Genomic DNA, 57,671 nt, shown 5'->3' on the forward strand with positions numbered 1-57,671 from the left:
TAAATACAACTGCAAAAACTTATTCTTCCAACTTTAACCTAACATACTTATCTGTCTAGTTTCATTCTAGCGGGTTTATTTAATATTATCTAATAATTGCTGTAACTCTTCTTCAGAAAATTGATATTTATTTCTGCAGAAATGACATTCCGCCTCAGCACCATGATCCTCATTTATCATATTTTGAATTTCAGCTTCTCCCAAACCTTTAATCGCATTTAAAAATTTGTCATGTCCACAATTACATTCAAAGTGTGCTGGAACATTTTCTAATATTTGTACATTTTCTTCACCTAATATTTCAAAAAGTAATTCTTCAGGTGTTAAACCCTGATCAATGAGTTTAGAAACAGGTGTCATATGATTAATCGCATCTTCTAGTTTATTAATCGTTTCGTCTTCTGCGCCTGGCATAACTTGTATTAAAAATCCTCCAGAAGCTTTAATTGAATTATCTGGATTAACCAATACACCCAATCCTACTGATGAAGGAACTTGTTCACTTTTTGCAAAATAGTATGTGAAATCATCGCCGAGTTCACCTGAAACAAGTGGACTAGAACCAGAAAAATAATCTTTCAATCCTACATCTTTAACAACTGTTAATGAACCATTCGTTCCTACTGCACGGCTAACATCTAACTTGCCATGATCATTTAAAGGAAAATGGGTTTGTGGGTTTGTGACATAACCTCGTACATTTCCTTTAGCGTCTGCATCAGCAATAACTTTGCCAATTGGTCCTTGGCCATCTACTGTAACTGTTAACTTCTGATTTCCTTTTAGCATTGCGCCCATCATTAATGTCGCAGTCATTGTGCGCCCAAGTGCTGCAGAAGCAGTCGGCCAAGTATAATGTCTTGTTTGTGCTTCTTGCACACTCTCAGTTGTCAAGGCACTGTAAGCACGAATCTGTCCTCCAAAAGCTAAAGCTTTAACTATATAATCATTTGTCATTTTTAAAATTTCTCCTTTAATATTAACTGTGTTTATTATAAAACATTTCATTTTCATGTCTATTTTGGGTTACTTTTTAATAACGCAATTTATTTTATACTTTCGCACCAAAAATTGCGAAACATCTGTTTGCAATTATATGAACCATAAAAAAACTTCTTTCTACTATTCGTATCATAGCAGAAAGAAGTTTAAAATTCAGTCTTTAGTTTCGACGATCAGGGTCGTTTGAATTACCTGGTCTGTCAATGTCAGGTGCTTGTTCATGGCCAGTTGGCTCTGAATTTTCACCGTCTTTTTCATTGTCACCAGATTCTTCATCTTCATGATCGTCTTTTTGATCATCGTCACCACGATTTAATTGTTCTTTACGCACATCTTCATATGATTTACCGTATTTACCATCTTCGAAGTCATTTTTGTCTTCTTCTACGACTTTAGCTCCGTCATAGTCAACTTCTGGCAACACACCATCATGGAATAATGATTGTATTTGTTCAGCAACTAATGTTTCTTCTGTTAGTAATGATTCAGCAATTAAGATTAATTGTGATTTATGTTCTAACAGAATGTCTTTACAACGCTCATATTGTTCTTTAATAATGCGTTGTACTTCTTTATCAATTTCATAAGCAATTTGTCCAGAGTATTCAGGATCACCTTGCATATCTTTACCTAAGAACACTTGGCCATTGCTACTGCTTGAGAATTGAATAGGTCCAAGTTTCTTACTCATACCGTATTCTGTAACCATTTGACGCGCAATTTGCGTTGCACGTTCAAAGTCATTAGAAGCACCCGTAGAAACTTCATTAAAGTTGATATCTTCTGAAACACGTCCACCAAGTAAGCCACAAATTTTATCTAGCAACTCTGGCTCGGTCATTAAGAAGCGATCTTGTTTAGGTAACATCATTGCATAACCGCCCGCTTGTCCACGTGGAACAATCGTTACTTTATGAACAACTTCGGCTTCATCAAGCACCATACCAATAATTGTATGACCAGCTTCATGGTGGGCAACAATATTACGTTCTTTTTCTGAAATAACACGAGATTTTTTAGCTGGACCTGCAATAACACGGTCAGTAGCTTCTTCTATATCACGCATATCGATTTTTTTCTTACCTTCACGAACAGCAACTAAAGATGCTTCGTTAAGTAAGTTTTCTAAATCTGCACCAGAGAAGCCTGGTGTTCTTTGAGAAACTGCTTTTAAGTCTACTGTTTCATCAAGTGGCTTGTTCTTAGCGTGAACATGTAAAATCGCTTCACGTCCTTTAACATCTGGACGACCAACTTGAATTTGTCTATCAAAACGACCCGGACGTAATAATGCTGGGTCTAAAATATCAGGGCGGTTCGTAGCGGCAATCATAATGATACCTTCATTTTCGCCAAATCCGTCCATTTCAACTAGTAATTGGTTAAGCGTTTGTTCACGTTCATCGTGTCCGCCACCAACACCAGCGCCACGCTGACGACCCACTGCATCAATTTCATCGATGAAAATAATACATGGTGCATTTTTCTTAGCATTTTCAAATAAATCACGCACACGACTTGCACCGACACCAACAAACATCTCAACGAAGTCAGAACCACTAATTGAGAAGAATGGTGTGCCTGCTTCACCAGCAACCGCACGTGCAAGTAAAGTCTTACCTGTACCTGGAGGTCCTACTAATAAAACACCTTTTGGAATTCTTGATCCCATTTGTTTAAATTGTTTATTGTCTTTTAAGAAATCGACAATTTCAATCAATTCTTGTTTCTCTTCATCCGCGCCTGCTACATCAGAGAAGCGAACACGTTTCTTCTGGCTATCGTACATTTTAGCTTTGGACTTACCAAAGTTCATCATACGACCGCCACCGCCGCCGCCACCTTGAGCTTGGCTTAGGAAGAAAATAAATAATAATGCAATAATTAATACAGGAATTAGTGTAGTTAGAATACTTACAAATACACTTTGTTTTTCTTCTTCTTTAACTGTAAATTTCAATCCGTCTTGGTTTTGTGCTTTATCAGTTATTTTTTCTAATTCTTTATCGTTGTTATATAAAATAGTTGAAGAATATTCTTTATCATCTTTGGTTTTACCGCTTACCATATATACATTTTGTTCAGGCTGTATCTCAAGTGATTTTAAATCACCTTTATCTAGCTGTTTCACAAATTGGTTATATGTAAGTTGTTTTGGCATATTACCATTTCCATTTAAAAATGAAAATAAACCAAATATTATAACGCCAATAATTGCGATAACAAGCACATTACGAAAGGCTTTCTGCATGCGTCGTTTCCTCCTACTTCAATAATAAAACTAACAAAAATTGTAACACAATACATGAGTTTACGGCTAGTATTTCAACTTTTGTACTATGTTTACAATTTTCAATGCTCTATTTTAAATTTAAATTGTCCCTAGTGCACATAAGTTACAAAATTCAATATTTTACAATTTAAGTCACGTTCGTTTTATGTATGAAAAATACTTTTTAAAGCGAACACATAGACATACTGATTAATATATTTACGCTTAGACTTACATTATATAATAATTTTCAGTTTCATAAAATTGTATTGCTTACTTTGAATAAATTTCTGATTTAAGTGTCCCTATATACGGTAAGTTACGATAGTGTTCAGCATAATCTAAACCGTATCCAACCACAAATTCATCCGGAATCTTTTTACCAACGTACTTAGCTTCAATATCAGCTTTACGACGATTTGGTTTATCAAGTAATGTTACAATTTCAAGTGAATTAACACGACGTGACTCCAATAACTCAGTGATTGATTTTAATGTTGTTCCAGTTTCTAAAATATCTTCAATAATTAACACATCTTTATTTTCAATTGATGAACTCAAATCTTTTAAAATTTGAACTTCTCCAGTAGATTCTGTGCCACCGTGATAACTTGAAACATCCATAAAATCAATAGCTAAATGCGTATCAATATATTTTATTAAGTCTGCCATAAACATGACCGAACCTTTTAATATGCCGATACATACAAGCGGTTTCCCATTATAAGCTCGTGTAATCTCTTCACCTAAATCTTTACAAATCTGATGAATATCTTCCTCTGATAATAATATTTCTTTTAAATCATCTCGCATGTTTTTATTCCTCTCCCATATCTCGTATAAAAATTGATTGTTCGTATTTATTTTTTAAATATAATGTGCCAACAGCAATAATCTCATTTTGGGCATTAACCATGACTGGTAATTGATTGCGTTCGGATTGAACGATTTTATGATCAATAAGCAACCTACTTATTTTTTTATGTCCTTCCATACCATTCAACTCGAATTTATCTCCATCTCTTCGTGTACGAATAACTAACGGAAAGTCCCCAACAGGAAAGTCATGTTTAACGTCAATTTGATAATGACTATAGTTGTATATACCAGGGTGAGTAATCTGAATCGGAAAATGTTTCACATCATAATTTGCCATTATTATAAATTTATCATAAGCGATATGAATTATCCATTTATCTGTCGTGTATAATGTGCATTGCGTCAAATTTCCTTCTAATTTTTGAAACCACTCATTATAAGTTTTTTCAGTTATTGAGCGAGTGATTTGAAGTTGTTCAAACAGGTTATCTAACACTGCCATCTTAACACTATGCCTTAAATTTAAAAATTGTGATCTTGCTATCGTATACTTCTGTGTTTTAACACTTTTACGTATATCCTGTTTTATAAATGCGACGGCTTCTTTATTTATCACTTCAAGTTGTTCATCATGCCACTCTTTTAGTTTGATTAATTGATCTGTAGCAAGTTGTGCATTTTCATTTATTTCAGGCAAAATACGATTACGAATGTCATTTCTCACATAATGATTTTGTGTATTTGTTTCATCTTCATAATAAGGTACACGATGCATAACCTGATAATCACGAATTTCATTTTTTGTTGTCGATAATAATGGTTTACATATTTGATAAGATGCGCGTGCAGTTTGATAAGCCATACCTAAACTACTTCTTGTGGAACGTCCAGTCATTACTCGATAAAAAATAGTTTCTATCTGATCATCTTGATGATGGGCGGTCAGTAAGATATCTGCCTTTAATTCATACATCATCTCATCAAACCATTGGTAACGTGCTACTCTTGCGTCATTTTCAATACTATTCCCTTTTTCAATAACATCTGATAAATCTAAGTGCTTAACGTAAAGCTCAACATGATGCGCTTTACAAAATTGTTTGAGAAAATATTCTTCTTCCTTCGCTATCGGGCGGATGTTGTGATTTACATGTAAGCAGGTTAATTTTGTGTATGAATCTTTCAATCTTGTGATTAACTCATGTAATAACACCATGCTATCAACACCTGTAGAAACCGCCAATACAATGTGCTTATCTTTCGTCCAACCCTCAGTATTAACGTTCAGCTTCATCTACCTCCACTCACTCTAAATCTTCCAACAATTAGCCTAATCACTTTGGAATCATCCCATATTACAATAAAAAGAGACTGTTTCCTCAATTAAGAAAACAGTCTTAGATTGTTACGCTCAAACTTAATATTGGAATCATTGATTGTACGTTGTTCTCAATAAATCAGTTAGTTATATATAAAACAGTTGTATTATCTATTATTAGCGTCTAGCGCCTTTGCCACCGCGTCTTGATTCAGTTTGACGTTTGATGGAAGTTAATTTATCTTCGCTATCTTTTAAGAAGTTTGTTAATTTCTTTTCAAAGTCTTCACCTTTAGGTTGTGGTTGTTTATGACTAGGTTTACTTTGAGGTCTACGCGGACGATCTTTTGCTTTTTTAATAGATAGACTAATTTTACCGTCATCAGCAATAGATAGCACTTTAACTTCAACTTCATCTCCAACAGATAAATGATCTTCTACGTTTTCAACGTAATTATCTGCAACTTCACTTATGTGAACTAAGCCACTTTTTCCTTCTGGAAGTTCGACGAAAGCGCCAAACTTTTTAATACCAGTGACTTTACCTTTAAGCTTGTTTCCTACTTCGATTGACATATTGTAAATAAATCCTCCCGATTTGTTTCGATTTTAACCTTATTATATGCCTGTTTGCATAAATTAACAATGGTATTATGATGCAAAAAAATAATTTTCGCTATTTATCTTCTTTAGAAGATTTTGAACCTGCATCCGATTTATCACTCGGTAACTTAAATATAACTTCTCCATCATTACTTAAATAGTAATCATCTCTTGCTACTTTTTCTATATAGCTCTTATCATTTAAGTTGTTAAGTTGTTCTTTTAATGCTAATTCCTCATCTTGTTGCTTTTGATATTTTTCTTCTTTTTGTTGTCGTTCTACAGCATCGTCATTATTACTTTGCTTTTGAGTGACAAGCATGATACACAAAATAATAATAATCGCGAGCAGTATCCCACCAAACAAAGTGATACGTCTGCGTATCACACGTCTTCTCATTTTTTGCTTTTGTTTCTTTTTATTTTCAGAAGAGGTGAACGTATTTCCGATATTTTCAACTTTTTTACTCAATGCTTGCCACCTCCTCTATTATTCTCCGCCAACTTTTTCTTCTTTAACAATCTCATACATGCCTTTTGCGTTTTCTTTAGTTGCATGTTCACTTAACCCTGTTACATTTATTGTTACAATTTTTTGTCCAAAACGAATGACAAGTTCGTCCGTTACTTTAACATCTGTTCCAGCTTTAGCAACTGAACCATTTACAGTGATACGACCTTGGTCACTAATTTCTTTCGCTAATGTACGACGTTTTACCAGTCTTGATACTTTTAAATATTTATCCAGTCTCATGATTTATCTCCTCCTTGCTCTAAATAATCTTTTAAAGCAGCTTCATCTAGCGACATATTTTTTGTTTTATCATACAACTTCATGAAATGCTCTGCAAACACTTTTTCGAATTTCACGCGTTGGACTTTTCCTTCTTTTGCTTTGGCGTCTGCCCAAATGTGTTTTAAATCTTCTTCAGTTTCTGCATGCGCCTCTCCAAAAATGTGTGGATGTCTGCGTATCATTTTTTCGGATAAACTTTGTACTACTTCATTTATATCAAAATAGCCTTCTTTTTTACCAATACTTGCATGTAATAACACTTGTAATAATATGTCACCAAGTTCTTCAATCATATGCCAATCATCTTCATTATCTATCGCTTCAAACAATTCAAACGTTTCTTCCAGTAAATAACGTTTTAACGTTTGGTGTGTTTGAATTTTATCCCAAGGACATCCAATTTCATCATCTACAAGTCTGTCGATAATTCCTGTCGCATAGTCAAAATCACTCATATATGTGGCATCATTTTCAACGCGCTTAATAAATACACTGGTTAAGTTGCTGAAAATGTCTGGATGGTGATCTAATTCGTATAAGGGTGTTTCAATGACATTGGCACCGTTAGCATGCGCACCATCAATAATGAATACAATTTGTTCATCATCGTAACGCGACATCAATGTGACTTTTAAATCTCCAGCAGTCATGGAACTAAACACTTGAGTAATCAGTGTGTGCGTTCGAATATTCAACTGTTCGCTGCTTAAAGAAGTAGCATCAAGTAATGTAAAGCCATCATTAGGGTCAACTTTAACCGCTTCAAAGATATCATCAATGAAACTTTTGCCCCCTAAGACTTTAATTTCAATATCATCATCTTGTTGCGCATAGGCCTCTAACTTAACAGTGGTTGTCTCAGCAACGCGAGGGTGCCCCGGAACTGTATAGACGATATCTGTGTCTGAATTTCGTGCTTTAGTCATAAGTTGAGATACAATGTCTTCATAAACCTCATTAAACCCACTATTTGATTCATAAACTTCATCAAAACTTTGAAATACGACACCCTCAGAAGTCAATATTTCTATAACTGGATGATCTAACGTACGCGTATAAACGAAGGGGTGATGCTTCAAAAATTTATATACTCCAAAGGGTAATTCATCAATGCCATAATTACCCAATCCAACAATTATAATTTTTCCAGTCATTATCGTTTCCCTCTTTTCATATGGATGAGTTTATCACCCAATGGTAAATGCTTTAACTCTTTAAAACTTAATAGCTCAGTACGAACAATTGCAATGATGATGACGAGAACGCCTACACCTGCAGCAACGACCAATTCAACAATACCTGCGACGCGTCCCTGTGTAGGAAGTAACCACATTGTTAGTTGAACGGCAACGGATAATATCAGCATTGTAAAAATTAATTTTGCGACATATTTTTTCATATTACGGAATTGATAATGTTTCAATACGTGATAATGCAAAATGGCAGCAAATAAGATTAATGATAACACTGTGCTTAAACTACCACCTAACATGAAAAATGGCGGTATCAATACTACATTTAAAATCGCTTTACTCACTACACCAGTAATAAACGCTTGAAATATAGGTCGCACTTGATTCTTCACTTGTAACAATGCAATATCCATCATAATTAAAGACACAAATATAACAGTTAGCATATACACTGCTAAAGTTCCGGTTTGGCTATCATTTTTAAAAAATACATGGTTCATGATAGGTAGTAAATTAATCAAACCGATAGCCGCAGCAATGCTAAATAGCATAGTAATTTTAATAGAAGCATTCGCATATCTATTGATAAGTACATGATTCTTAACTTTAATCGCATCTGTCAGCAATGGAATAAGGACAAAACAAAATGTGGTAGTGACGATTAACCCCATTTGAATAAAAGATGCACCACGATCATAAATGCCTTTTTGCGTTGTAGATTCTTGAAAACTCAATCCTGTATTCCGCAAAGCATGGATAACGGTAAAGCTATCCACAACTTGCCATACAATCACAATAAGTTGACTTACAGCAAAAATCACAATGGCTAATGCCAATTGTCGCCATGCAACAATCTTATTATGTTCAATATTTTGCGCTTTAAATGCGGTTAATTTGAAAGGTCGTTTCAACACAAGATATATACTAGATGCTAAAAATCCAAAAGCTGAACCAATAATTGCCAATGTCCCAGCCGCATACAGTGACCATTGTTGTGTCATAAATAGAACAATGGCGATAATGATAATGCCAACACGAACAAACTGTTCTATAACCTGGGAAATTGCAGGTATATTCATATTTTGATGCGCTTGATAGTAGCCTCTATAAATACCCAATATACTAACAAATAAGAAACTAAAACTCGATGCGCTTAACATTGGTGCGAGGTTAACATCACCCATTAAGGCAGCAATCCATTTTGCACAGATTAACAAAACTAAGAAAAAACCAGTACTGACAATCTGCAATCCGACTAAAACCTTCATATATTGGCGAGGATGACCGTCTGCTCCAAACATTTGAGTAACAGCACTCGGTATGGCATTCATTGTCAAAATAACACCTAAAGCAACAATTGGATAAACTTGTTGATACGCATACAGTCCTTCGTCACCTAAGATATTTTGATAAGGTACTCGATAGATTGCACTTAATATTTTAACTATGATGAGTGCTAATGTAAGCACAACTACTCCGTTAAAAGCAGATGACTTATCCGTTTTAGATTTCATCAGTTATAACCATACTTTCTTCTAAACTTTTCGTTAGGAATTTTAGACTGTCTAACCAGTTACCTGTTTTATTTAACGTTACTTTCATTTTGCCTTCTTGAACTCCGACTTTCATCGTACGACCAAGTGGCTGTGTCTGTTTAAATAATGTTTCACCATTGATATCTGTTGTACCTTTTTCTGACAGGTAGACTTCTACTTGCTTACCAACATCTTTGATTAACGTCACACCTGCGTGTAACGCATGAACTTTAATTTCCATCATTTCTAATAATCTTTCTACTTCTATTGGATAGTCATTGAAGCGATCGATCAATTCATCTTTAACATCCATTAATTGTGTTTCACTTTCAATTTTACGCAATTTTTTATAGATTTCAATTTTAGATTGTTCATTTGGTATATATTCAGCTGGTAAATAAGCATCGATATTAAGTTCTATTTCAATCTCAGGTGCATCTTGTTTTTCTGCTTTTACGCCACGTTTTTCATTAACTGCTTCTTCCAACATTTGAGAATATAAATCGAAACCAACAGAGTCAATGAAACCGTGTTGTTGTTTACCTAATAAATTACCTGCACCACGAATATTTAAATCTCGCATGGCAATTTTAAAACCTGAACCTAGTTCAGTGAATTCTTTTATCGCTTGTAAGCGGTCCTCAGCAGTTTCAGACAACACTTTATTGGTAGGATGTAAGAAATAAGCATAACCTATACGACTTGAACGTCCTACACGTCCTCTTAATTGATACAATTGGCTGAGTCCGAAACGATCAGCGTCTTCAATAATCAGCGTGTTAGCATTTGGTACATCGACGCCTGTTTCTATAATTGTTGTAGTAACAATGATGTCATATTCATGGTTAATAAAGCTGAGCATCGTTTCCTCTAAATCACGTTCATTCATTTGACCATGTGCTACACCGATATTCGCGTCAGGCATAAGCATTTGCAGCTGTTCTCTTTTCTCGTAAATAGATTGCACTTTATTGTATAGGTAAAATACTTGGCCATCTCTTGATAGTTCCCGTTCCAATGCCTCTTTTATAAAATTCGTATTTTGCTCTAAAACATAAGTTTGTACTGGGAAGCGGTTCTCTGGTGGTGTTTCTATAACGGATAAATCTCTCACACCTAGCATACTCATATGCAATGTACGTGGAATAGGTGTCGCTGTTAATGTGAGTACATCTACATTGTTCTTCAGTGATTTAATACGCTCTTTGTGACGTACACCAAAACGTTGTTCCTCATCTACTATAAGCAAGCCTAAATCTTTATACTGAATATCTTTACCTAACAATTTATGTGTTCCTACAACGATATCAACGAATCCTGACTTTAGTCCTTCTTTCGTTTCTTTAACTTCTTTTGTAGTTCTAAATCTACTTATGAGTTGTACTTCTATCGGAAAGTCTTGCATACGCTCTATCAACGTTTCATAGTGTTGTTGTGCAAGTATCGTCGTCGGCACAAGAAATGCTACTTGTTTACCTTCCATAACTGCTTTAAATGCTGCACGTACAGCAACCTCTGTCTTACCGTAACCTACATCACCACATAGTAATCTATCCATAGGACGCTCAATTTCCATATCCTGTTTGATTTCTTCTATCGATTTACTTTGGTCGGGTGTAAGTTCGTATGGAAAATCAATTTCAAAATCATTTTGTTCTGCTGTATCAGGTCCAAATTTATATCCCACAGACATTTCACGTGCTTTATATAGCTCTATCAATTCATCAGCCATATCTTCAACACTTTGTTGTACTTTGGCTTTTGTTTTTTTCCATTCTGTTCCGCCAAGCTTATTCAACTTAGGAGATTTGTCTTCTGACGCAACATATTTTTGCACTTGATCCATCTGATCAACGGGAACAAATAACTGGTCGGTGCCTTTATATTGTAATTTAATATAATCTTTATGCACGCCACCTACTTCAAGTGTTTCAACACCTAAATATCTACCAACACCATGATGGACATGAACGACATAATCGCCAACTTTCAAGTCTTGGTAAGATTTGATTTTTTCAGCGTTCGTTAACGTTTTATGCTGTTTTGGTTTTTTCTTTTGTTTTGATTTAAATAATTCTCTCTCTGTGACAACAACTAATTGCATGTAAGGTAGCTCAAAACCTTCTGACAAACTACCTTCTGTAATAATGGCACTGCCACCTTCATTTCGACGACTTGGTGTATCAATAAAGGTAGGTATATGCATTTCATTTAGCATAGATTGAATGCGTTCTTTTTTCGTTTCCGTTTCTGCAAGTACAACAATCGTGTAATCATTTTGAATAAATCTTTGGAATTCAGAACGCATAATATCATACTGTCCATAAAACTGTTGTACTGGTTTACATGAAAATTTAATGATTTCATTTAATTGAACAGGCATCGTTGCTGTAAACAATGTAAAGTAGGTAACCGCAAACGGTTTTAATAAATTTTCAAAACCTTCATATTGTAGAAAACTTTGATCAATAAAACCTTTTCCACTTTCAATTAAATTTTGCATAAATTCATCTATTTCAGTTACAAGAGTTGTTTCAGTTTCTTTAATTCTATTATATTCATCTACAGCAATAATGGCATCCTCTTTAAAGTAATCCATAATCGTTGCTGGCTGTTCATACATAAATGCTACTAGTCTACGAAGCACTTGATGATCAAACATTTCTGCTTCGAATAATTGAAAACTTTCATAAGTTTCTTTTAATTCATTTCGCACAGACTTTTCAATTTTTGGACGTGTGTCTTCATATGCTTGCTTTAGTTTATGCTTTGTATGTTTAAGCACATCTTCGGTAATGATATAGTCACTAGCAGTTGTGATATCAACATGTTCGATATTGCCTTCAGAACGTTGAGATTCTACATCAAAATCACGTATAGAGTCTACTTCAGTATCGAAAAATTCAATACGTACTGGCTTACCAATTAATGGGTAGATATCTACAATCCCACCACGTAATGAAAATTCTCCTATATGTGAAATGACACTTTCTCTACGATATCCCATATTTACAAGCTTATTTAAAAATTCGTCAATGTCGATATCGTCGCCTACATTTAGCGTTAATTGATGCGATTTCCACATATCTACCGGCGTGAGCCATTTTTTCAATCCGTTTAAAGGTACGATAAATAACCCTCTCTCTTCTTGAGCAAGTGCCGTTAATGTTCGCACGCGTTCACTCATAAATTGAGGGCTTTGTGTTGAAAATTCTTCTGTCATAATATCCTGCATCGGATATTTATATATTTCACTATCTTCTACAAATTGCAGTAAGTCACTTTCTAACTTATCTGCTTGATAAAGATTGTTTGTAACAACAAGTAGTTGCTGCTCACTATTCAAATATTTTTCAGCTATAATCGTTGCTTTTGCGGCACCAGATAGTCCGGTTACTAAAACATTTTCTTTACCAAATACTTCGTTTAACTCTTGGTATCGTTTGTCTTCATTTATATATTCTGTAATTATTGATTTCACTTAATCTCACCATTATATTCATTCATTACACGGTCAAATCGATTACTTTCTATATAAGCTTCGATCGCTCGTGCAGAATGTTCTATTACTTTATTCATCGTTTCCATTTCTTGATTTGAAAATTTTTGCAAGACATAGTCTACGATGGCCATGCCATTTGAAGGTCGATCAACGCCGATTCTAATTCGTTTGAACTGGTCTGTTCCTAACATTTGAATAATGGATTTCATGCCATTGTGTCCACCAGCACTACCTTTTTGTCTGAGTCTAATTTCACCCTGAGGTAAATCTAAATCATCATATAAGACAATTAAATCCTCTATATCAATGTCATAGTATTTCATCAAAGGTGCCACTGCCTCACCTGACAAATTCATCATTGTCATAGGTTCTATGAACATTACTTTTTCTCCAGCTAAACGCTCTATTGTGTACGCACCTTTAAATTTTTGTTTATCTAAAGAAAATCTATTTTGCTCTAACATAAAATCTATGACTTCAAAGCCAATATTATGCCTTGTTTGTTCGAAGCGTTTACCTATGTTGCCTAGGCCTACAATACATTTCATTACGTTACCTCCACTCTCTGTATGCTCATTATCTAATATTTATATAAATTATATGCTTTACAAGTTATGTATTTTGTATCATTCACTATGATAACATAAAAAAGCACCCGCTTAACGTATTAAGCATGGTGCTTTTTAATAAGATAATATTGCGTTGATACATCAACACATGACATCAAATCAAAGAGAAAGATTATTCTTCTTCTTTTTGGTCTTCGTCACTTTCATCTTCTTTTTCTTCGCCTACAACTTCTGGCTCTTCAGTAGCTGCTTCGCCTTCCATTGCTTCGATTTCTTCTTCAGTAGGTTCTTCAGTTGGAGGAACTACTGTTACGATTGAATCACTAGCTTCGTTTTCAATAGTGAAATCACCAGAAATTTTGATATCTTCAACAGAAAGACTATCATTTATTTCTAATTCACTGATATCAACTTCGATTGATTCAGGGATGTTATCTGGAGTAGCTGTAACTTCAAGGTTGAATAATGGTTGTTCAACAACGCCGCCCTCTTTAGTTCCTACAGCTTCACCAACTAATTGAACTGGTACTTCTACAGTACGTTCTTCAGTCATATTGATTGCTAAGAAGTCAATATGAGTGATTTGGTTTTTAAGTGGGTCGAATTGGTAGTCTGAAACCATTACTTTAATTGTTTTAGAACCTACGCCTAATTCGATTACACCGTTACGTCCAACTTCACGGATAACTTTGATAAATTCTACTTCGTCTACTTTAACTGAAGTATTTTTTGTACCGTAACCATAAACGATTGCTGGTACTTTACCAGTGTTTCTTAGTGTTTTAAGGTCTGAACGCGTTTGTTTACCTTGACGAATAATTGACTTTAATGAAGCCATATTCAGTTTCCACCTTTCATAAATGCTCTATCTAAGAGCTCCTCATTTGCCCATCAACAATCTGTTGCTTGCAAATGTTTATTTATCGTGATATTCCACGAACGAAACCATTATACATTGTTAAAGGCTATTAGTCAAATAGCACACTAACTGATTCGCGTTCATATACACGTATAATTGCTTGAGCCAATAACCCTGCTACTGATAATTCTTTAGTATTCTCTGGTTTACGTTTTTCATCTAATTGAATGGAGTTTGTAACTACAAGTTCTTTAATCGCTGAGTTTTCAATACGTTCTTTTGCAGGACCTGATAGTACGGGATGCGTACAACAAGCATAAACATCTTTCGCACCTTTGTCTTTTAACGCTTGGGCAGCCAAAGTAATCGTACCAGCCGTATCTATAATATCGTCAATAATAATTGCTGTTCGACCTTCAATTTCACCAACAATATTCATCACTTCTGCAACATTTGGTTTCGGACGACGTTTATCTATAATCGCGATTGGCGTTTTAAGTATATCTGCAAGTTTACGAGCTCTTGTCACCCCACCGTGGTCTGGTGATACAACAACACACTCTTCAGGGTCGATATCTGTCTCATTTTTAAAGTATTGCGCTAAAATCGGTACACCCATTAAATGGTCAATTGGCATATCGAAGAAACCTTGTATTTGAGGTGCATGTAAATCCAATGCAATCATGCGGTCTGCGCCAGCAGTTTCAATTAAGTTTGCAACAAGTTTTGCTGTGATTGGTTCACGACTGCGCGCTTTTCTGTCTTGGCGTGCATAGCCATAATATGGAACAACGATATTAATGTTCGCTGCTGAAGCACGTCTACAAGCATCTATCATGATTAACAATTCCATTAAATGTAAATTTACTGGATTTGATGTTGGTTGAATAATAAAAACATCACAACCACGAATACTTTCTTCAATATTGATTTGAATTTCTCCATCACTGAAACGTTTTACAGAACATTTCCCTAATTCAATTCCAACATGATCTGCCACTTCTTGGGCTAACGGTTCATTACCCTTCAAAGAAAATATTTTCAAAGCAGAATTCTTATACTCATTGTTTAACATTTATAGTCCTCCAATTAATTCTTTCAATTCGTTTTGGTTTGTAGACAAGGCAAAACTTATATCGCTCAGCAACATAAATAATTGTTATGATTATCTTTAACTATATTGATTTTAACAGTTTAAGTAAGCTTGTCTAAACATTTGTGTTTATTTTTTCAAATAACCTTCTTTAGTCGTTTGTCTAGCTCTCGCTAACGCTAAACTGTCTTCTGGTACATTATCAGTGATTGTTGATCCTGCGGCTATAAATGAACGATTACCTAAAGTAATTGGTGCAACGAGATTCGTATTACATCCGATAAAGGAATCATCACCAATGACCGTCTTAAATTTATTAATCCCATCATAGTTAACTGTGATAGAACCACATCCAACATTCGTTCTTTCACCTATTTCAGCATCACCAATATAACTTAAGTGAGGTAATTTGGCTCCTGCTTTCACCACTGATTTTTTAACTTCAACAAAGTTACCAACTTTTACTTTTTTACCTATATCTGCACCTGGACGAAGTTGTGCAAACGGACCAATCGTAGCATAATCATCCACTATCGCTTCATTAATGACAGATTGTTTAATTGTGACATTTGAACCTATTTTACTATTCGTAATTTCCGTATATTGTCCAATAACAGTATCTTCACCAATCACGCTATTGCCAGAGAGTTTCACACCAGGCTCAACTACTGTATCTTCACCAATTCTAACATCAGCTCCGATATAAGTCGTCGCAGGGTCAATAATTGTTACACCGTTCTTCATATGCTGTTCGTTAATGCGTTTTCTAAAAGCTTTTTCAGCTGCGCTAAGCATTACTCTATCATTCACGCCCATGATTTCCTCAAAATCATTCGTATGGAAAACTTCAACAATACCACGATCTTCTAAAATTAAAGAAAGTACATCAGGCAAGTAATATTCGCTCTGTGCGTTGTCATTTTTGACTAATTCTAGTTTTTCGAATAGGACTTGATTATCAAACGCAAAAATACCTGAACTAATTTCATTAATTTGTTGCTCTGCATCTGTTGCATCTTTTTGCTCAACAATACTCACCAAACGTCCTTCTGAGTCATGTAAAATACGTCCATAACCGAATGGATTTTCTGCTGTCGCTGATAAAACTGTTGCATGTGCTTGATTGTTCTCGTGATGTTCAACCAATGATTTCAATGTTGCTGTCGTAATCAATGGCGTGTCTCCACAAACCACTAACGTCGTCCCTTGACTTTCACTTAAATGCTCACTTGCCATTTTAACAGCATGTGCTGTACCTAATTGTTCTTCTTGAAAACTATAAAGCGATGTGTCTCCAAGTGTCTCTTTGACACTATCTGCACCGTGTCCAACAATGGTAACAAGCTGATCTATTCCAGATTGCTTCACATTATCTGCAACATGTTCGATCATCGTTTTACCTGCTACATCATGAAGTACTTTGTATTTCTTTGATTTCATACGTGTACCTTTGCCTGCTGCAAGTACTATTGCATGTCTTTGCATGTATGTTAACCCTCCATTAAAATATACACTTCCTACCTATTATAATTTAACGCTAGTCACACTTTCAAGGCTCAAAACACCAATGTTATATAATAGAAATATTTTTATTACTAATATTAAAAAATTGCATAACCCTATTTGTCATCATTGAATACCTATGGAAACGCTTCAAAATTTATGCGAAATCTATAATATCTCTAATATAATATAATTTTTTATTTACGAAAATATCAACATAGTCACACTTGTTTTTCTTATTTTTATATTATTTAAAATTAACCAATATTCATTTTATTCCCATTTATTTTCCATTCCCTAAAACAAATCATTTCTGTCACCTTTTTAAAATCAACACTTTTTATTTTTAAAGCGATAAGTATGCAAAAAACCAGACCGAACATGTATGTTTCGGTCTGGTTTATATCAATTAGACGTTAAATGACTATATCGAAATTATAAAATAACTTTTCCATAAACTACTGCATATTCACATAAAAAATCAGTCACACTTATGCATCACTTTAGCTAAGTTATCCATTTAAATAGTCACATCTACTAAAATAGAGCAAAAAAATCATTTTGAAAATAAATTTTCCGCCCTATTCGGTCGTGTATATAACAACTATTTTCCCTCAAATAGCTGAACGTATTTTATTTAAGCTTCTTCAGAATCGTCTGATGATTGCGCATTTCTGTCAGGGATGACTTCATCAGTCTCTTCATATACTTTCATTACTGCATCCTGTATTTCTTGTCTCATTTCTGAGTTAATTGGATGAGCAATGTCTCGGAATTCACCATCTGGTGTACGTTTACTCGGCATTGCGACGAATAGACCTGTGTTGCCTTCAATTACGCGTAAGTCATGTACAACAAATGACTCGTCTAACGTAATTGAAACAAGCGCTTTCATTCTTCCATCTGTTTGTATCTTTCTAAGTCTTACATCTGTCACTTTCATGTAGTGAGCCCCCCTAGTATCTCTTTGTTAGAAGCTTAACAATTTTATTAAAAATTATAAATCCTTATTTCACTTTTGCAATTAACTCTATTTCAACTTTAACATCTTTCGGCAATCTTGCCACTTCAACACAACTTCTCGCTGGTTGATGATTACTAAAGTATTTGCCATAAATTTCATTTATATTTTGAAATTCATTCATATCAGCAATGAAAATAGTAGCTTTAATTACTGAATCTAAATCTGATCCAGCTTGGTCTAACACAACTTTTAAATTTTCTAAGACTTGTTTCGTTTGCTCTTTTACATCATCGCTAACAATTTGTCCTTCTAAATTTAGAGGAATTTGTCCTGATGTGAACACAAGTCCATTAATTTCTGTTGCATGCGAATATGGCCCTAATGCTTCAGGTGCCTTTTCAGTATTAATAACTTTCATGATGTCGAAATCGCTCCTTTTAAGAAAATTTAGTTAAACTGTTGCCTTGTTCCACCTTAAACTCCTGATTGTATTCATCTACATCAGATAGTTTAACTAAGGATGTATAATCTTCAATTAATCTTTGCTTAACTTCTTTTGATTCTACTAGTACCGATACCCCTTTAACATGAGCTTTAAACTCATTCATCAAATTCATAACACCATTGATTGAACCTCCAGCACGCATAAAATCGTCAACCACGAGCACGTTAGAATTTTCTGGTAATGTTCTCTTAGAAAGCACCATCGTTTCAATTTTTCTAGATGAGCCTGAGACATAGTTAATAGAAACTGTTGATCCCTCAGTAACCTTATTATCTTTTCTAATAACAACTACTGGCAAGTTCAATACATTCGCTACTGCATTGGCTAATGAGATCCCCTTAGTTGCAATCGTTACAATGGCATCTATCTCTTCATCCATATACAGTGTTGCAATTAATTTACCAACACGATTAAGTAAAGTAGGATTCCCCATTAAATCGGATAAGAATAAATATCCACCTGGTAATAAACGATCTTTCTCCTGAAGTTGAGCAATAACATCATCAATCACTTCCGTCGCTTCCGCTTTACTCATTTCTGGTTTATAGGTCACACCACCGCTAGCACCTGCCGTAGTAATAACCGTGCCAAGCTTTTCTTTTTGAAAAGTTGTTTTAATAATTTGTACATCTTCACTAATTGAAGATTTAGCTTGTTTAAACTTTTGTACAAAATATGTTAGTGGTATTAATTTGTTTGGATTATTCATTAAGTATTGTGTCATATACACAATACGTTCACTTCTTTTATAGCGCATTCATTTCATCCCTTCTTTTTCAGCCTAACAATCTTACAATATGTACTTCATTACAGCAACCATTAACCGCGTTATATATGTGTCTTGCTTGTCTCTCTTTCCTAGCTAACGCATAAACTGTCGGGCCACTACCACTCATAACAGCACCATCCGCACCATTTGCTAACATATTGGCTTTTATTTTTAATATTTCATCATGCATCTTTCCCGAAACAGGTTCCAAGCGATTTGAAAGACTTTTACATAATTGTTCGTAATCTCCAGAAATTAAAGCATTTTCACATGCTTCAGTATGCACTGTATGCGGTTGTGTTAAATCTAATTTCTTAAATATATCTGGTGACGATATACCTAAATCAGGTTTAGCAACCACAACCCAAGCAGAAGGCGGTTTATCCAAATATTCGATTATTTCGCCCTTGCCCTTACACAAAGCAGTCTTACCTAATATACAAAAAGGAATATCCGTTCCAATTTGTATTCCTAATGCACATAGCTCCTCTAACGGTCTATTTAACTTATATAAACGATTCATGCCTCTCATCGTAGCTGCAGCATCTGTCGATCCACCTGCTAACCCTGCTGACACGGGTATGTTTTTATCAATCGTAATGGTCAGACCTTGTTGTAAATTATAGGTCTTTTTCATTAGTTCTGCAGCTTTATATGCCAAATTTTTATTATCGGAGGGAACATAAGTCTGTTCTACGTCAACAACTATTTTTTTGTCTTTACGCAGTTCAAATGATAAGCGATCGTTTAAATCTATCGTTGTCATTATCATTTCAACTTCATGAAAACCATCATCTCGTTTAAAGAGTGTGTCCAACGTTAAGTTAATTTTAGCTGGCGCAGTTTCATAAATCATATTCCCACCCTCTTTCAATTTCGATATGGTAATAAAATGATTTTAACATATTGTTATCATTGTGTTGTCGGTTTTTTCAAAAGTTAATATATTGCGCCAAAATACAAATAAATAAAATTTTAAAAATAAACTTTCAACTATGTCGAAAAATCAAATCATTTCTTAATTCACTATTTTACAATAACGTGTTTACTAGATAAAATAATTTTCTTTTATATGTATAAAAATCAAAAAAAGGTATGTCGGCGCTATACACCAACATACCTTTTTATATCAATCGTTCGAATATTAAAGTCTATTGTGAAAGTAAGATTCTGACAATCAAACATGACTTTAATTACTTTTATTTAGTGTGCAATTGCTTCTTGATGATTATCATCTTCAAAAGAAACTTGTACGTTTTCAGTTAAAACGTCAGTGTATGTATAAGACACACGTTCAAAATTATAAATATCTTGATCTAGTTCCACAATAAAAACAGAAGGGTAAGTTTCTTTTAACACACCACTACGTTCAATTGTTTTTTTACGTCCACCGTTCGCTTTAAGTACAATTCTGTTTCCTAATTGACAATCAAGTGAATTTTTGATGTCTCCAATAGATTTTGGCATATTGCTCCACCTCGCTACAAGTTGTATAATAACACAAAATGGAGGTTTTTGTCAAATAAAATATCAATTTTAGCAATGTCGGACGCGCTTGTCAATAATTTAAAATTCTAATTCTGTGAAATTTTGCAATTCATTGTATAAATTTGCAAATTCTTTTATTGAAAGTGTCTCTCCACGTCTTCGAGGATCGATGCCAGCCGCTTCTAACCATTCCAATATTTTTTCTTTATTCACTTTACCGTTTACAAATAAGCTTTGGTAATTATTATTGATTGTTTTACGTCTTTGACTAAATGCCGCTTTTGTCATTTTGAAAAATTTATTTTCGTCGTCAATATCAACGATAGGTGTTGGACGTTTCATCAATTTTACAACAATGGAATCTACATTAGGTGGCGGAAGAAAAACTGATTTAGGCACCGTTAATACTTTACTTGTTTCTGTATAATATTGTGCAACGATTGAGAGTGAGCCATAGGCTTTTGTACCAACTTGTGCATTAAGTCGTTCTCCAACTTCTTTTTGCATCATGACTACATAGCCATCAATTGGTAATTTCTGCTGCATTAAATTTAATAATATTGGCGTCGTAATATAATAAGGTAAGTTTGCGACAACCATAATCTTTTCACAATCAGCCAGGTGTTCTGTTACATAATGTGCGATATCTGCTTTAAGTATATCTTCGTTGATTACGGTTACATTATCGTAAGGTCCCATCGTATCTTTTAATACAGGTATTAAACGTTGGTCTATTTCAAATGCCATAACCTTTTTAGCACTTTTTGCTAATTGTTCTGTCAATGACCCCATACCAGGACCCACTTCTATTATACCTGTCTGTTCATCAATATCACTTGCGTCAATAATATTATGAATAATATTCACATCAATTAAAAAGTTTTGACCGAGACTTTTTTTAAAATTAAAGCCATATTGATTAAGTAAAGCTTTCGTACGTGTTGGTGTGGCAATATCTTTATAATCCATTTACGATTCACTTCCTTCTTCATCACTTAAAGCAGACCTAACATCTTCTTCTGTATAGCCAAATGCATTCAACTTATTGATTAACTGTTTACCATTAGAATGGCCTATATGCAGTTTGCGACCTAACTTTTCTCTTTTATGACGTGCGTCCTTACCAACGATTAATCCTAAATCGATTAAAACATCTTTACTTATTGATTCATGACCTTCTTCAAAAGGTGTACTCACATTCATTAAAGCTTCTTTAATATCACTTAATTGTGCATGCTCTACGCCAATTTTTCCACGTTTATTTTTAGCTTTTTCTTTATCAATATATGCATGTTTCACACCGGGAATCTGTTTTTGTATCGTGTTGCGGATTTTATCACCCGGGAAATCAGGGTCAGTTAATACGATAACACCTCTTGTTTCATAGGCTTGTGCAATTACCTTTAACGTTGATTCGTTAATGGCGCTACCATTTGTTTCAATCGTATCACATTGAACAGCTCTTTTTACGCGTTCAGTGTCATCTCTACCTTCAACTACAATAAATTCATTTATTTTCATTTATTGCTTCACCTTTCGTTACTTTAATTCATTTTAGATAAAAATAAAAAAGGTATCGGTTTTAATTGTGATTACCACTTAGTATGCCTTATATCAACTAAGCTCTATCTCAGACCGATACCTTTTTGAAATATGATTATGCTTTTAATTTAAACAATCGTTCTGCGTTTTCAGTTGTTTGTTTACACACTTCTTCGTAACTCACACCACGTAATTCAGCAATTTGTTCCGCAACTAATGTTACGCGGACAGGTTCGTTTCTTTTGCCTCTATAGGGATGTGGCGATAGGAATGGTGCATCCGTTTCAACTAACAGTCTATCAAAAGGCACATGCTTTGCAACTTCTTTTGGTTGTTTTGCATTTTTAAATGTAACAGGACCACCTAATGATACGTAAAAATTCAATTTATTGATAACATCGTTAGCAATTTCAGGTGACGCGCTAAAGCTGTGCATAATGCCACCAATCTCTTCAGCGTGTTCTTCTTTAAGAATATTTACACAATCTTGTGTCGCTTCTCTATTATGAATGATAATTGGTAAATTTACGCGTTTTGCTAATGCAATTTGCTTTCTAAACAATGCTTGTTGAACATCTTTGGGCGACTTATCCCAATGATAGTCTAATCCGGTTTCACCAATGCCAATCACTTTAGGGTGTGCTGCAAGTTTTTCAATCCATTCTAAACGCTCTTCAGTACAATCAATCGCATCTACAGGGTGCCAACCAATAATGCCATAGATAAATTCATATTGGTCAATGAGCTCCATCGTACGTTCTACTGTCGGCGTATCAAAACCAACAACAAACATACGATCCACACCATTCTCTCTTGCGCGTTCAATGACTTCCTCTAAATCTTCATCATATTGATCTGCATTTAAATGAACATGTGTATCGATTAGCATATTAATTCCACTCCCTCAATTTGTGATTATTTAATTATTGCACCATTTGGAATTGCACTAGGCAAGCTTACAAGTGTAAGTACACCATCTTTTTCAGCAGAAAGTATCATACCTTCTGATTTTCTACCCATTAATTTAGCTGGTTTTAAATTAGTGACAACTGCTACCTTTTTGCCAATAATATCTTCAGGTTGATAGAATTTTGCAATACCTGAAACGATTTGACGTTGTTCACTATCCAAATCAACTTGAATTTTTAATAACTTATCAGATTTTTTCACTTGCTCGGCGTCAATAATTGTTGCAGCCTTGATTTCTACTTTATCAAAATCTTTGATATCAATTTGCGCTTTGCTAGGCAACTCTTCCTCAACTTCTTCTTCAATCTTGTCTGGTTGCATTGATTCCTTGATATAGCTAATTTCAACCTCGCTATCCAAACGTGGGAAGATTGGTTCGGGTTTACCACTCACCATAATCGGTTCAGTTAATGCGCCATACTGTTCAATACTTTCTAATTCAAAAAGTTCTGGTGCATTAATATTTAATTGGCTGAAGATTTGTTTTGGTCCATGTGTAAGGAATGGTCTTAATAATACCGCAATAATACGAATATTTTCTACTAAGTGTGCCATTACGTTACCAAGCATTTCTTTTTGATCCTCATCTTTAGCTAAAACCCATGGTGACGTTTCATCGATATATTTATTAGTACGACTAATGAATTTCCATATAGTTGAAAGTGCTACTGAGAATTGTAAGTCGTCCATATTTTCATGGAAAGTTTTGACAGTATCTAGTGCCATTTGTTCCATATCTTTATCTAATTCGTGTTTAGGACCTTGATATGCTGGTAGTTCACCATCAAAATATTTGTTCACCATTGAAATTGTTCGATTAACTAAGTTACCCAAGTCATTTGCTAAGTCATAATTTGTACGTTCTACAAATCCTTCTGGTGTAAATACACCGTCAGAGCCAAATGGTAATTCACGCATTAAGTAGTAACGTGTTGCGTCCAAACCGTAACGATTAATCAATACGTTAGGATCTACAACATTACCTTTAGATTTACTCATTTTCCCATCTTTCATAAGTATCCAACCATGTGCGAAAACTTTTTTAGGTAATGGAATGTCTAGTGCCATTAATAAAATCGGCCATATAATAGAGTGGAATCGTACAATTTCCTTAGCCATAATATGAATGTCTGCAGGCCAATATTTCTTGAATAGACTATCATCATCTGATAGATAACCTAATGAAGAAATATAATTTACAAGCGCATCTATCCAAACATAAACAACATGCTTAGGATTTGATTGAACACGAATACCCCAATCAAATGATGTTCTTGATACTGCCAAATCTTCAAGTCCTGGTTTAATGAAATTATTAATCATTTCATTTTTACGTGAAGGCGGTTGAATAAATTCAGGATTTTCATCATAAAATTCTAATAAACGGTCTGTATATTTAGATAAATTGAAGAAATAACTTTCCTCTTTTACTAATTCTACTTCATGACCAGAATCAGGACTCTTACCTCCAACAATCACTCCGTTTTCCATAATTGGATCGACTAATTGTGTTTCAGTATAATACGTTTCATCCGGAACAGAATACCAACCTTCATATTCACCAAGATAAATATCTCCCTGAGCCAATAAACGTTCAAATATTTGTTGTACAACTTCTTTATGTCTAATTTCTGTTGTACGTATAAAATCGTCGTTTGAAATCTCTAGTTTTCCCCATAAATCTTTAATACCAGCAATCATTTCATCAAGGTACTCGATTTCTGATTTCCCAGCTTTTTGTGCTTTTTCTTGAATTTTTTGTCCATGTTCATCCGTTCCCGTTAAATAACGAACATCATAGCCTTGCATTCTTTTATAACGTGCGATTACATCACCAGCTGTTGTCGTATAAGCATGACCGATATGTAAATTCCCACTTGGATAATATATTGGTGTAGTGATATAAAATGTTTCTTTCGCCATCAATGTTCCTCCTCGTTTCTTACATCATAAATATATCTAAATTTAATATTGTTTTCAATAAAGTAGACGTATGCTTCTGTACTGTTTTTATATGCATTTCATATTAATGAATTATATGGATAGTGTACGATTCATATGCGTTTTTTCCACTTTTTTACTGATATGATTTAATAATGGTTAATAATCTCTATCTTATCTACATTACCATAAATCACGCATGTTATGGGAGTTTTTCAACACTTTTTTATTGTTTATATATGATTTTATATTAAGTCACTTTCACGTCTCTTTTGAAGACTTATAAAATGATTAATTAACCTCATGATAAATGTCGTATACTTCGCTCGTTTTCATATGACGTGCTTCCGCAACAACTTTTATAGCTGCTTTAGGTTTCATATTTTGATTTATATGATACGTTACATGTTCTTTAATAGACATATCCTCAAACCACGAAGTATCCTCTACATGTTCATCACCTTCAACAAGGACAACGAACTCACCTTTCAACGGAATATTTCCATCTTCAAGTTGCTCAATCACTTCGCTTACATAGCCTGTGACAATTTGCTCAAACTTCTTAGTAAGTTCTCTTCCAACTGATACTTTACGCGCTTCATCTATGTTTAGAATTGTTTTTAAGGTATCTTTCACACGATGCGGTGATTCATAAATAATCAACGTGCTATCTTCATACATACGCTGTTCTAATATCGAATGTTTTTGCTTTTCTTTTCTAGGTAAAAATCCTAAAAATGTATAAGTAAAAGAAGGCAACCCACTTGCCATCAGTGCAGTTAAACCCGCATTAGGTCCAGGTACTGTTTCTACTCTAATTTGTTTTTCTCTTGCAGTTACAACAAGTTCATATCCCGGGTCACTAATAAGTGGTAAGCCTGCATCTGATACGAGTGCAATATCCACACCTTCTTGTAATTGTTCAATTAAATAATCTGTTTGTTGTTCTTTGTTGTGATCATGATAGGACTTGAGTGGTGCTTGTATCTCATAATGCGCACATAATTTTTTTGTCACCCTCGTATCTTCACAAGCTATCAAATCTACATTCCGTAATATATCTACTGCACGATAAGTAATATCTGCTAAGTTACCGATGGGCGTTCCTACTAAATATAACGTTGACATAAGCTATCCCTCACTTATTAATTTAAGTTTTTTTTGACGTGAAAATGTCTTGATTTCATATTCACGTTTCAATGCTTCAGATTTGGTATCAAACATTTCTTGGTAAACTAATTGTACAGGACGTCTTATTTTTGTATATTTGGCACCTTGACCATTATTATGTTTGATAATTCTTTTTTCTATATCTTTTGCATATCCTGTATATAGACTGCCATCTTTACACTTAACAATATATATATAATGTTTATCCATAATATATTTCTCTCATTTCTTCGGTATAAGTGCCATCTTTGTTATATATGTAGAATGGTGGTTGAATTTCTAAGCCCTGATTCCCGCCTTTTCTACCTTCAACAACAATCGTTTGAGCCGCTTTATCCAGTTTACTGTATATAAAATAAATTTTTTTAGGTTCAATTTGATAAGTTCTCATATGACTTAAGACATCCATTAGACGTTCCGCCCTATGAACCATGATAAATCGACCACCTTGCTTTAACAAATGCCTTGCAGCATAACAACAATCTGCTAATGTACACATTATCTCATGTCTCGCTATCTTATGCGCATCTATTTGATGTTGGTGTTGCTGATTTGTTTTAAAATAAGGAGGATTACAAGTGACTAAATCATATTGAGACGGCTTGAAATATCTATGTGCTTCTTTCAAGTCCATTTGATACATATGGATTCTCTCTTCTAGTTGGTTATATGTAATACTTCTTCTAGCCATGTCTACTAATTGCTCTTGAATTTCGACAGCATCTATCATTTGTTGCCCTTTATTCGATAATACTAAAGGAATTACGCCGTTACCAGAGCACAAATCCATTATATTATCGCGCTTTTTCACATTGGTAAAGTGACCAAGTAATAACGCATCCGTCGAAAAAGAAAATACATTATCATTTTGTATAATTCTAAGGTTTTCTTTTAATAAATAGTCTAACCTCTCATTCTCTAACAACATTTCCCTTTCCTCCCTAAAAAAAGAGGACGAGATAACGATGCTTAATAATCAAGCCTATCGCTACACCTCATCCTCAATCACATGTCATCATTATACATTAACCATTTAAATCAGTTCGATTATTCACTTAATACTTCAAGACAAAATAAACAATCGTCACCTTTTCTGTGTTTACCGAATAATTCTCCATTACAAATATGAAAACCTTCTTTATAAAGCATTGCTAAATTATCTTTGCTACGTAGCGGTTGTTTCTTTGGTAGCTTTTTCCCATTTTCAACCGCTTTAGGTTTTTCTTCTTTGTCTATTAAAGTTTTTAAATTTTCATTCTCTATTTGTAAGGCGACATTTTCTTCAATCACTTCAACGGTAAGTTTTTTTAAATTTCCCATATCACTGTTGATTTGGTTTATATTGGCTTCTAGATTTGCTAATTTTTCAAATATGTCGTTACGATTCAATGTTGTATTAGCCTCCTAATTTAATGTTTCTAATTCTTCCATTTTATATTCAAGTGGCTGCTCTAGGCCCTCGACTTTAACTTGCATAGAAATATCTAAAATATTCAAACCTATGACTTTTCCATTACCTTCAGGCGTTTCAATAGGGTCTCCGACATCTGGTAATTGCGCGCGTGCTTCTTCATAATAATCATTTTCATATTTAAGACAGCACATTAGGCGACCACAGGCTCCAGATATTTTAGTGGGGTTGAGAGATAGATTTTGATCTTTTGCCATTTTAATAGAAACTGGTTCAAAATCACCTAAAAACGTAGAACAACACAGTGAACGGCCACATGGCCCTATACCACCTAGTAATTTAGCTTCGTCTCTGACACCAATCTGTCTTAACTCAATACGTGTTTTTAACTTCTGCGCCAATACTTTAACTAACTTTCGAAAATCGACACGTTCATCAGAAGTGAAATTGAAGATAACTTTTGATTTATCTAGTGTGTATTCACAATTTACCAATCTCATTTCTAACTCGTGTTGTTGTATCGTCTCTTTACATAATGCCATTGCCTCATCCGCATCATACTCATTTTTTTCATATTGTAGCAAATCATCTTCTGTAGCGAGACGAACAATTTCTTTTAATGGCAATGTGACATCTTGATCCGCAACATCTAATGGTGCATATTTCACGCGTCCCATTTCTAATCCTCTTTTTGATTCTACGACTACCCAGTCGCCAACGTCTAAATCAAAACCCTTTGGTGAATAATATTCCATTTTACCTGATTTTTGAAAATCTATTCCGACTACATTTTGCATTATTAATTCACCCCTTTTATTACAATTTGTTCAAATACTAACATCGGGTTAACATTTTGATTCAATTTTTTATGTGCTTCTGTTATTTGATCATACATCAAAATAATTTGATTGTATGTTAGTTTTTTCGAAAATGCTTTGATATCTTCCTTTAAATCATGATATATCATATCTTGATCCATACCTACTTTAGCATGCATGACATCTTCAAAGAAACCATTAACTGCTGCTAATGTCACTAACTGCAATTTTCTATTTTTAGCTTGTTTTAATAAATCCACAATAGCTATCAAAGCCATTGAACGATTGGTTAACAATAATTGGCACCATTTAACAACACTCTTGCGTAGAGCCATTAAATCGGTTTCTTCATTAAGCGTAACAGCGACTTCAATTTGCGTTGTATATGTACTTAACAATTCAGCTACTGGTTTAGCAATTTCTCGCTCAACTAATCGATTAATAAACTTGGTTTTATCAATTGGTTTAAAATAAACATGTTGGCATCTAGAATGTATCGTATCTAGAATTTGTTCTGGTTTTGTAGTTAATAAGATGGCTATTGTGTTTTCTGGAGGCTCTTCTAAAAACTTTAAAATGCTATTTTCGCCTTGAACTGTTAGTTTCTCAAAAGATTCAATAATGTACACTTTATAATCGCCTTCGATTGGAAGTTGATTCATGTGATGTACTAATTGTTCAACTTGATCCTTTTTTATTGTTGTTTCTTCAGATGATACATACATAAAATCAGGATGATTAAATGTTTCTACCTTTAACTGACATTGATAATCTCCATTACATAAAATAAGTTTCGTAAAATCAATAGCGACTTGCTGCATTGTTTGGCCATCATCGCCTTCAAATAAGTAAGCATGCGACAATTTGTTTGATTGATACGCTTTCGTCAGTCTTTCTTGTTCATCCATCATAAAGTTACTCCTTTATATAAAAAGGCTGCTCATACATAGTTACCTTACAAAGCACATTTCTTAAGACCATCTTATATGTGTCCTAAACAAAAATGTAATTTGAAAGGTTACCATATATAGCAACCATAATTCTAGAATTGATGGAAAGCTTCAACAGGCATTACAAATACCGTTGCTCCTCCAACCTCTACTTCAACTGGGTAAGGTATATAAGAATCTGCACTTCCACCCATTGGTGTTATAGGTGATACAAGTTGTTCTCTATTACCGCAAGTGTCATTAATCACTTTCAACATTTCGTCTACACGGTCATCTTCGACACCTGATAGGAATGTTGTATTACCCGCTCTTAAAAATCCACCGGTTGTTGCAAGTTTCGTTGCTCTAAAGTTATGTTTAACAAGTTTGTCTGAAAGCTCTTGACTATCTTGATCTTGTACAATTGCTATAATCATTTTCATACTAAACACCTCTTCCCAGTATTATATCATAATTTTTCTAAGTATTTGCTTATAGATTCATATGTTGCGTTCACAACTTCATCTATGCTTCTATCTGCATCTATCACGATAAAGCGTTCAGACTCATTATGAATAATTTTTTTATATCCTTCAACTACTTTTTCATGAAATTTTACATTTTCTTGATCAAGACGATTTTGATTTCGTTGATTTTTCAAAATACGTTCCCGACCTACAGCTACACTCACATCTAAATAAATTGTAATATCAGGATATAAACCATTTATTGCAAATTCATTAATAGACTTTACTTCTTCTATTCCTATACCCCGTGCATAGCCCTGATATGCTAAAGAACTATCTATATATCGATCACACAATACTAATTTCCCATTTTCTAAAGATGGAATGACTTTACCCACAAGATGTTCTCGTCTTGAAGCTGCAAATAATAATGCTTCTGTACGATCATCCATGTCGTCACCCTCAAGTAATACCTCACGAATTTGCTCTCCCGTCTTTACGCCACCGGGCTCTCTTGTGAGCACAACACTGTATTGATTTTCTAATTTTTGTGCTACTTGTTGTATCACAGTAGTTTTTCCTGAACCTTCCGGCCCTTCAAAAGTTATAAATGCAGACATCTTATTCATCCTTAATTTCTATTTTATTATCTTTCATACCTTCAACTCTAATTTGATGATTACACCAATAATTCATTAATTTTATCATATTTTTAGTGATAATTTCTCCTCTTAGCATGATTGGAATACCCGGAGGATAAGGAGTTAAATGCGTCGCCAATATTTTATTATATGCTTTATCTATATCTATCTTCTTAACCTTATCTATTTCTCTATAATCATACGTACCTTCTTCATTGTAAAAGGGTACATCCGTTACTTCAAACGCAACTCTTGTTTCTATATTTATTGCGCTTATTCTTGCTAACAAATCATCAAATGGAAATTGATCCCCTTTATGCCATAAAGGTAGGACTAGTAAAACTTGATAGTCATCCGCAAGCTCTACATAAATCTCTTGGTTTTCAAAAAGTGTTTGAAGTTCGATTCCTGTATAACCATTACACTGAATATTCAATTTGAGTGGATCTTCTACATCAATAATACGCATACCTTTATCTTTTAACACTTTAATTAACTGTGATCTTTTTTCAAAAAACAGACTACTATCATAGCTTTTATAAAAGTCATGTGCTAATTCTAAACTACTCATCAAAAGATAGGATGGACTTGAAGATTGAAAGTAAGTTAAATATTTCAATATATCTTCACGTAACGGTGCCTTTTTATGTATAAAAATAATAGAACTCATCGTGAGTGATGGCAACGTTTTATGATAAGACTGCACAACATAATCCGCCCCCATATTCAATGTAGAATTTGGAAAACCCATTAAATTGAAATGCGCACCATGAGCTTCATCTATTAATGTAGGAATTTGACATGCTTTCATATACTTAATCGTAGACGCTACATCAAAGCACTCGCCATAATAATTAGGATAAGTGAAAACTGCTAATTTCGCTTTATCTACCTGAGTTTTTAGTGACACTTCGTCTGGACCAACATACTGTTTTGTCTTACTACTTATGCTCGTTTTTAATAATTTACTAGAAGCACGCGCTAAATCCAAAGCATGAAAAACAGATTTATGTACATTTCTTGCGATGATATACTCTCCCTTTACTTTAGCAAAGCTTTGTATCACTGCTAATATACCGGATGTCGTTCCATTGACTAAAAAGTAAGCATCATAATCAGGATGCTTGTTGATATGTTGCATACTTTGCCCAATAACATCTTCAGCTTGATGCAAATCATCCAATCCTGTAATTTCTGTCATATCCATTTCCATTTTCAACTCATTTAAATAGCCTATCGTCATATTTTTATGGCCAGGTACATGCATGGAAATTGGTTGCTTATTCAATAAATGATTGAGCCGATCTGTTAATGGTAATGTCATTAAATCCCCTACTTTTCAAACTGAAATTCTATTTTATATGTCCCTATATTTTAACATGTCCCTAGCGACTTCTCTATAGTCATTATATTCAACTAAATATTCTTACATACGAGTTTTGACTCGTATGTTCATTTAATCAACACCACTTGTAGCTCGCTTCGTCTTTTGCTCAGTTCGTCAGCTTCAAACGCTTTCTCATAATAGCTTATTTTAGGTTTTTCAGTTCTTCGAACTGGAAGTTAAGCTTTTTTAACATAAAAAAAGAGACCCGCTTGGGTCTCTGATTGCCTGGCAACGTCCTACTCTTGCGGAACGTAAGTCCGACTACCATCGGCGCTAAGGAGCTTAACTTCTGTGTTCGGCATGGGAACAGGTGTGACCTCCTTGCCATTGTCACCAGACAATGAAATGTATGAAATTATACATTCAAAACTAGATAGTAAGTAAAATATGATTCAACCAAACAAAACATTTAAAATTTGATTAAGTCTTCGATCGATTAGTATTCGTCAGCTGCACATATCGCTATGCTTCCACCTCGAACCTATTAACCTCATCATCTTTGAGGGATCTTATAACCGAAGTTGGGAAATCTCATCTTGAGGGGGGCTTCATGCTTAGATGCTTTCAGCACTTATCCCGTCCATACATAGCTACCCAGCGATGCCGTTGGCACGACAACTGGTACACCAGAGGTATGTCCATCCCGGTCCTCTCGTACTAAGGACAGCTCCTCTCAAATTTCCTACGCCCACGACGGATAGGGACCGAACTGTCTCACGACGTTCTGAACCCAGCTCGCGTACCGCTTTAATGGGCGAACAGCCCAACCCTTGGGACCGACTACAGCCCCAGGATGCGATGAGCCGACATCGAGGTGCCAAACCTCCCCGTCGATGTGAACTCTTGGGGGAGATAAGCCTGTTATCCCCGGGGTAGCTTTTATCCGTTGAGCGATGGCCCTTCCATGCGGAACCACCGGATCACTAAGTCCGTCTTTCGACCCTGCTCGACTTGTAAGTCTCGCAGTCAAGCTTCCTTATGCCTTTACACTCTATGAATGATTTCCAACCATTCTGAGGAAACCTTTGAGCGCCTCCGTTACTCTTTAGGAGGCGACCGCCCCAGTCAAACTGCCCATCTGACACTGTCTCCCACCATGATAAATGGTGCGGGTTAGAAATCCAACACAGCGAGGGTAGTATCCCACCAACGCCTCCACGTAAGCTAGCGCTCACGTATCTCAGGCTCCTACCTATCCTGTACAAGCTGTGCCGAATTTCAATATCAGACTACAGTAAAGCTCCACGGGGTCTTTCCGTCCTGTCGCGGGTAACCTGCATCTTCACAGGTACTATGATTTCACCGAGTCTCTCGTTGAGACAGTGCCCAAATCGTTACGCCTTTCGTGCGGGTCGGAACTTACCCGACAAGGAATTTCGCTACCTTAGGACCGTTATAGTTACGGCCGCCGTTTACTGGGGCTTCGATTCGTAGCTTCGCAGAAGCTAACCACTCCTCTTAACCTTCCAGCACCGGGCAGGCGTCAGCCCCTATACATCACCTTACGGTTTAGCAGAGACCTGTGTTTTTGATAAACAGTCGCTTGGGCCTATTCACTGCGGCTCTCCTGGGCGTTAACCCTAAAGAGCACCCCTTCTCCCGAAGTTACGGGGTCATTTTGCCGAGTTCCTTAACGAGAGTTCGCTCGCTCACCTTAGAATTCTCATCTTGACTACCTGTGTCGGTTTGCGGTACGGGCACCACAATTCTAGCTAGAGGCTTTTCTTGGCAGTGTGAAATCAACGACTCGAGGAAACAATTTCCTCTCCCCATCACAGCTCAATCTTAAGAGTGCCGGATTTGCCTAACACTCAATCTCACTGCTTGGACGTACAATCCAATCGTACGCTTCGCCTATCCTACTGCGTCCCCCCATCGCTTAAAACGAATAATGGTGGTACAGGAATATCAACCTGTTATCCATCGCCTACGCCTATCGGCCTCAGCTTAGGACCCGACTAACCCAGAGCGGACGAGCCTTCCTCTGGAAACCTTAGTCAATCGGTGGACGGGATTCTCACCCGTCTTTCGCTACTCACACCGGCATTCTCACTTCTAAGCGCTCCACATGTCCTTGCGATCATGCTTCAACGCCCTTAGAACGCTCTCCTACCATTGTCCTTACGGACAATCCACAGCTTCGGTAATATGTTTAGCCCCGGTACATTTTCGGCGCAGTGTCACTCGACTAGTGAGCTATTACGCACTCTTTAAATGATGGCTGCTTCTAAGCCAACATCCTAGTTGTCTGGGCAACGCCACATCCTTTTCCACTTAACATATATTTTGGGACCTTAGCTGGTGGTCTGGGCTGTTTCCCTTTCGAACACGGACCTTATCACCCGCGTTCTGACTCCCAAGTTAAATTGATTGGCATTCGGAGTTTGTCTGAATTCGGTAACCCGATAAGGGCCCCTCGTCCAAACAGTGCTCTACCTCCAATAATCATCACTTGAGGCTAGCCCTAAAGCTATTTCGGAGAGAACCAGCTATCTCCAGGTTCGATTGGAATTTCTCCGCTACCCACAACTCATCCGCTCACTTTTCAACGTAAGTCGGTTCGGTCCTCCATTCAGTGTTACCTGAACTTCAACCTGGTCATGGGTAGATCACCTGGTTTCGGGTCTACGACCAAATACTCAACGCCCTATTCAGACTCGCTTTCGCTACGGCTCCACATTCACTGCTTAACCTTGCATCAAATCGTAACTCGCCGGTTCATTCTACAAAAGGCACGCCATCACCCATTAACGGGCTCTGACTACTTGTAAGCACACGGTTTCAAGTTCTATTTCACTCCCCTTCCGGGGTACTTTTCACCTTTCCCTCACGGTACTGGTTCACTATCGGTCACTAGAGAGTATTTAGCCTTGGGAGATGGTCCTCCCAGATTCCGACGGAATTTCTCGTGTTCCGTCGTACTCAGGATCCACTCAAGAGTGAACAAACTTTCGACTACAGGATTATTACCTTCTTTGATTCATCTTTCCAGATGATTCGTCTAGTCTGTTCTTTTGTAACTCCGTATAGAGTGTCCTACAACCCCAACAAGCAAGCTCATTGGTTTGGGCTCTTCCCGTTTCGCTCGCCGCTACTCAGGGAATCGATTTTTCTTTCTCTTCCTGCGGGTACTAAGATGTTTCAGTTCTCCGCGTCTGCCTTCAGATATGCTATGTATTCACATATCGATAACACGACATAACTCGTGCTGGGTTTCCCCATTCGGAAATCTCTGGATCAAAGCTTACTTACAGCTCCCCAAAGCATATCGTCGTTAGTAACGTCCTTCGTCGGCTTCTAGTGCCAAGGCATCCACCGTGCGCCCTTAATAACTTAATCTTTTTTGACTTTCAACACGAACAAGTCGGTTGAAAACCCAAAATGTTATTAATCTGTGAGTGTTCTTTCGAACACTAGCGATTATTTCTTTTTGAATTCAAAGCTTGTTAAAAAACTCTAATTCACTCGGTTTTGCTTGGTAAAATCATAAATTTTTACTTACTTATCTAGTTTTCAATGTACAAAATAATGCAATGAATACTCCAATGAGCATTCAAAACTGAATACAATATGTCAATGTTATTCCTGCATCTTCGTAAGAAGATGTTCCGAATATATCCTTAGAAAGGAGGTGATCCAGCCGCACCTTCCGATACGGCTACCTTGTTACGACTTCACCCCAATCATTTGTCCCACCTTCGACGGCTAGCTCCATAAATGGTTACTCCACCGGCTTCGGGTGTTACAAACTCTCGTGGTGTGACGGGCGGTGTGTACAAGACCCGGGAACGTATTCACCGTAGCATGCTGATCTACGATTACTAGCGATTCCAGCTTCATGTAGTCGAGTTGCAGACTACAATCCGAACTGAGAACAACTTTATGGGATTTGCATGACCTCGCGGTTTAGCTGCCCTTTGTATTGTCCATTGTAGCACGTGTGTAGCCCAAATCATAAGGGGCATGATGATTTGACGTCATCCCCACCTTCCTCCGGTTTGTCACCGGCAGTCAACCTAGAGTGCCCAACTTAATGATGGCAACTAAGCTTAAGGGTTGCGCTCGTTGCGGGACTTAACCCAACATCTCACGACACGAGCTGACGACAACCATGCACCACCTGTCACTTTGTCCCCCGAAGGGGAAGGCTCTATCTCTAGAGTTTTCAAAGGATGTCAAGATTTGGTAAGGTTCTTCGCGTTGCTTCGAATTAAACCACATGCTCCACCGCTTGTGCGGGTCCCCGTCAATTCCTTTGAGTTTCAACCTTGCGGTCGTACTCCCCAGGCGGAGTGCTTAATGCGTTAGCTGCAGCACTAAGGGGCGGAAACCCCCTAACACTTAGCACTCATCGTTTACGGCGTGGACTACCAGGGTATCTAATCCTGTTTGATCCCCACGCTTTCGCACATCAGCGTCAGTTACAGACCAGAAAGTCGCCTTCGCCACTGGTGTTCCTCCATATCTCTGCGCATTTCACCGCTACACATGGAATTCCACTTTCCTCTTCTGCACTCAAGTTTCCCAGTTTCCAATGACCCTCCACGGTTGAGCCGTGGGCTTTCACATCAGACTTAAGAAACCGCCTACGCGCGCTTTACGCCCAATAATTCCGGATAACGCTTGCCACCTACGTATTACCGCGGCTGCTGGCACGTAGTTAGCCGTGGCTTTCTGATTAGGTACCGTCAAGACGTGCACAGTTACTTACACGTTTGTTCTTCCCTAATAACAGAGTTTTACGAGCCGAAACCCTTCATCACTCACGCGGCGTTGCTCCGTCAGGCTTTCGCCCATTGCGGAAGATTCCCTACTGCTGCCTCCCGTAGGAGTCTGGACCGTGTCTCAGTTCCAGTGTGGCCGATCACCCTCTCAGGTCGGCTACGTATCGTCGCCTTGGTAAGCCGTTACCTTACCAACTAGCTAATACGGCGCGGGTCCATCTATAAGTGATAGCAAAACCATCTTTCACTTTAGAACCATGCGGTTCCAAATGTTATCCGGTATTAGCTCCGGTTTCCCGAAGTTATCCCAGTCTTATAGGTAGGTTACCCACGTGTTACTCACCCGTCCGCCGCTAACGTCAAAGGAGCAAGCTCCTTATCTGTTCGCTCGACTTGCATGTATTAGGCACGCCGCCAGCGTTCATCCTGAGCCAGGATCAAACTCTCCATAAATGAATTATGATGTTTGATTAGCTCATAAAATACTAATTTGTGTTATCTCTAACACTTGTTTTGAACCAACAATTTAATGTTGCGTTCGGAATTAACGTTGACATATTGCAATTCAGTTTTCAATGTTCATTTCTTCAATCACAAGAATTAATTTTACTCGCTTTGACTCAGAAAGTCAAGAACTTTTAAAAATTATTTTTCGTTGTGTTTTTCATTTCGTTTTTGTGTTTGTCGTTTTGTTTCGTCCGACAAGATAATACTATACACGCTTAATTTACTTTTAACAACGGTAAAATTTACACTATAACTCCGTGGTTTCATTACGTTTTCATCAAAAAGCAAACCTCCTTATACATATATTTGTTAAAGTACGGTTTTAGACAATTTAAAGATTGTAACACTACACTTATCATAGATTTACTGCTCAATAACCATACTTTGATTTCTTTTACATTTTTTTAATTTTATTTACAAAAAAATAAAGCTATCTGTTTAAGATAGCTTTATCGCTTACTTCATATTGTATTTTAACCATATTACATCTCTGTTCTGCCCATGATAGCCTTAGATAATGTAACTTCATCAGCATATTCTAAATCGCCACCAACAGACAAACCTTGAGCTAATCTAGTGACAGTAATTCCAATAGGTTTTACTAATCTAGATATATACATCGCTGTCGATTCACCTTCTAAATTAGGGTTCATCGCTAATATAAGTTCTTTAACTTCTTCATCTTTGAGTCGGTTAATCAAACTAGGGATATTGATGTCTTCTGGTCCAATACCATCCATCGGCGAAATAGATCCATGCAAGACATGATATAAACCTTTATATTCTCTCATCTTTTCCATTGCAATAACATCTTTATCATCTTCGACTACACAAATAACCGAGCGATCTCGTTGTTTATCCTGACATATATAGCAAGGATCCTGTTCTGTAATATGCCCACACTCACTACAATAAGTAAGTTCTCGTTTCACATCTACTAATGCCTTAGCAAATTGTACAACGTCATCTTCTTTCATATCTAATACATGAAACGCCAGACGTTGAGCTGTTTTTGGCCCAATGCCTGGCAGTTTCATGAAACTGTCAATTAGTTTCGAAATTGGTTCAGGATAGTGCATATGATCACATTCCAGGGATGTTTAAGCCTTGCGTATGCTTACCTAAACGTTCTTGTGTAAGTTCATCAGCTTTATTCATTGCTTCATTCGTTGCAGCAATTACTAAGTCTTGTAACATTTCAATATCATCAGGGTCTACCGCTTCTTCTTTAATTTCCACGTCAAGCACCTCTTTATGACCAGAAACTGTTACAGTAACCATACCGCCACCAGCTGTACCTTGTACTTTTTCTTCTTTAAGCTTTTCTTGCTCTTCGCCCATTTTCTTTTGCATTTTTTGCATTTGTTTCATCATTTGTTGCATATTTCCGCCACCGCGCATAAATATATCCTCCTTAAAACTTATATATTATATTGAATATCATTCATCTTTCGTTTCATTATACATGCCTTTTTAATCATTGTCATGTATCACTCTTCATCTATGATATTTACCGTACTTTCACCAAATAGGTCTTTCGCTTTCTGAACTAAGTCTACTTCTTCAGGTTCTGTTGTATCCGTACCATTGTTATGTGTATCTTCTGATGTACCTTGCTTCCTATTTTGAAGGTATTCTGATCTCACACGCATCCACTGGTCTGCAGGTACGCCAACCACTTTAACGGTTTTATCTATAATATTACAAACAACATTTTCGATATTTTCACGTTTTTCATCGTCTTTATTCACGATTTCACAATGAATTTCTTCTTCTAATTTAATTAGTACATGTGTTTCACTTGCAGCCACCGGTTCAGAATTTTGTAAAAGACTGACCAATGACTTCATATCATTACTTTTAGCATGATCAACCACTTCTTGCCAGTGATCTTTAAGCTGCTTGATATCATCTTTATTAGCTTTATCTAATACTTTAGCAATTTGCTGCATAGAAAATGCATTTTTAGACTGACTACTTTTAGTTGTAGAACGTTTTGATTGTTGTGGTTGCGCACTCGTTGTTACACCATTCGCTTTAAGTGTTTTTAATTCACTTTCTAATTGTTCCATTCTTTGCAGTAACACATCATTGTTTGGTTCTGTTGCTACACTTGTAGTCGCTAATGTTTGAACACTTTCTGGTTTTTCTTTTATCATTTCTGCGATTTTTACTAACAAGACTTCAAAATGCACACTTTGGTTTACGCTAAATCTAATAGAAACGAGTGTATCATTAATGATATCAATCATTTTGTAAAGTACTTCTAAATCAAAATGCATCAGCGCATCATATTCAGTTTCTTCATTAGATGTCTTATTCATGATTGTATCTCTGACAAAGTAGATCATATCGTTAATCAAACGATTTACTTCTTTACCTTGTGAGATGAATTGATGATACGTAGAGAAGGCGTTTCTCACATCACCTTCTACAACTTCCTTAAATAATTCATTTAAAGCTTTCGCATCTACACTACCAGTAACATTCAATGCATCTTCTAACGTTAAATGTTCATCTCCAAAAGCAATTGCTTGGTCCATGATACTCAATGCATCACGCATACCACCTTCGGATGCTTTGGCGATAAAGTTTAATGCCGCTTCATCATATTCAATCGCTTGCGATTCCGCTATAAACTTTAATCTTTCCACAATTTCTTCCTGGCTTATCGCTTTAAAATCAAATCTTTGAGCTCTTGATATTATTGTCGGAGGTATTTTATGTGGTTCTGTCGTTGCTAAGATAAATATAGCGTGTGCTGGTGGTTCTTCCAATGTTTTAAGCAATGCATTGAAAGCACCTGTAGTTAGCATATGCACTTCATCAATAATATAAACTTTAAACTTTGATTCGCTCGGCGCATATTTTACTTTATCTCTAATATTTCTAATCTCATCTACACCATTATTACTCGCAGCGTCAATTTCAATCACATCTGAGTTAGTCCCTCGTGTAATCCCTTTACAAATTGCGCATTCATTACACGGTTCGCCATCTGAACGTTCAAGACAGTTAATTGCTTTCGCAAACACTTTCGCAATACTTGTCTTACCTGTCCCTCTTGGACCACTGAAAATGTATGCATGGGATTGTTTCTCTTTTGAAATTGCATTGCGTAGTGTTTTAGTTACATGTTCTTGACCTACAACATCTTCGAAACTCTGCGGTCGGAACATTCTATATAAAGCTTGATAATTCACTTTCGCACCTCCAATTGCATTCACAAACTATTATAGCATTGAACTTCGTACTTTGAATATCAATTAAAAGCTTCTGAGTACACGACATCACCTTGAGGCTGTTCTAATAGTTGATCCCACAGGAATTTTACCATGAAATATTCTGAAGGCACGTCAAATGGACATGTTATGTCATAATCTGCTGCTGGTTCGTATCCAAACTGATTATAATATTTTGGGTCACCTAGCACTATAATGGTTGTATAGTCTTGTGTTTTCGCACGTTCTTCTACAGCTTGTATCAACGCCTTACCCAAGCCTTTATTTCTATATTCCGGCAATACTGATAGTGGGGCTAATGCCAGAACAGTATATCGCTTCGTTCCATTAATGACTGTTATTTCAGATAGCATAATGTGACCGACCACATCACCGTCATTATTTTTAGCTACCACTTCAAGCTCATAATTATACTCAGGTGCGTTCCTCAGTTTAGCTACCAAATTTTGTTCATCATGATTCGACTCTGTAACATCTGCAAATGCTGCTTCGATTGCTTTCAAGCTTGTGTCATAATCATTTTCAGTTAGCGTACTTAAATATATTTGCATTGGTTTCCCCCCCAAACGTTCAGTTCAAGACTTTAATGTCATAACATCGATTTCCAACAAGTTTTAAGACGGTTCCAATATGCCATCAAAGTATTGTTTATATTTTAATATAAAAAAAGAGTGACCGCTATCAAAAGATAAGTCACTCTTTATATATGTATATGATTTCATTAGTTTTAAAAATTAAAACCGTGCACCTTCGCTTCGAATGCGTATCACAAACGTTACCAAAGTCGACAGCTAAATCTCGGCAACCCTACGGCACATACGATGATCCACTTAATGCTGCTTCCGTCAGGACCTGACATGATTCATGGGTTCATATTGCATAGGACCGAGATCTTCAGACACTACGTGCTTTGGGCAGACTTCACAAAAACGCACCCTTAGCAAAGGAATTAAGTCTCGCATAAAGCGGATTTCGAGTACAGGGAACCGCTACCTCCCCACCTAGCACGGCAAGATATATCATACTATAATCACATATTAGAATGCAAGTATTACCTTTTGCATGGCTAGTAAAACCTTTACAAATCCTTCACACATCAGTCTTATCATTGTACATTTATAGTTTATGACGTCTAGAAAAATCATTGAATTTAAATTCGGTCGCTAAATGTTTAGAAATATTATACTGAAATATCGTAGTGTCTTTTAAATGAACAATGCCACGTACCGTCGCTGTATAGGCTGGATTGATTTCACCAAACACTTCATATTCCATCTCTCCAAACGGTTCAAATGTTATGGATTTGTTTGAATAACTAATTTCCAACCCTAATGTTTCCTCAATGTATTGATATAAAGAGTTTGTAGCAATTTCCGCTGTAACATTCGGCACAATTTCTTCTATTAGATAGTCTTCATCAATGATTTTTACTCTATCATCTATTTTTCTAGTACGTACCACATGACATAAGACAGTATTCATACTAATATTTAAAGCTTCTTTGACTCTCGGAACATCGCCCGCAGTAATGCTTTCGATCATCTTCACTTCTGTGTCATGCTGTAAACCTAGTCCGCGTTGCACTTCTCTAAAACTGGTTAAGTCAGCAAAAGGAAATTCTGTTACACCTTGATAAATAACAATAGAACCTTTCCCTCGAATCTTTTGTATCATGCCTTCTCTAACGAGTAAATTTAGCGCTTTACGTACAGTTTCACGTGATGCCTGATAAGATTCTACCAATTCATGTTCCGATGGCAATTGAGCACCATACGATATACGTGATTCAATAATATCTTTCCGCAATGTTTCATATATCGTAATAAATTTCTTCTGTGTCATCGTTTCGCTCACTGCCTTTTATAGATTAATGTGCAACTACTATGACGCCAAATCCATCAATCTTTCCATCTATCAACTGGCCATATTGCACTATGACTTCGCCATCTAACTTTAATCCTTCTGGTATTTCTATGCGTTCTTTTGAAAAGTTTGCAAGCACTATCCAAGTTTCACCTTTATAATGACGTTTATATATAAACAATTCATTGTGATCCATGTATAGTGGTTCAATACTTCCATAAGTAATAATGTCATGCTCATGGCGTAATTGAATTAAATGTCGATATGTCTGAAGTATGGATTGTTCATCTTCAACAGCTGCTTCAACGTTTATTTTATCAAAATTATTAGGGATATCAATCCATGGTGTACCTGAAGTGAAACCAGCATGTTCACCTGCTGTCCATTGAACAGGCGTTCTAGAATTATCACGTGATTTTTGTCCAAGAATAGTTAAAATTTCTTGCTCCTCATATCCTGCTGCTTTCATTTTGTCATAAGCATTTAAAGATTCAACATCACGATACTGTTTAATGTCATTAAAGCCTGGATCCGTCATACCAATTTCTTCGCCTTGGTAAATATATGGCGTCCCTTGCAACATATGCAGTACAGTCGCTAGCATCTTAGCACTTTGTTTACGTAGTGGTTCAGATGTGTCATCACCAAAACGCGTAACGACACGAGGCTGATCGTGATTACACCAAAATATCGCGTTCCAACCGCCACCTTCATAAATACCAAGTTGCCACTCCATTAGAATGTCTTTCAACTTATGAAAATCTAATTTAGCATTCGACCATTTTTCTCCGTCTACATAATCTACTTTAAGATGATGAAAATTAAACACACTACTTAATTCTTGTCGTTCAGGCGAAGTATATTTCACACAATGATCTATGGTTGTCGAAGACATTTCGCCAACAGTCATTAATTGTTTATCACCAAATGTTTGCTGATTCATTTCGTGTAAATAGTCATGAACACGTGGACCATCTGTATAGAATTCTTTGCCGATTTTTTCGGAGTTTTTAAATTCACCTTTTGAAATGAGGTTAATGACATCGAATCGAAAACCATCTATTCCAAAATCAATCCAGTGATTAATGATGTCGTATAGCACACGTCTGACTTCAAGATTATCCCAGTTCAAATCTGCTTGTGTCACATCAAATAAATGTAAATAATATTCATCCGTTTTTTCATCATATTTCCAGGCATTTCCACCAAATTTGGATTCCCAATTCGTAGGTGGTTCTTCATTTGCCGATCTTCTAAAGAAATAATAATCTCTATAAGGACTATTTTTATCAGCATATGCTTGCTTAAACCATTCATGCTCTGTTGACGTATGGTTGATCACGATGTCCATCATAACCTTGATATCTCTTTTATGCGCTTCAGCCACTAGCATTTCTAAATCTTCAATTGTCCCAAACTTCTCATTCACTTTATAATAGTTGCTAATATCATAACCATTATCATTCATAGGGGATTCATATACCGGTGTTAGCCAAATATAGTCCACACCGAGATATTGTATATAATCTAATTTTTCAATAATTCCTTGTAAGTCACCTTCACCACTACCTGTCGTATCATTAAATGACTTCGGATAAATTTGATAAACGACTGATTTTCTCCAATCATTTTGTTGCATATTATTGCCACCTCTACTTTTAATATTTTAAAAAAGAAACCCGCTAAGTAATTTTAGCGAGTTTAATTGTACTTCTCTGTCGTTGACGCCTATTCTTCAACCATTTCTTTCGCTTCTTCTTTACTAAATCTTGATAGGAATACTGTTAATATGGCAGGAACTACAAATGCTATAGCTGTCACTACTAAATATACTCCCCAGTATTCACTTTTTATTGAAATAAATGCTGGAAGACCACCAACACCAACACTACCTAGCACACGCGTCGCACCTAATACTGCACCTAAGATACAAGAAGTTGAAATCGCGGCGATAAATGGATATTTCAGTGGTAAATTCACCCCAAATAGTGCAGGTTCTGTGACACCTAAGAAACCTGAAACGCCTGAAGTCATTGCTAAACCTTGTTCTTTGACCATTTTACGTCTTCTATAAACGAACCAAGCACCAAATGCTGCAGAACCTTGGCAGATATTAGAAATTGCAAGAATTGGCCACAGATATGTGCCACCAAGCTGACTACCCATTAATTGGAAATCAACTGCTAAGAACATATGGTGTAAACCAGTAATAACTAATGGTGCATAGAACAAACCATAGATGGCACCACCTAACCAACCAGCATGTTCAAACACAAATGTTACGCCATTTGTGATGCCAGTACCTAGCCATAACGCAACAGGACCAATAACAATAAATGCTAAGAACCCTGTAATCAATAGTGCTACAGGTCCAACGACCAACATTTTAATTGAATCATGCACAAATTTATTTAAGAATTTTTCAATCTGCGCTAATACATATGCAGCAAGCAAGATCGGTAATACCTGTCCTTGATAGTTTAATTGCTTAATTTCTAAACCAAGTATATCCCAGGTTGGAATATGACCTTTCGCTATATCGTACTGTGATACAAGCTGTGGATTCATTAAAATCAAGCCTAAAACCAAACCGAGAATTTGACTCCCACCAAACACACGCATACTACTCCAACCGATTAACGCGGGTAAGAATATGAACGCTGTACTTGCAATGACATTAATAATATTCGAAATATCACCTAGCTGCGGAAATTGTTCTACCAGTGGCTTTGGACCAAATAACCCTTCCATCGTCAGTAAGTTATTAATCCCCATCAGTAAACCAGCAGTTACGATTGCAGGTAAAATCGGTATAAAGATATCTCCCAATAACTTAATCAACCTTTGAATCGGATTTCCTTTCTTCGCCGCTGCCGCTTTTGCATCATCCTTAGATGCTTCACTGACACCTGTTTCTTGGATGAATTGCTTGTAAACTTCATCTACTGTGCCAGGTCCAATAACGATTTGGTATTGGTTGTCTGCTTTAAATTGTCCTTTCACTAAATCATTATTGCTCAATCTATCTTTATCTACTTTATCATCATCTTTCAAGACCAGTCTTAGACGTGTCACACAATGTGTTGCTGTGTCCAAGTTGTCTTTGCCCCCAATAGCTTCGACGATATCTTGTACATCTTTCTTTTTAACAGCCATGATGATTCACTCCCTTATAATTAAACTTTAGATATTACTAGAAGTATAACTTGTCTATACAAGTTTTGTAAAGGTTTTCATAAAAGGGTGTTTTGTTCGTCGACTACAGGGCTACAATCTAAATATTTAAAACCAAAACCACCTATAACAATGAGTTGGCGTTATTAGGGGGCTCAAATTATAGATGGTTACATCATAATCATGTACTTCTTTGATAAATTTACGGAAATGACCTTACATCTTTTTTTCTATATAAAAGTACTTAGCCTAACTTAAATTTCGAATATGTAGAAAAGCGCATTAAAAAAGCAAGCATCCAAATTTTTCATTGAATACTTGCTTTATCTATATCATTAGTCTTGGTATTTTAAATATAATGGCGGAGGAAGAGGGATTCGAACCCCCGCGGGCCGTTAAGCCCCTGTTGGTTTTCAAGACCAATCCCTTCAGCCGGACTTGGGTATTCCTCCAAACACAATATTTATAATATTATAGCCCATGACAAAAGTCAATTAAAATCATTACCTTATACTAATGTTTTTTCTTTTAAATATTCATCCACTGCATTTGCGACAGCTCTTCCTTCTTGAATAGCCCATACCACAAGACTTTGACCTCTTCTAGCATCTCCAGCAGCAAAAATGTTCGGTTGATTGGTTCTAAAATCTTTGTTGTCAGCTACAATTTTGTTTCTTTCTGTTTGAATATTAAAAGCATGCGGTACTGTTGTTTCTGTACCTATGAAACCAATCGATAACAATACTAGATCTGCAGGCCAATGGCGTTCTGTTCCATCTACGACCACCATGCCTTCGTCTGTTTCTTCCAGAATTTGAGTATAAACACCTTTCACATTACCAATACGGTCAACATCATAACGCATCGTTTGCACACCATAAGCACGCGGCTCAAATCCAAAGCGCTGTTCATATTCTTTATGCGCGTAATCCATTTTGAATACTGGCATTGCTAATGGCCAATAGGTATTTTCATCAAATTCAATCGCTTCAGGTTGTTTCGTATACTTATTAAATTGGACGATAGACTTACAGTTTTCACGAAGTGCTGTTGCAACACAATCGGCTCCCGTGTCTCCCGCTCCAATAACGACCACATTTTTACCTTCTGCAGAAATCGTTGGTTCCTTGATTTCACCATTCAAATACTGACCTTGCTCCGTCAAATAATCCATCGCAAAATGTATGCCGAATCCCATACGCCCTTCTAATGGTAAATCTCTCGCATTTTGAGACCCTGTACATAAGATGATTGCGTCATGTTTCTCTTCTAATGCTTCTCTACTCACGTCGACACCAATCTCTGTATCTGTTTCAAATCGGATGCCCGAAGCTTCCATAATAGATATTCTACGACGCACGACATCTTTATCTAATTTCATATTAGGTATGCCATACATCAGTAGACCGCCCGCTTCATGCGCACGTTCATATACCGTTACATGATAACCTAATTTATTAAGTTCTTCTGCTGCCGTTAATCCTGCTGGGCCACTACCAACGATGGCTACAGACTCATCTTTACGTTGTTCTGGCACAATTGGTTTAACCCAACCGTTTTCATATGCTTCATCAATAATCGTTCTTTCAATACCTTTAATAGCTACTGATTCACGATTTATTTTCATAACACATGATTGTTCACATGGCGCTGGGCATACTCTACCTGTAAATTCTGGAAAATTATTCGTTTCACTTAATCGCTCATATGCCGTCTTAAAATCTTGTCTATAAACTAAATCATTCCATTCAGGTATATAGTTACCAATAGGACAACCAATCGTTTCTCTGCCAAATGGTTCACCTGTCTGACAAAATGGCGTACCACAATCCATACAACGTGCACCTTGTTGTGCAGCTTCGTCTTTTGTAAATCTTTGCTGGAATGCGTCATGATTTTTCAAACGATCAACTAAAGATAATTCGTGTAATTGTTGTTTGTCATAATTCATAAATCCTTTAAATTCACCCATGACAATCCCTCCTTTACGATTTAATATACGGCTGTTTTTTGTTGTTCTGACATTAAGTGCGTACGCTTATCATTAAAGGCATTTAATAAAGCTTCATCCAAAGCATCCGTCTGTTGTTTTTGCAAATCTATCTTTTGCATCATTAATTTATAATCTTTTGGTATCACTTTTACTACCTTATCTGCAATATGATTAAAATCTGCTAATATCTCTTTCGCTTTAGTACTGTCGGTATATTTAACGTGTGCTTCTAACATATCTTTGACGACGTTGCGTTCTTCATCTACTGTTATCGCATCAAAGTCTAAACTCTCAAGTTGATTCTGCGCTTTAAATTGCGCTACATCAGATGGAAAAACATAACTAACGCCACCACTCATACCTTGACCAAAGTTTTTACCTACGTCTCCTAATATAATGATTCTGCCTCCAGTCATGTATTCAAGACCGTGATCTCCGATACCTTCCACGACGGCTTGGACACCACTATTACGAATACAGAAACGCTCGCCAGCTTTACCATTAATAAAAGCTTTACCGTGAGATGCGCCATAAAAACAAACATTACCTACGATAATTTCATTTTCACGTTGTTGATTAGGTGCTTTAACAATTACTTTTCCGCCCGATAAGCCTTTTCCAACATAGTCATTAGCATCACCTGTATGATGAATTGTCAGTCCGCTTGGTGTATACGCAGCTAAACTTTGACCTGCATGACCCGTCGTTTGTGCATATATCGTATCTTCACTCAATCCTTCTGCTCCATGCGCTCTTGTAATCATACTGCCAGTAATAACACCCACATCACGCTGTTCATTGTTTAAGCGATATTGACCTTCGAATGATTGGCCAGATCTTATCGCTGTTTGTGCATCAGGATACAATTCAGTTAAGTCAAATCCTATATCTAAATGATGATTTTGTTCAATCTTCTTATATCTATCTCCATCATGTTGATACAATAATGCTTCAACATTCATAGATGCAGCTTTAGGTTGACGCGTTGCAAGATTGGTTTTACGCGTTAACAAATCCGTTCTACCTACTAATTCATCCACTGTTCTCAATCCTAGTTCCGCAAGAATCTCTCTCAATTCTTCAGCAACAAAATGCATGAAATTCACAACATGATCCGCTCTACCATTAAATAGTGCGCGTAGGTCTTTATTTTGTGTTGCAATACCAACCGGACATGTATCTTTATGACAAACACGCATCATGATGCATCCTAAAACAACCAATGGTGCAGTCGCAAAGCCAAATTCTTCAGCGCCTAACGCACAAGCGTAGGCTACGTCTTTGCCGGTGAGTAACTTACCATCTGTTTCTACCTTCACACGTGATCTCAAGTTATTCATCATCAATGTTTGATGCGTTTCAGCTAATCCAATCTCCCATGGCACGCCTGCATGTTGAATACTCGTCTTCGGTGATGCCCCTGTACCACCATCGTAACCACTAATAACAATTTTATCGGCATAGGCTTTTGCTACGCCCGCTGCAATGGTACCAACACCTGTTTTAGATACGAGCTTAACTGTTATATTGGCATCTTTATTGGCATTTTTTAAATCGTGTATTAACTGTGCTAAATCTTCTATCGAATAAATATCATGATGCGGCGGTGGTGATATCAAGCCAATACCTGGTGTTGAGCCCCTTACTTCAGCTATCCATGGATATACTTTGGTTCCTGGTAATTGTCCGCCTTCCCCTGGTTTAGCGCCTTGCGCAACTTTAATTTGTATTTCTTTTGCGTGTTGCAAGTAGTCACTTGTCACACCAAAACGACCGGATGCCACTTGTTTAATCGCACTTGAACGATTACGTCCTTCTTCATCAACTATAAAGCGCTCTGGATTTTCTCCGCCTTCACCGCTATTACTTTTACCACCCATTTGATTCATTGCTTCTGCTAATGTTTGGTGGGCTTCTTCAGAAATAGAACCATAGCTCATTGCACCTGTATTAAAACGTTGAACAATTGCACTTGCAGGTTCTACTTCACTGATATCGATTGGTGTTTGCGATGATTTAAATGTCATCAAGTGACGAATATGATCCGTACGCTTATGGTTAACTTCGTTTGAAAATGCTTTGAATTTTTCATAATCATTCAATCGACACGCATGTTGCAATAAATGAATAGATGTAGGGTTAAAAGCATGGCGTTGACCTTGCTTACGCCATTGGAATGTACTCCCCGATTCAATGTACTCACTTTTTGGTGTCTGTCTAGATTTATTCTCTTTATCAATCATCTCAAGTGATATGCCAGATAATTTTGTTTGCGTTCCAGTGAAATATCTTTCAACAACCTCATCTGATAATCCAACTGCTTCAAAGATTTGTGCCCCTTGATAACTTTGAACTGTTGAAATACCCATTTTAGCCATTACTTTAATTACACCTTCAGACAATGTATCTGTATAAGTTTGAACATTTTCAGAAGTATCCCCTTCTAAACGTTCATTTTGCACTAATTCTTCAATTGTTCGTTGCGCTAAATATGGCACAACCGCATTAGCACCATAACCTAGCAAACAAGCAATGTGATGAACCTCTCTTGATTCGCCCGACAAAGCAACAATACTTGTTCGCATACGCAATCCTTCTTTGATCAACAATTGGTGAACATGGCTAACAGCTAATAATATCGGCATCGCGTAACCTTTTTCTGAAACTAAAACACTATCATCGAGAACTAAAATTTCTTCTCCACGTTTTACTGCTTGAATAGCTTTATTACCAAGTACATCTAGCGCGTCTTCTAAATCATCATGATATACCGTTGATAAACGCGCGACATTAAATCGGCTTTCTTCAATGACATTTAACTGCGCTTCCGTCATGACAGGGCGTTTTAATTGAATACGATTTAACGCATCTTCACTCGGTTGTAACAAATTCCCCTCGCTACCTAAATAAGACAACTCACTCGTTACAATCTTTTCACGATAAGCATCAATAGGAGGATTAGTAACTTGTGCAAATAATTGTTTGAAATAATTAAAGAGTGATTCATCCTGTTCATTTAATGCTGCTATCGGCACATCATAACCCATCGCACCAATAGGATCTTTCTTACTTTCAACCAATTCTGTAAGATATTTATCTATTTCTTCTTTGGTATAGACAAATTGTTTTTGCATACGTGTTAATGTTGCTTCATTCCAAGAAGATGGTTGATAAGACACATGCTCTAAATTCAAATCAACTTTAAATTGACTCAACCAACTCTCATATGGATGTTCATCTGCAATACGTGCTTTTAATTCATTATTTTCAACCACTTTATGTGCATTAAAATCAACTAATAGTAATTTTCCTGGGTTTAATTGGCCTTTAAATGCAACATTGTCTTCTGGTACATCTACTACACCTACTTCTGATGAAAAGACAATATAATTATCTTTAGTAATGGTATAGCGACCTGGTCTCAAACCATTTCTATCTGTTAGCGCACCAATCTTATCGCCGTTACAGAATGAAATCATTGTCGGTCCATCCCATGGTTCCATCAAATAACTATAGAATTCATAAAACGCACGTACATTAGCGTTGTTTGCTTTATTGTATAACCAAGGTTCTGGAATCATCAGCATTGCCGCTCGCTCTGGTTCCATAGCTAAAGATAAAAATTCTAATGCATTATCAACAATTGCAGAATCACTACCATCTTCATCTACAATATCTTTGACTTTATCCTTATCTTCACCAAAAATGGTAGCTATAAGCTCATTCTGTCTTGCACGCATCCAGTTTACATTACCTTTAATTGTATTAATTTCACCGTTATGCATTAACAATCGATTAGGATGTGCACGTTTCCAACTCGGGAAAGTATTTGTACTAAAACGAGAATGAACCAGACCTAGTTTTGACACGAAATCTTCATGATTCAAATCTTCATATAATGCGTTAATTTGATCCGAGCGCAACCAACCTTTATATACAATTGTTTTATGCGATAAACTCGTGAAATACAAATCCAATTGTTGTTGATTTGCATAATTTTCAATTTGTTTTCTCGCTAAAAATAATGTGCGCTCTATATGTGAAGTATCATTTAACGCAACAAATACTTGCTGAATATACGGCATTGTTTCTGCTACATGTGCTGCAATCGCGTTAATATCTACAGGCACTTCTCTATAGCCAAGCACAGTTAGACCTTCCGCTTCAAAATGCGCGTTAAACTGCGCTTCATGTTGAGAACCTTTAATTTTTTCGTTTGTAAAAAACATACCTACTGCATATTGACCTTCTTCAGGTATATCAAAATCAAGGTGTCGTGAAAAATATGCATATGGTACTTCGGTCATGATGCCTGCACCATCACCTGTGACACCATCTGCACCTATACCACCACGATGATCTAATCTACGTAACATTTCTAATGATTTTTCCACGATATCATGACTTCTTTTATTATCCATATTGGCGTAAAATCCTATACCACAAGCGTCATGTTCCTCGCGACTATCATATAACCCCAATTTCTCTTTATACTCGACCATGATCTTCACCTCTTTTACGAAAATTCTGAAAATTAAATAAGTAAGTAAACTATATAGCAGTTGATTAATCTGTTCAATATATAAAATAGATGATATCATTCTAATTATTAGAACAATTGTTGAAAAGAGGGTTATACATGGAAATTAAACAATTGAAATATTTTATAGAAGTTGCAAAAAGAGAACATTTATCAGAAGCAGCATTAGAATTAAATATTGCACAATCAGCAATCAGTCGCCAAATTGCTCATCTTGAAAATGAACTCCAAGTTACCTTATTCAAAAGAGAAGGTCGAAATATTTATTTAACAGATGAAGGAAGACAGTTTTTCTCTGAAGCAACCAAAATTATCGACCAACTTGATGAAACAATCCGTTTGTTCCACAATCAATCAGAGTCAAACCACTTCATTATACGAATCGGCTATGTTGAATGTTATATTTCTCAAGTACTCACTTTATTGATACAAGCATTTGAAAATAACAGTGATTCTATTATTGAACCTATTCTAATGAAAGAAAGCGAAATATTAAACGCTCTCATTACAAACCAAATCGATATCGCCTTTATGGATTTAACACAAAAAATCAAACAAAATACATCATTAAAAATAAATCCGTTATTTGAAGAAAATTTTCATATCTATGTCCCTAAAGATGATCCAATTACCATGGCAACGAACCCACCTTTAATACAATTTTCAAACAAATCGATTTATGAACTCTATGCTTTGCCACTACACATCAAACAAACATTAGCCAATGTCGTAGAAACGCCTATTCGCACAGTAACTAGTACACAGTTAGCTCAATACTTATTAAATAAAGGTCGAAGCTATATCATCGCACCATCTTATCAACTCTTAGATAAAAATCCCCAAAAATGGATAGATATCTCATTAGAACACACAGAGTTAAAACGTACCATATGTAGCATCATTCGTCGTGATAATAGAAAAAATGATATTCAACTCATGTTATCTACGATTGACCAGTTACTAAGTCGTAGCGCCACATATCATTAAATACTTTTTCATAAATCTTTGAGTTCAGTTCTCGATGCGCGTATAATCGCATTGTCTATAAAGAGAGGACTGAATATATTTTGAAGTCTGTTAAAACATTATTAACACGCCCCTTCAATTGGGTTGTACTTACCTTTTGCATTATTTTTGTTGGATTATTCATATTCACTTTTTTTAATGCTAAATTCTATGACACACCGATTGGGCAAATTACACAAATAAACAATACTCAATCAACACAAGTGTCAGATGAACATCACAACAAAGATACTAAGCATAAAGAAACATTACATATTCATATTTTAAATGGTAAATTCGAAGGTAAAACAACTACAATCACACATGAATATACCGAGTCACAAGCAGACAGTGAAGCATTTTCAAAAAATGATAAAGTCTTATTGCACGTTGACAAAAATCTCAGCACCGCCTATATAACGGAAAAGAAACGCGATAGTTTAGTCGTTGCGATAACTGGTATATTTTTATTAACCGTGTTACTAGTAGGTAAAAAAATAGGTTTACAATCGATTCTATCTCTTGCGCTCAATACATGTATTGTATTATTAGCGATTTATATTCATAATCAATCGCCAAATATCAGTCTGTTCGGCCTAATGAGCATCGGCATCTTCATTTCTACGACATTAACGCTAGTCCTCGTCACAGGCTGGCAATGGCGGACACTCATCACCATTATCAGCACTTTACTTGGCACATTCTTATGCGTAGGTATTACGCAATGCATCATTCAAATAACTGATGGCTCTGGTTTAAAATTCGAAACTATGAGTTTTCTAACCTTGCCACCAAAGGAAGTATTCTTAGCTTCTGTCATGATTGGTTCACTAGGCGCTGTCATGGATGTTGCTATTACAATTGCCAGTGGTATGGCTGAAATTCTACGTCGTACACCTGATATCAGTATGAGACGTTGGGCACTTGCAGGACGTAACATCGGACAAGACATTATGGGAACAATGACAAATATATTACTATTTTCATATTTATCCGGAAGTTTGCCTATGCTCCTAATTTACTTAAAAAATGCAAACACCATTACGTATACAATTTCTATGAATTGGTCATTGGAAATTTCCCGGGCAATCACGGGTGGTATTGGCATTGTCTTAACAATTCCCATCACCATTCTATTGATGCAAGTTTGGTTTAAATTGCGAGGTGTTAAATCATGAGTGCGATAACATTATTAGGTCTCATATTATTTATATTAATGTTGATCTTTGGTGGGAAAAAGGGATTGATTTCTTATCTGACACTGTTTTTAAATTTTGTCATTTTATTTATTTCAATTATACTCATCATATTCGGTGTACCTATTTATCTAGTTACACTTATATTCTGCATTTTTATTGCAGCCTGTAATTTGTTTGTACTAAATAGCTATAATACAAAAACAAAAGCTGCATTTTACGCTACAATCGTTACGACAGTCATATTAATCGCAGCTATATATTTATCCGTTTCAATCGGACATTTACAAGGGTTTACAACCGAACAACAGGACGAAACTTATATCTTTTCTATGAATATCGGTATAGATATGGTGAAATTTATGGTATTTACCATCGTACTTGCTGTGATCGCCGCTGTTATTGATTTAGCTATTACAATCAGTTCTCCAATGTATGAATTAAGCGAAACAAATCCTAATTTAACACAAAAAGAATTATTTCATTCAGGTATGCGGGTCGGTCGTGAAATATTAGCAACATCAGCCAATACGATATATCTCGCTTATTTCGGTGGTCAATTGACATTGTTTTTCTGGTTTTTCAAGCTTAACTATTCCTTTGGGCACATTATAAATTCTAAAATTTTCGCACAAGAATTCATTTCTATTATTCTTGGCGGTATCGCAGTTGCTATAAGCATCCCAATTACTGCATGGTTAACAGCATTATTAATCAAAAATCAAAAAGCACCAGACACCCATCGTTAATTTTAAGGACAGCGTATCCAAAGTTCTTCTTTGTATTGTTTCAAAGCATCATCCTACCTCATATTATGTTGCACTGTGGATGTAATCATAGACGTCATAAATTGTATGTTCAGTGCTGCCATCTCATAACTAACTAAAAACCAGTCTGAAACATCAACGATTGTTTCAGACTGGTTTTTTATATTTATTTACGTCTATTTAATTTATTTAATTCGCCACTAAAATAAGCGCGCTCCCCATGTACAACATAATCCAAGCCTTGTGCCTCTTCTTCTGTATCTGTCCCTAGTTCACTAAATTGGGCAATCACTTTCGCAATAATAAAAGTCATGATCCCACTAAATACAATGGTAATAGCTACAGCTATCAACTGATTGATTACGGGCATCATACCTCCGCCTAATAAAAGCCCATTTACCACATCGCCATTAATATGATGTGACTGAAATACACCAGTTAAAAGTGCACCGACCACCCCCCCTACACCGTGTATGCCAAATGCATCTAAAGCATCATTATAATGTAATTTCCCTTTAATGTAATTAATGACGAAGTAACAACACACACCGCCTATAAGCGCAATCACCACAGCACTCATATATCCTACGAAACCGGCAGCCGGTGTAATAGCAACTAATCCTGCAAGCATGCCCGACAACATACCTATCAAACTCGTCGTTTTCTTCATGCAATACTCTATCATTGACCAACCTAAGGCACCTGCACTCGCTGCGAGCACCGTATTCACAAATGAAATCATCGCTATTTTATTAAACGACAATGCGCTCCCTACATTAAATCCATACCACCCAATCCAAACGAAAATTGCGCCAATAAGTGTAATAATAAGGTTATGTGGCGGTCTTTTATCAAAGTTTTTCCCTGCACCTATCATAATTGCTAAGACCAAACCAGATATACCAGACGTTATATGCACAACTGTTCCACCTGCATAATCAATCGCACCTAATTGATCAATCCAACCTCCACCCCATACCCAATGTGCAACAGGACTGTATACACAGATAACCCATAAAAACACAAAAATTAAATAAGGTATAAACTTCATTTTTTCAGCTATTGATCCTGATAAAATTGAAACTGCAATGGTACAGAACATCAACTGAAATAGCATAAACAGCGCTAAAGGTATATGCGGTGAAATTGCTGATTGTGTACTAAAACCAACATGAGCTAAACCTATATATGTAAAATCTCCAAAAAATGAATTCCCAGATCCAAAACTAAAGCTAAATCCAAATAACATCCATGCAAACGTTACTATAACAATTGCCGACATACTTTGCATGACTGTATTCAATACGTTTTTAGATTGAACCAATCCCCCATAAAACAAACTTAACCCCGGTGTCATTAACCACACTAGTAACGTACAAAGAAACAAAAATAATGTATCATTCATATTCATAGCACTCACTCCTTTATACCGGAGCATAAACCCATTCCATATAAATAGCAAAAATGCGTCAGGAAAAATAACACTTTATGTTACCTTTTCTAACGCATTCCATATCATAACTATTTAATTGTCCGCCTTAAAATATAAACAGATCGACCTTCTAAAGTAGATGTTCCCGCATTTTCATAATTGGCCTGTTTATACAATGCTTGTGCTACGATATTGTCATTATTAACAGTGAGATAAATTTCATCTATATCTGGAAATTGTTTACTCAAGTAGGCTGGTAATGCATCCATGACTTTTTTGGCGTAACCTTTCCCAAGTTGGTTTTTATCAATGCTAAATGACCTAAAAAATATTGCGGCTTTATTTGTAGTATATGGCGCCACGCCTTGCCCCTCATGTAAAGTAAAAAAGCCAACACATTGTTGCTTATGGTTATAAATGAGCGTAGGATGCCTTTCGCTATCATCCGCCGCGAGTTTGATATTTTCAACAGGTGTTTTAGTAAATTGACGATCAGAAATGTCTAACGCTATATGTTTCACATCACTTATCAATTTCTCAGTATAGGGAACAAGCTCAACGAAAGGTATCTCTCGTTCTATATTTTCAAAATGTTGCCGTTCTTCTATCCATGTAATAACGGCAGGCGCAATTTTATGTTCATCCTTTTTATCTATCCATTGTAAATCAGTGATTTCTTGACTTGGTACCAAGGTAGACCAATCTATATCTGCCGTCGTATAAAAACAATTGAGTTCTGTTTTCATATTTTTTTGTGGGTAGGCTTCGCCAACAACGGTATGCATATAAATTAAAGATGACTCAGGTATATCTAATTGTAGTTCTTCATTTAATTCTCTTTGTAACGCTTGTTTATACGTCTCTCCTATATCAATCTTGCCGCCTGGAAAATAATACTTTTCTCTATTCCTTGACTGAACAAGCAATAATTTCTCTTGTTCTTCAATTACTAAACACACACATTTAATCATTACTCAACACCCCACAGCATCAATTTCCGTTCCATACTAACTTTATATTAATGAATCAAACTGGTTTTATACTATCAACGCTTATGTTAACATATTTTATTATCCATACACATCAAATTTCAGACAATCTTAATTGAATGTATATTAATGGTATAATACGAAACAAGATAACTATTTTCAAAAATGGAGGCT

Annotated in this window: 46 protein-coding genes, 1 tRNA gene, 3 rRNA genes and 1 other RNA gene; 3 read left to right on the forward strand and 48 right to left on the reverse strand. The window is 36.1% G+C overall.

The window, feature by feature from the left end:
* Positions 1-75: 75 nt before the first annotated feature.
* The 46 genes from hslO to gltB all read right to left on the reverse strand — a co-directional run bounded on the left by hslO (position 76) and on the right by gltB (position 52,070).
* Positions 76-957: an Hsp33 family molecular chaperone HslO gene (hslO, locus tag M1D64_RS11855; RefSeq protein ID WP_002484191.1), complete on the reverse strand. Its 882-nt coding sequence runs from the start codon at positions 955-957 to the stop codon at positions 76-78.
* Between the two features lie 205 nt (positions 958-1,162).
* Positions 1,163-3,253, reverse strand: a complete 2,091-nt coding sequence (ftsH, locus tag M1D64_RS11860; protein WP_126424521.1) for an ATP-dependent zinc metalloprotease FtsH — start codon at positions 3,251-3,253, stop codon at positions 1,163-1,165.
* A gap of 294 nt (positions 3,254-3,547) precedes the next feature.
* Positions 3,548-4,087 (reverse strand): hypoxanthine phosphoribosyltransferase, encoded by a 540-nt coding sequence (gene hpt / locus M1D64_RS11865; RefSeq protein WP_002484193.1) that lies wholly within the window; start codon positions 4,085-4,087, stop codon positions 3,548-3,550.
* A gap of 4 nt (positions 4,088-4,091) precedes the next feature.
* The gene (tilS, locus tag M1D64_RS11870) at positions 4,092-5,387 is read right to left on the reverse strand and encodes a tRNA lysidine(34) synthetase TilS (protein WP_002484194.1); all 1,296 of its coding nucleotides are present in this window, start codon (positions 5,385-5,387) and stop codon (positions 4,092-4,094) included.
* A gap of 201 nt (positions 5,388-5,588) precedes the next feature.
* The gene (locus tag M1D64_RS11875) at positions 5,589-5,987 is read right to left on the reverse strand and encodes a S1 domain-containing RNA-binding protein (protein WP_002484195.1); all 399 of its coding nucleotides are present in this window, start codon (positions 5,985-5,987) and stop codon (positions 5,589-5,591) included.
* Between the two features lie 100 nt (positions 5,988-6,087).
* On the reverse strand, positions 6,088-6,486 hold the full coding sequence (locus tag M1D64_RS11880; protein ID WP_011303866.1) for an FtsB family cell division protein: 399 nt from the start codon (positions 6,484-6,486) through the stop codon (positions 6,088-6,090).
* Between the two features lie 18 nt (positions 6,487-6,504).
* On the reverse strand, positions 6,505-6,768 hold the full coding sequence (locus M1D64_RS11885; RefSeq protein WP_002484197.1) for an RNA-binding S4 domain-containing protein: 264 nt from the start codon (positions 6,766-6,768) through the stop codon (positions 6,505-6,507).
* Positions 6,765-7,964, reverse strand: a complete 1,200-nt coding sequence (locus M1D64_RS11890; RefSeq protein ID WP_037539114.1) for a MazG nucleotide pyrophosphohydrolase domain-containing protein — start codon at positions 7,962-7,964, stop codon at positions 6,765-6,767. The genes M1D64_RS11885 and M1D64_RS11890 overlap by 4 nt, the downstream gene beginning before the upstream one ends.
* A complete protein-coding gene (locus M1D64_RS11895) occupies positions 7,964-9,517 on the reverse strand; it encodes a polysaccharide biosynthesis protein (protein WP_126424522.1) in 1,554 nt (517 codons plus the stop codon). Before M1D64_RS11895 ends, M1D64_RS11890 begins: the two co-directional genes overlap by 1 nt.
* Positions 9,507-13,019, reverse strand: coding sequence for a transcription-repair coupling factor (gene mfd / locus M1D64_RS11900; protein WP_480977489.1), 3,513 nt, complete (start codon positions 13,017-13,019; stop codon positions 9,507-9,509). Before mfd ends, M1D64_RS11895 begins: the two co-directional genes overlap by 11 nt.
* A complete protein-coding gene (gene pth, locus M1D64_RS11905; RefSeq protein ID WP_002484201.1) occupies positions 13,016-13,588 on the reverse strand; it encodes an aminoacyl-tRNA hydrolase in 573 nt (190 codons plus the stop codon). The genes mfd and pth overlap by 4 nt, the downstream gene beginning before the upstream one ends.
* Before the next feature lie 193 nt (positions 13,589-13,781).
* Entirely contained in the window at positions 13,782-14,447 is a 666-nt protein-coding gene (locus M1D64_RS11910) for a 50S ribosomal protein L25/general stress protein Ctc (RefSeq protein WP_041080848.1), read from the reverse strand.
* Between the two features lie 130 nt (positions 14,448-14,577).
* Positions 14,578-15,543, reverse strand: a complete 966-nt coding sequence (locus M1D64_RS11915; RefSeq protein WP_011303871.1) for a ribose-phosphate diphosphokinase — start codon at positions 15,541-15,543, stop codon at positions 14,578-14,580.
* Between the two features lie 147 nt (positions 15,544-15,690).
* Positions 15,691-17,046, reverse strand: coding sequence for a bifunctional UDP-N-acetylglucosamine diphosphorylase/glucosamine-1-phosphate N-acetyltransferase GlmU (gene glmU, locus M1D64_RS11920; RefSeq protein WP_069822181.1), 1,356 nt, complete (start codon positions 17,044-17,046; stop codon positions 15,691-15,693).
* Positions 17,047-17,701: 655 nt separating this feature from the next.
* Positions 17,702-18,007, reverse strand: a complete 306-nt coding sequence (gene spoVG / locus M1D64_RS11925) for a septation regulator SpoVG (RefSeq protein WP_011303873.1) — start codon at positions 18,005-18,007, stop codon at positions 17,702-17,704.
* 64 nt (positions 18,008-18,071) lie between these two features.
* The gene (locus M1D64_RS11930; RefSeq protein WP_002484206.1) at positions 18,072-18,446 is read right to left on the reverse strand and encodes a RidA family protein; all 375 of its coding nucleotides are present in this window, start codon (positions 18,444-18,446) and stop codon (positions 18,072-18,074) included.
* A 19-nt stretch (positions 18,447-18,465) separates the two neighbouring features.
* Positions 18,466-19,290 carry a pur operon repressor gene (gene purR / locus M1D64_RS11935; RefSeq protein ID WP_002484207.1) on the reverse strand — a complete coding sequence of 275 codons (825 nt, stop codon included), beginning with the start codon at positions 19,288-19,290 and terminating at the stop codon, positions 18,466-18,468.
* Positions 19,291-19,309: 19 nt separating this feature from the next.
* Complete coding sequence (gene ispE, locus M1D64_RS11940) at positions 19,310-20,158, reverse strand: 4-(cytidine 5'-diphospho)-2-C-methyl-D-erythritol kinase (RefSeq protein ID WP_002484208.1); 849 nt, start codon at positions 20,156-20,158, stop codon at positions 19,310-19,312.
* A gap of 347 nt (positions 20,159-20,505) precedes the next feature.
* Positions 20,506-20,769, reverse strand: a complete 264-nt coding sequence (gene veg, locus M1D64_RS11945; RefSeq protein WP_002484209.1) for a biofilm formation stimulator Veg — start codon at positions 20,767-20,769, stop codon at positions 20,506-20,508.
* Between the two features lie 99 nt (positions 20,770-20,868).
* Positions 20,869-21,759 (reverse strand): 16S rRNA (adenine(1518)-N(6)/adenine(1519)-N(6))-dimethyltransferase RsmA, encoded by an 891-nt coding sequence (rsmA, locus tag M1D64_RS11950; protein ID WP_002484210.1) that lies wholly within the window; start codon positions 21,757-21,759, stop codon positions 20,869-20,871.
* The gene (gene rnmV, locus M1D64_RS11955) at positions 21,760-22,311 is read right to left on the reverse strand and encodes a ribonuclease M5 (RefSeq protein WP_011303876.1); all 552 of its coding nucleotides are present in this window, start codon (positions 22,309-22,311) and stop codon (positions 21,760-21,762) included.
* Between the two features lie 136 nt (positions 22,312-22,447).
* On the reverse strand, positions 22,448-23,221 hold the full coding sequence (locus M1D64_RS11960) for a TatD family hydrolase (protein ID WP_002484212.1): 774 nt from the start codon (positions 23,219-23,221) through the stop codon (positions 22,448-22,450).
* A 26-nt stretch (positions 23,222-23,247) separates the two neighbouring features.
* Positions 23,248-25,224 (reverse strand): methionine--tRNA ligase, encoded by a 1,977-nt coding sequence (gene metG, locus M1D64_RS11965; RefSeq protein ID WP_002484213.1) that lies wholly within the window; start codon positions 25,222-25,224, stop codon positions 23,248-23,250.
* 309 nt (positions 25,225-25,533) lie between these two features.
* Positions 25,534-26,370: a 16S rRNA (cytidine(1402)-2'-O)-methyltransferase gene (rsmI, locus tag M1D64_RS11970; protein ID WP_069822182.1), complete on the reverse strand. Its 837-nt coding sequence runs from the start codon at positions 26,368-26,370 to the stop codon at positions 25,534-25,536.
* A 3-nt stretch (positions 26,371-26,373) separates the two neighbouring features.
* On the reverse strand, positions 26,374-26,622 hold the full coding sequence (locus M1D64_RS11975) for a GIY-YIG nuclease family protein (RefSeq protein ID WP_011303879.1): 249 nt from the start codon (positions 26,620-26,622) through the stop codon (positions 26,374-26,376).
* On the reverse strand, positions 26,615-27,340 hold the full coding sequence (locus M1D64_RS11980; RefSeq protein WP_002484216.1) for a tRNA1(Val) (adenine(37)-N6)-methyltransferase: 726 nt from the start codon (positions 27,338-27,340) through the stop codon (positions 26,615-26,617). Before M1D64_RS11980 ends, M1D64_RS11975 begins: the two co-directional genes overlap by 8 nt.
* 119 nt (positions 27,341-27,459) lie before the next feature.
* Positions 27,460-27,801 carry a DNA replication initiation control protein YabA gene (gene yabA / locus M1D64_RS11985; protein ID WP_041080841.1) on the reverse strand — a complete coding sequence of 114 codons (342 nt, stop codon included), beginning with the start codon at positions 27,799-27,801 and terminating at the stop codon, positions 27,460-27,462.
* Between the two features lie 15 nt (positions 27,802-27,816).
* Positions 27,817-28,620, reverse strand: coding sequence for a PSP1 domain-containing protein (locus tag M1D64_RS11990; RefSeq protein ID WP_069822183.1), 804 nt, complete (start codon positions 28,618-28,620; stop codon positions 27,817-27,819).
* A 2-nt stretch (positions 28,621-28,622) separates the two neighbouring features.
* The gene (locus M1D64_RS11995) at positions 28,623-29,549 is read right to left on the reverse strand and encodes a DNA polymerase III subunit (protein WP_041080854.1); all 927 of its coding nucleotides are present in this window, start codon (positions 29,547-29,549) and stop codon (positions 28,623-28,625) included.
* 134 nt (positions 29,550-29,683) lie between these two features.
* A complete protein-coding gene (locus M1D64_RS12000) occupies positions 29,684-30,013 on the reverse strand; it encodes a cyclic-di-AMP receptor (RefSeq protein WP_002484220.1) in 330 nt (109 codons plus the stop codon).
* Between the two features lie 26 nt (positions 30,014-30,039).
* Entirely contained in the window at positions 30,040-30,657 is a 618-nt protein-coding gene (tmk, locus tag M1D64_RS12005) for a dTMP kinase (protein WP_069822184.1), read from the reverse strand.
* Between the two features lies 1 nt (position 30,658).
* Positions 30,659-32,002 carry an aminotransferase class V-fold PLP-dependent enzyme gene (locus M1D64_RS12010; RefSeq protein WP_002484222.1) on the reverse strand — a complete coding sequence of 448 codons (1,344 nt, stop codon included), beginning with the start codon at positions 32,000-32,002 and terminating at the stop codon, positions 30,659-30,661.
* A 286-nt stretch (positions 32,003-32,288) separates the two neighbouring features.
* A 5S ribosomal RNA gene (rrf, locus tag M1D64_RS12015) occupies positions 32,289-32,403 on the reverse strand.
* 78 nt (positions 32,404-32,481) lie between these two features.
* Positions 32,482-35,404 (reverse strand): 23S ribosomal RNA (locus M1D64_RS12020).
* A 285-nt stretch (positions 35,405-35,689) separates the two neighbouring features.
* A 16S ribosomal RNA gene (locus M1D64_RS12025) occupies positions 35,690-37,242 on the reverse strand.
* The 16S, 23S and 5S rRNA genes sit together here, the layout of an rRNA operon.
* Positions 37,243-37,778: 536 nt before the next feature.
* Positions 37,779-38,375, reverse strand: a complete 597-nt coding sequence (recR, locus tag M1D64_RS12030) for a recombination mediator RecR (protein ID WP_002484223.1) — start codon at positions 38,373-38,375, stop codon at positions 37,779-37,781.
* Positions 38,376-38,379: 4 nt separating this feature from the next.
* Positions 38,380-38,697: a YbaB/EbfC family nucleoid-associated protein gene (locus M1D64_RS12035; RefSeq protein ID WP_002484224.1), complete on the reverse strand. Its 318-nt coding sequence runs from the start codon at positions 38,695-38,697 to the stop codon at positions 38,380-38,382.
* An 89-nt stretch (positions 38,698-38,786) separates the two neighbouring features.
* Positions 38,787-40,499 (reverse strand): DNA polymerase III subunit gamma/tau, encoded by a 1,713-nt coding sequence (gene dnaX, locus M1D64_RS12040; protein ID WP_480977490.1) that lies wholly within the window; start codon positions 40,497-40,499, stop codon positions 38,787-38,789.
* A gap of 59 nt (positions 40,500-40,558) precedes the next feature.
* Complete coding sequence (locus M1D64_RS12045) at positions 40,559-41,089, reverse strand: GNAT family N-acetyltransferase (protein ID WP_002484226.1); 531 nt, start codon at positions 41,087-41,089, stop codon at positions 40,559-40,561.
* Between the two features lie 189 nt (positions 41,090-41,278).
* Positions 41,279-41,548, reverse strand: an RNA gene (gene ffs, locus M1D64_RS12050) — signal recognition particle sRNA large type.
* Positions 41,549-41,654: 106 nt separating this feature from the next.
* A complete protein-coding gene (gene treR, locus M1D64_RS12055; RefSeq protein WP_011303885.1) occupies positions 41,655-42,380 on the reverse strand; it encodes a trehalose operon repressor in 726 nt (241 codons plus the stop codon).
* Positions 42,381-42,405: 25 nt separating this feature from the next.
* The gene (gene treC / locus M1D64_RS12060) at positions 42,406-44,040 is read right to left on the reverse strand and encodes an alpha,alpha-phosphotrehalase (RefSeq protein WP_002484228.1); all 1,635 of its coding nucleotides are present in this window, start codon (positions 44,038-44,040) and stop codon (positions 42,406-42,408) included.
* Positions 44,041-44,129: 89 nt separating this feature from the next.
* Positions 44,130-45,557, reverse strand: a complete 1,428-nt coding sequence (gene treP / locus M1D64_RS12065; protein ID WP_002484229.1) for a PTS system trehalose-specific EIIBC component — start codon at positions 45,555-45,557, stop codon at positions 44,130-44,132.
* A gap of 377 nt (positions 45,558-45,934) precedes the next feature.
* A tRNA-Ser gene (locus tag M1D64_RS12070) sits at positions 45,935-46,027 on the reverse strand.
* Between the two features lie 56 nt (positions 46,028-46,083).
* Complete coding sequence (locus M1D64_RS12075) at positions 46,084-47,547, reverse strand: glutamate synthase subunit beta (RefSeq protein WP_002484230.1); 1,464 nt, start codon at positions 47,545-47,547, stop codon at positions 46,084-46,086.
* Between the two features lie 20 nt (positions 47,548-47,567).
* Positions 47,568-52,070: a glutamate synthase large subunit gene (gene gltB / locus M1D64_RS12080; protein WP_480977491.1), complete on the reverse strand. Its 4,503-nt coding sequence runs from the start codon at positions 52,068-52,070 to the stop codon at positions 47,568-47,570.
* A 137-nt stretch (positions 52,071-52,207) separates the two neighbouring features.
* Here gltB and gltC point away from each other — a divergent pair, with 137 nt between their 5' ends.
* The 3 genes from gltC (at position 52,208) to M1D64_RS12095 (ending at position 55,058) form a co-directional block, all read left to right on the forward strand.
* Positions 52,208-53,095 carry a glutamate biosynthesis transcriptional regulator GltC gene (gltC, locus tag M1D64_RS12085; protein ID WP_480977492.1) on the forward strand — a complete coding sequence of 296 codons (888 nt, stop codon included), beginning with the start codon at positions 52,208-52,210 and terminating at the stop codon, positions 53,093-53,095.
* Between the two features lie 80 nt (positions 53,096-53,175).
* Positions 53,176-54,291, forward strand: a complete 1,116-nt coding sequence (locus M1D64_RS12090; protein ID WP_002484234.1) for a YibE/F family protein — start codon at positions 53,176-53,178, stop codon at positions 54,289-54,291.
* The gene (locus M1D64_RS12095; protein ID WP_480977493.1) at positions 54,288-55,058 is read left to right on the forward strand and encodes a YibE/F family protein; all 771 of its coding nucleotides are present in this window, start codon (positions 54,288-54,290) and stop codon (positions 55,056-55,058) included. The genes M1D64_RS12090 and M1D64_RS12095 overlap by 4 nt, the downstream gene beginning before the upstream one ends.
* Positions 55,059-55,242: 184 nt before the next feature.
* On the opposite strand, the gene M1D64_RS12100 is transcribed toward M1D64_RS12095, so the two are convergent.
* Both M1D64_RS12100 and M1D64_RS12105 read right to left on the reverse strand, forming a co-directional pair.
* Positions 55,243-56,487: an ammonium transporter gene (locus tag M1D64_RS12100; RefSeq protein ID WP_011303890.1), complete on the reverse strand. Its 1,245-nt coding sequence runs from the start codon at positions 56,485-56,487 to the stop codon at positions 55,243-55,245.
* 110 nt (positions 56,488-56,597) lie between these two features.
* Positions 56,598-57,479: a GNAT family N-acetyltransferase gene (locus M1D64_RS12105; protein WP_480977494.1), complete on the reverse strand. Its 882-nt coding sequence runs from the start codon at positions 57,477-57,479 to the stop codon at positions 56,598-56,600.
* Positions 57,480-57,671: the final 192 nt, after the last annotated feature.

This window comes from Staphylococcus sp. Z5-21, from assembly GCF_056529615.1.

Coding starts and splice junctions, on each gene's coding strand:
- hslO (WP_002484191.1), bottom strand. CDS start 957: ATGACAAATGATTATATAGTTAAAGCTTTAGCTTTTGGAGGACAGATT.
- ftsH (WP_126424521.1), bottom strand. CDS start 3,253: ATGCAGAAAGCCTTTCGTAATGTGCTTGTTATCGCAATTATTGGCGTT.
- hpt (WP_002484193.1), bottom strand. CDS start 4,087: ATGCGAGATGATTTAAAAGAAATATTATTATCAGAGGAAGATATTCAT.
- tilS (WP_002484194.1), bottom strand. CDS start 5,387: ATGAAGCTGAACGTTAATACTGAGGGTTGGACGAAAGATAAGCACATT.
- M1D64_RS11875 (WP_002484195.1), bottom strand. CDS start 5,987: ATGTCAATCGAAGTAGGAAACAAGCTTAAAGGTAAAGTCACTGGTATT.
- M1D64_RS11885 (WP_002484197.1), bottom strand. CDS start 6,768: ATGAGACTGGATAAATATTTAAAAGTATCAAGACTGGTAAAACGTCGT.
- M1D64_RS11890 (WP_037539114.1), bottom strand. CDS start 7,964: ATGACTGGAAAAATTATAATTGTTGGATTGGGTAATTATGGCATTGAT.
- M1D64_RS11895 (WP_126424522.1), bottom strand. CDS start 9,517: ATGAAATCTAAAACGGATAAGTCATCTGCTTTTAACGGAGTAGTTGTG.
- pth (WP_002484201.1), bottom strand. CDS start 13,588: ATGAAATGTATTGTAGGCCTAGGCAACATAGGTAAACGCTTCGAACAA.
- M1D64_RS11910 (WP_041080848.1), bottom strand. CDS start 14,447: ATGGCTTCATTAAAGTCAATTATTCGTCAAGGTAAACAAACGCGTTCA.
- M1D64_RS11915 (WP_011303871.1), bottom strand. CDS start 15,543: ATGTTAAACAATGAGTATAAGAATTCTGCTTTGAAAATATTTTCTTTG.
- glmU (WP_069822181.1), bottom strand. CDS start 17,046: ATGCAAAGACATGCAATAGTACTTGCAGCAGGCAAAGGTACACGTATG.
- spoVG (WP_011303873.1), bottom strand. CDS start 18,007: ATGAAAGTGACAGATGTAAGACTTAGAAAGATACAAACAGATGGAAGA.
- M1D64_RS11930 (WP_002484206.1), bottom strand. CDS start 18,446: ATGAAAGTTATTAATACTGAAAAGGCACCTGAAGCATTAGGGCCATAT.
- purR (WP_002484207.1), bottom strand. CDS start 19,290: ATGCGCTATAAAAGAAGTGAACGTATTGTGTATATGACACAATACTTA.
- ispE (WP_002484208.1), bottom strand. CDS start 20,158: ATGATTTATGAAACTGCGCCAGCTAAAATTAACTTAACGTTGGACACA.
- veg (WP_002484209.1), bottom strand. CDS start 20,769: ATGCCAAAATCTATTGGAGACATCAAAAATTCACTTGATTGTCAATTA.
- rsmA (WP_002484210.1), bottom strand. CDS start 21,759: ATGGATTATAAAGATATTGCCACACCAACACGTACGAAAGCTTTACTT.
- rnmV (WP_011303876.1), bottom strand. CDS start 22,311: ATGAAAATAAATGAATTTATTGTAGTTGAAGGTAGAGATGACACTGAA.
- M1D64_RS11960 (WP_002484212.1), bottom strand. CDS start 23,221: ATGCTAATCGATACACATGTTCATTTAAATGCAGATCAATATGATGAA.
- metG (WP_002484213.1), bottom strand. CDS start 25,224: ATGGCGAAAGAAACATTTTATATCACTACACCAATATATTATCCAAGT.
- rsmI (WP_069822182.1), bottom strand. CDS start 26,370: ATGTCAACGTTATATTTAGTAGGAACGCCCATCGGTAACTTAGCAGAT.
- M1D64_RS11975 (WP_011303879.1), bottom strand. CDS start 26,622: ATGGATAAACATTATATATATATTGTTAAGTGTAAAGATGGCAGTCTA.
- M1D64_RS11980 (WP_002484216.1), bottom strand. CDS start 27,340: ATGTTGTTAGAGAATGAGAGGTTAGACTATTTATTAAAAGAAAACCTT.
- M1D64_RS11990 (WP_069822183.1), bottom strand. CDS start 28,620: ATGCAAAATGTAGTCGGAATAGATTTTCAAAAATCAGGTAAAATGGAA.
- M1D64_RS11995 (WP_041080854.1), bottom strand. CDS start 29,549: ATGGATGAACAAGAAAGACTGACGAAAGCGTATCAATCAAACAAATTG.
- M1D64_RS12000 (WP_002484220.1), bottom strand. CDS start 30,013: ATGAAAATGATTATAGCAATTGTACAAGATCAAGATAGTCAAGAGCTT.
- tmk (WP_069822184.1), bottom strand. CDS start 30,657: ATGTCTGCATTTATAACTTTTGAAGGGCCGGAAGGTTCAGGAAAAACT.
- M1D64_RS12010 (WP_002484222.1), bottom strand. CDS start 32,002: ATGACATTACCATTAACAGATCGGCTCAATCATTTATTGAATAAGCAA.
- recR (WP_002484223.1), bottom strand. CDS start 38,375: ATGCACTATCCTGAACCAATTTCGAAACTAATTGACAGTTTCATGAAA.
- M1D64_RS12035 (WP_002484224.1), bottom strand. CDS start 38,697: ATGCGCGGTGGCGGAAATATGCAACAAATGATGAAACAAATGCAAAAA.
- M1D64_RS12045 (WP_002484226.1), bottom strand. CDS start 41,089: ATGCAAATATATTTAAGTACGCTAACTGAAAATGATTATGACACAAGC.
- treR (WP_011303885.1), bottom strand. CDS start 42,380: ATGACACAGAAGAAATTTATTACGATATATGAAACATTGCGGAAAGAT.
- treC (WP_002484228.1), bottom strand. CDS start 44,040: ATGCAACAAAATGATTGGAGAAAATCAGTCGTTTATCAAATTTATCCG.
- treP (WP_002484229.1), bottom strand. CDS start 45,557: ATGGCTGTTAAAAAGAAAGATGTACAAGATATCGTCGAAGCTATTGGG.
- M1D64_RS12075 (WP_002484230.1), bottom strand. CDS start 47,547: ATGGGTGAATTTAAAGGATTTATGAATTATGACAAACAACAATTACAC.
- gltB (WP_480977491.1), bottom strand. CDS start 52,070: ATGGTCGAGTATAAAGAGAAATTGGGGTTATATGATAGTCGCGAGGAA.
- gltC (WP_480977492.1), top strand. CDS start 52,208: ATGGAAATTAAACAATTGAAATATTTTATAGAAGTTGCAAAAAGAGAA.
- M1D64_RS12095 (WP_480977493.1), top strand. CDS start 54,288: ATGAGTGCGATAACATTATTAGGTCTCATATTATTTATATTAATGTTG.
- M1D64_RS12100 (WP_011303890.1), bottom strand. CDS start 56,487: ATGAATATGAATGATACATTATTTTTGTTTCTTTGTACGTTACTAGTG.
- M1D64_RS12105 (WP_480977494.1), bottom strand. CDS start 57,479: ATGATTAAATGTGTGTGTTTAGTAATTGAAGAACAAGAGAAATTATTG.